Source organism: Vibrio sp. 10N.261.55.F4 (assembly GCF_041470465.1).
GTDB lineage: Bacteria > Pseudomonadota > Gammaproteobacteria > Enterobacterales > Vibrionaceae > Vibrio > Vibrio crassostreae_C.
The window spans coordinates 149,895-194,529 of record NZ_JBFRMM010000015.1; the positions used below are offsets into that span (position 1 = coordinate 149,895).

Below are 44,635 nucleotides of genomic sequence, written 5' to 3' on the forward strand. Positions count from 1 at the left end.
ATGTGTTGCTTTGGAAGATCCATGCAGAGCAGGGCTTACAACAAGCGGCTTACCAAACTTCCCCTATGTCTGCGTTAATTGACTCGTGGGTTTTCACTGCCCAAATGAATCAGTTTTATAGCCAAGGCGACGGCGCGGATCTGTTCGCGACGGATGATGCAGTAGAGACCGCTCGTTTTCTTGATCAAGAAGCCGAGAAGCTGGCAAAGGGTGTATTGAGCTCGAGTGATTTCAAAAACAGCAAAGCGTTCGTTGCTCAGTTTTCTGCTAGCCACCCATTTAAAGACCTCACATTCAGAAGCACACCTGCTTACCGTGAATGGCTAAATTACCTTGGTAAAGACGAATCGCAAATCGTCCAGAGCTTAGGCACCATGCCAGAAGCAATGAGTGACGCATCTGATCGTTTAAGCCTTATGGCTGACCAGACACCAAAACTGATGTCGTGGAAGGCGGAGTTGGTTGCATTGAATAGCTCACTAACGGGTGAAGACCTATCGATGACGCTGGAAAGCCTTCGTCAAACATCAGCAAGCATGCAAGACTTCATTGAGAACAATCCGGAGTACATGCAAACACTGGCTTCTATTATGTCGACAGAAATGCAACCATTGCTCAACGACCTCAGTGATAAAACCGACCAAAAATTAGCGATGCTGAGTGATGAACGTGTGGCATTAGAAAAAATGGTGACACGTGAGAGAGAAGCTCTAGTAGAGATGATTGCGAAAGAGCGCATCGAGATTGCCGGCATTGTGACTTCAGAAAGAGAACTGTTCACGCAAGACCTTGATCGCGTCTCTCAAGAGGTGGTGGTACTGGCGATTGATAAGCTAATGGAGTTAATCAAAGGTGTGATTATCTACTTCATCCTGTTTATCTTAGTAGTGTTCTTTGCACCGTTAGGCATCGGTTACTGGTTGGGTAAACGAACCGCCAATAAATAGATAAATAAGTAAATCAGCAGATCAAAAAAGAGCGCTCTAGGGCGCTCTTTTTGCATTTATCCATTAACGTTTTGAGTTACGTTCGAAAGCGTTAGCTCCTGAACTTAAGCTTGTTGCTTGCTTAACTCGGTCGCTTCTTCAGCTTCAAACGCTGGTGCTGTTGGTTCACACTTATCAACGAACCAACCCATGTAAGATGTCACGATAGTCACGATGATACAGATGAAGCTTAACCACATGAAGGGTGCGTAAGACAGCGTCGCAACACCAAGAATACTCGCCATGTAGATACCGTTATCACTCCAGGGAACCATACCCGACGTTAACGTGCCACCAAACTCAGCATTACGCGATAGGTTCTTACGTTTGTAGCCTAAACGGTCGTAGTTTTTCGCACAGATTTTTGGTGTAAGGATTAACGATACGTACATTGCAGAACCGAATACGTTACCCATGAAAGCCGTACCAATTGTGCTAGTCGCTAGTGAACCTGCGCTGTTTACGCGGCGCTCAAACACCTTAGCGATTGTCTCTAGTACGCCCACTTTATCCAGTAAGCCACCAAAACCTAGACCAAATACGATAACCGCAACTGAACCCAGCATTGAAGACATGCCGCCACGGTTAAGAATCGAATCAATAAACTCTACGCCAGATGAGATTGAGAACGGTGCCCAAGCAGTGTTGAATGCCGTTAGGAAGTCGATATCTTGGATCATGACTGCCCAGATAATACCCAGCAGAGAACCAAAACTGATGACCGGGAATGAAGGCATACGGAAAGCCAACAGACCAAGCACGATAAGTACCGGAACGAATGAGTAAGGCGTGATGTAGAACTGAACTTCCATCGCTTTGATGACAGAGTCTACTTGGCTCATGTCAACGTTGCCCGCGTAGTGGAAACCAAACGCAGTAAACATGATGCCTGTAATCACGTAGCTGATTAACGCAACTGGAAGCATGCCTTTGATGTGTTCAACCACTTCAACACCAGACATTGAAGAAGCCAGAATCACTGAATCAGAAAGAGGAGACATCTTGTCACCGAAGTAACAGCCTGACAGCACGGCACCTGCAGTAATCGGTGCTGGAACACCTAGGCCTTGGCCGATACCCATCATCGCGATACCTGCTGTACCCGCAGCACCCCAAGAAGTACCGGTCGCCAATGCAGTTAGAGAACAGATGATCATGGTCGCTAAAAGGAAGATAGAAGGGTGGATAGCTTTCAGACCATAGTAAATGATAGTAGGTACGATCCCGCCTGAGATCCAAGTACCAACAAGAGCGCCAACGGCTAAAAGTATTAAAACCGCGCCTAAGCCATTGGATATTCCTTTGAGTGCTGCTTTTTCTAAGTCTTTGTATTGGTGTCCAAGACGAATACCAAGAACCATGATAATGAACCAGCCAATATACAAGGCAAGTTGAATTGGAAGGTCAAGCTTTGCAGTAAAGGAAAAAGCAAGGGATAGAAATAGTCCTAACGCGATGAATACCTGCAATAGGTTCGGTAGGCGAGTTTTACTCTGCTTCATAAAAGCCTCTTGTGATTTCGAGCATTTATAGTGCTTCGTTATAGTGTGTGGTGCAAAACGGACACTACAGTAATTAGTTTATTATATCGAAAAAATACGCCCAAGTTGTGATATTTGACTGTTAACTCAATCAATTGTGGTTTCATAATCTAAATTTTTGTTATATTCATGATTGTTACATGTTGAAATTTGTCGCACGTTGTTTTCGTTTTGTAAAATAAAACTCTGATTAACCTTGGTTTAAAAGAGGGATTTACTGTTTGTGATGAGCGTCGATTGAATCGACTTTGGCGATGTAAATGTTTGAATTTGACGATAATGGACGCTTAATCAATGAGGTGGAGATGGAATGTCGATACAGAGATAACTGCACGATTCATTACGTTCACTTAAAAGAAACGAAAAAGTTACACTTTTTGACAAAAAGCACTTGAGTTCTGTTTCTGAAAAACTTATAGATGGGGGAGAGCAATTTTTAATTTATACATGGAGAGTGAGCGATGAGAGTAGGTCTAGTTGGTTGGCGCGGTATGGTTGGTTCTGTACTGATGCAACGTATGGTTGAAGAGAAAGACTTCGACTTGATTGAGCCTGTTTATTACAGCACATCTCAGATTGGTATTCCTGCCCCTGTTTTAGGTGGTAAAGATGCGGGTCTACTTCAAGACGCTTTTGATATTGATAGCCTAAAACAGCTTGATGCTGTGATTACCTGTCAAGGCGGCGATTACACATCAAAAGTATACCCAGCACTGCGTCAAGCAGGTTGGAAAGGTTACTGGATTGATGCAGCATCTACTCTGCGTATGGATGCTGATTCAATCATCACTCTTGATCCTGTTAACTTGGCTCAAATCCAGCAAGGCATTCACAGCGGCACCAACACGTTCGTTGGCGGTAACTGTACTGTGAGCTTAATGCTTATGGCTCTAGGTGGTCTGTACGAGAAAGGCATGGTTGAGTGGATGAGTGCCATGACTTACCAAGCAGCTTCTGGTGCGGGTGCTAAGAACATGCGTGAGCTGATCTCACAAATGGGTGTGATCAACGACAGCGTAAGTTCTGAGTTAGCAAACCCTTCAAGCTCAATTCTTGATATCGATAAGAAAGTGGCTGATACGATTCGTTCATCTTCATTCCCAACAGACCAATTTGGTGCTCCGCTTGCAGGCTCACTGATTCCTTGGATCGATGTGAAGCGTGAAAACGGTCAGAGTAAAGAAGAGTGGAAAGCCGGTGTTGAAGCGAACAAGATTCTTGGTCTAGATGGTCAGCCAATCCCAATTGATGGTACTTGTGTACGAATCGGTGCAATGCGTTGTCACGCTCAAGCACTAACGATCAAGCTTAAGCAAGACGTGCCAATGGACGAGATCGAAGAGATCATCGCAACGCACAATGATTGGGTTAAAGTGATTCCTAATGACCGCGACATCACGGCACAGGAGCTAACACCAGCGAAAGTAACAGGCACAATGTCTGTACCTGTCGGTCGTCTGCGTAAGATGTCGATGGGTAACGACTTCCTAAACGCCTTCACGGTTGGTGACCAACTACTTTGGGGTGCTGCAGAACCACTACGTCGTACTCTGCGCATTATCCTTGCTGAGAAAGCGTAATAGGCAAGATTGCTTAAATTCTATTAGCTGATAAACCGAAAGGGTTGACGACAAACGTCAACCCTTTTTAGTTTATTGCTACCTCGTTATTCGGCCCTCGAAACTGCCCTTAAATCTCTTCGCATCTCGCTACTCGAATCTCGTGTCTGCTTTTATTTCTCGTCGGTGACGACACGCTTGTCTGGATCCGCTAATTCGCTAGCACAGTGCTTGCAATACATGGCGTCTGAATCATGACCCGCTCGGTTACAGTTCGGGCACTTAACCAATTCTTTGTGCGAGTTCATCTCATTACTGAGTTCTGCAGTAATGATCCCGGTTGGCACTGCTAAGATAGAGTAACCCAATAGCATGGTCAGTGATGCTATGGCTTTACCAAGCGCGGTCTGCGGCACCATGTCACCATAACCTACCGTAGTGATAGTCACGATGGCCCAATAGATACTGTGAGGAATACTGGTGAAGCCATTGTCAGGACCTTCAATAACAAAGATCAAGGCGCCAAAGATAACCACCAAGATGCCGACGGTGCTAAAGAAGATCAGTATCTTTCGTCGTGCCATTAATAGTGAGCGCAACAGAATATTGGAATCTTGCAGGTAGCGAACCAGCTTTAGAATTCGGAAGATACGCATCACACGCAGCAGTCTCACCACACCCATAAATGAAGCGCCTGGGAAGATGATTGCTAGGTAGGTCGGAAGAATCGCCAATAGGTCAACGACACCATAAAAACTGGTGGCGTAAGATTTTGGCTTTGGGGAGCAATAGAGCCTTAACAAATACTCAAGAGTGAAGAGTGCAGTGAAGGTGTATTCGATATAACGCAGCTGTTGTGACCATTCGGTCATCACATTAGGGATGGATTCTAAGATCAGAACCAACAGCGAAGCCAAGATTGCAACGATCAGAGTTATATCAAATGCACGTCCGGCTGGCGTGTGAGTACCAAAGATAATGACGTACAAATGATGCTTGAGTGGCTTGCGTGACATAAGGAGAGGTTCGTCTTCTGTTAAATGCATTAAACAGTCATTATACAAGCTTCATAATAACGAGGCGAGTGAAAGCCCAATTGCTTTACTCGCCTCATCTATATTTCAATATTGTTGCCCTTTATAGAGCAACCGAAATGTTGTTAAAGGTTATGCCAAGCCTGGGAACAGATTACGTAGGCCATTGGCGATGAACTCGATGCCCAATGCGCCAAGAATCAGACCCATGATACGAGTGATCACGTTGATACCCGTTTGACCTAAAAAGCGAACGATAACCGGCGCTGAACGGAACAAAAGCCAAGAGCACGTTGCGAATGCGATGATGCTAATGCCGATGCCGACCGTATCAATCGCGGCTGGATAGCGAGAACCATAAACAATGGTCGAGCTGATTGCACCTGGGCCTGCCATTAGCGGCATAGCAAGTGGAACAACGCCGATCTGCTCTTTGCTGATGTATTCAGACTTCTCTTGTTTGTTCTGCTTATCTTCACCGAGCTTACCGCTCATCATCGAAAATGCGATGCTCAGTAATAGTAAACCACCTGCAACACGGAATGAGTCCAGCGAGATACTAAACATATCAAGCAGCATTTGCCCCGCAACAAGAGAGACAATGAGGATCACGGCAACAGCAATGTTTGCTTGTAAGGCTGTCCTGTTCCTCTCTTCTGGCGGCATATGAGCAGTAAGAGAAACAAAAACAGGCATGATGCCGATTGGGTTTACGGCAGCAACAAGCCCAAGGAAGAATTGCATAAAAATTGCGAGTTCTAAGCCTTGCATGAGAGCGATCTCCAGTTAGCGTACTTAAGGTTGAAGGGTTGATCTGTGAATAGTTTAGGCGCGTAATGTAAGGGACAAACTCGATTTACGCGAATGAAAAAAACTAACTTGAAATGGGTGATTCTTTTTAGAAAAACTAATTGAATCTCACTTTTGTTTTAAGCCTGTTGCAAGCTAGTTGGTAGTGTTTAATTTTGTAATTTATTATTGAGTAACTGTTAACCGACGCACGAAATTAATAAAAATTATGTCAGAATCTAGCCCGTACAACGGTATGGATATACTCTCAGTAGCACGAATATAGCTGTATACATGTAATTTAACGGACTAAAAATGAAACTTTTTTACAGTTTATTACGCTATGTAGAAAAAAGTTGTCTGTTTGCTTGTTTTTTTCGCGAACGAAAAGTGTGAGTTTAATCTATATAAATCATGCTCTTAAGTTCATTTTTGCGATTGCCTTACTACTTTCTGGTTAATTCTTTTTGGGTAACTGATCTGGGTCAATTTTTTTCACACAGTGAAATAATATACTCAGCCCTGAAAGCAATTTACTAAGAACGTTGGTGTTTAAGGTTAACGGCAAGCAGCGAGTTTAATAAAAAGTTTTTAATATTTATTATTTTAGGAGATCCACCATGCCTGTAACTAACTTAGCGGAACTTGATGCTCTAGTAGCTCGCGTTAAAGCAGCACAAGAAGAGTTTGCAACATTCTCTCAAGAGAAAGTAGATGCAATCTTCCGCGCAGCTTCTCTTGCTGCTAACCACGCTCGTATTCCACTTGCTCAGCAAGCAGTTGCTGAATCTGGAATGGGTATTGTTGAAGATAAGGTTATCAAAAACCACTTTGCATCTGAATTTATCTACAACAAATACAAAGACGAAAAAACATGTGGCATCTTAGAAGAAGATGACAACCTAGGCACAATGACTATCGCTGAGCCTGTAGGTATCATCTGTGGTATCGTTCCAACAACGAACCCAACTTCTACAGCAATCTTCAAATCTCTAATTTCTCTTAAGACACGTAACGGCATCATCTTCTCGCCACACCCACGTGCAAAGAACTCAACTAACGACGCAGCGAAACTAGTTCTAGACGCAGCTGTTGCAGCGGGTGCTCCACGAGACATCATCGGTTGGATCGACCAACCATCTGTAGAGCTTTCTAACGCGCTGATGAAGCACGACGGTATCGCACTTATCCTTGCTACTGGTGGTCCAGGCATGGTTAAAGCAGCATACTCTTCTGGTAAGCCTGCTATCGGTGTTGGTGCTGGTAACGTTCCTGTCGTTATCGATGAAACAGCTGACATCAAACGTGCTGTAGCATCTATCCTAATGTCTAAGACTTTCGATAACGGCGTAGTATGTGCTTCTGAGCAAGCTGCAATCGTAGTTAGCGAAGTATATGACGAAGTTAAAGAGCGTTTCGCTTCTCACAAAGCTCACGTTCTATCTAAAGCTGACGCTGATAAAGTACGTAAAGTTCTGCTTATCGACGGCAACCTAAACGCTAAAATCGTAGGTCAACCTGCTCCAGCAATCGCTGAAATGGCGGGTGTTAAAGTTCCTGCTGATACAAAAGTACTTGTAGGTGAAGGTCTTGGTAAAGTTTCTTACGATGACGAATTCGCTCACGAGAAACTATCTCCAACTCTAGGTCTATTCCGCGCAGATGACTTCGAAGACGCAGTTGCTCAAGCGGTAACTATGGTTGAAATCGGTGGTATCGGTCACACATCTGGTCTTTACACTAACCAAGATACTAACGCAGACCGCATCCGTTACTTCGGTGATAAGATGAAGACTGCTCGTATCCTAATCAACATCCCGACTACTCACGGTGGTATCGGTGACCTGTACAACTTCAACGTTGCACCTTCTCTAACTCTAGGTTGTGGTTCATGGGGTGGTAACTCTATCTCTGAGAACGTAGGTCCTAAGCACCTTATCAACAAGAAAACTGTAGCGAAGCGAGCTGAAAACATGTTGTGGCACAAACTACCTAAGTCTATCTACTTCCGTCGTGGTAGCCTTCCAATCGCAATGAGCGACCTAGAAGGTAAGAAACGCGCATTCCTAGTAACTGACCGTTTCCTATTCAACAACGGTTACGCAGATGACGTAGTTAGCTTGCTTAAAGCACAAGGCATCGAAGTTCAAACTTTCTTCGACGTAGAAGCGGATCCAACGCTATCTGTTGTTGAGAAAGGCGCTGAAGCAATGAAGAGCTTCCAACCTGACGTAATCCTTGCTCTAGGTGGCGGTTCTCCAATGGATGCTGCTAAGATCATGTGGGTTATGTACGAGCACCCAGAAACTCACTTCGAAGAACTAGCAATGCGCTTTATGGACATCCGTAAACGTATCTACAAGTTCCCTAAAATGGGTCAAAAAGCTGAGCTTGTATGTATCACTACAACTTCAGGTACAGGTTCAGAGGTTACTCCATTCGCTGTTGTTACTGACGACAAGACTGGTGCTAAATACCCACTAGCTGATTACGAAATCACGCCAAACATGGCTATCGTTGATGCGAACCTAGTAATGAACATGCCTAAGTCTCTAACAGCGTTCGGTGGTTACGATGCAGTAACTCACGCTCTTGAAGCTTACGTATCTGTTCTAGCGAACGAGTACTCAGACGGTCAAGCTCTTCAAGCTCTTAAGATGCTTAAAGAATACCTACCATCAAGCTACAAAAATGGTGCGGCTGACCCAATAGCTCGTGAGAAAGTACACAACGCAGCAACTATCGCTGGTGTAGCATTTGCGAACGCATTCCTAGGTGTGTGTCACTCAATGGCTCACAAAATTGGTGCTGAGTTCCACCTACCACACGGTCTTGCTAACGCACTACTTATCTCAAACGTTGTACGTTACAACGCGAACGATAACCCAACTAAGCAGACTGCATTCTCTCAGTACGACCGTCCACAAGCACGTCGTCGTTACGCTGAAGTTGCTGACCACCTAGGCCTAAGCCAAGCTGGTGACCGTACAGCTCAGAAGATTGAACGTCTACTGACTTGGTTAGAAGAGCTTAAAGTTGACCTAGACATCCCACTATCTATCCAAGCTGCGGGTGTTAACGAGTCTGACTTCATCGCTAAACTAGACGAGCTAGCTGTTGAAGCGTTCGATGACCAGTGTACAGGTGCTAACCCACGTTACCCTCTAATCACTGAGCTAAAAGAAGTTCTAACAACTTCTTACTTCGGCCAACCATACGTTGAAGGCGAAACTTTCGAAGGTACTACAGTTATCCTTAAGAAAGCAGACCAAAAGCCAGCTGAAGCGAAAGCGCCAAAAGCTAAAAAAGAAAAAGCTAACGCATAATAAGTAAGCATTAGTTTTGAGATAAGTTTTCGCTAGCACGATACTTATCTATCGGGAAAAGATGAAAGCCCCAGTCGAGAGACTGGGGCTTTTTTTATGTTTGGTTCGTTTGTAAAACGGATTGAGAGGCAATAGCTCTGCTACTTAATATGAGCTGAGCCAGTCATGTTCAATTGGAATAGGGAGTTAAACCTCTGCCGCGACAACTCGCCCACTGAAGTAGTCATTCGAGACAATGTATTCGGTTGTTCTGGTCAGCTCGTCTTGCAGCTGCGCCCAGTGACATCGGTTGAGCTTGCCATCGGAGTTATGAACGGCGGGAACAACGCCACCGACTCGAATGCCAAAGGGAGTCAGCTCTTTCGCCCAACTATGGGTAAAGCCAGTGATCATTGAGTTTGCGCTCTCTAAGCCAGACACATCGTGAAAGTCATCATGAGATATCACATTCACAATCACGCCTTCCTTATCTTCCTCTCGCAATCTCTCAGCACTGATTTGCCCAAATGCGAACAGGGTCGATGCCATCGATGAGAGATCATTAATAAAGCTGCTCACAGGCTGATCGCCAATTAGGCTAGGCATTGGGGAGCTTATCCAGTTATTGACCAGCACATCGGGTGTCGTGTTGAAGGTGGTTTGAATAAAATCATATACGCTGAGAATCGCTTGGCTGTCATTGCCTTTGAGCGTGTAGTGGTAAACAGAGTCAGAAAACCGGGCACACTGTAGATACGTCGCTTTAAGTGCTTCCGTGTCTTTATCACAAAGGATGACGGTGGCTCCAAGGTTAACAAAGTGGTTCGCAATCGCCCCCCCCAGTAGCGAGCCGGCAGATGTCACCAATATGATTGAGCTTTTTATTTCCATCCCAGTACCTAAACAAATCGTCCATGTCGGATAAGGATGGGTTAAAATTTATACAACGGGTGTGAATTGGTTCAAACTAAGGTGTGCCAATTAATAAGTTTTTATGAACTTAGTGGCAAGTCACATTTTGTAGTAACTTCAAGCGGTAACCGACATCAGGTGTTTTTAGGTTGCCTAAGGCTAGTGGTTCATATCATTCGTGTGAATACTTTGAAGTGTGCGAGTTAGTCGAAGAAGAGCTATGGATAGACAGCGAAAAAGGGAAAGGTAGGTGATCGCTATACTTGAGCTTGAATTTGATACCGACGTTGCGCGGTGGTTAGCTCATTGTAGAGCGTGGCATGTGGCAAATCAGGTAAATGCTTGTTTGCGAGTTTGCGTCGGTCATGACCAGAAAGGTTTTGGTAAACCTCTTCGGGTAAGTCGGCTGTATCTTCAGGCATGAAGGCAAGCGCTTCAGGTTTCAAGTAATGGCTGAGTTTGGCGCTGGCAAGGCTAGCTTGATGAAAATGATTCGATTGCTGAGCTGAAATCTCATATGAAGACTGGTTTGAACGCAGTTGTTGAGGTTCTGCTACGCCAAATTGTTTGCGCAGGCGATCTTCATTTGTCTCTGTGATTTCAATGGTGTCAATTGGCGTGCAATCACGGACATCATTAGAAAACATAGATAACAGCAACGCGAAATCTGCACGGCGACCTTGCTCAACCGCTTGGCTGATCCCGATGCCGAACTTCAGTTCGTTGATGATTCCTGCTTTGTCTAAAGTATGTATTTGCATGTCGCCTCTCATTGGATACACCTTTAACGGCATGGAGTCGGCAAACTTTAGTGTTTAATTACAGGCAAATAGAGAATTTATGTAGGGTTGGGAAGAAGGCTATCAATAGTTCGAGAAGTAAGCGCTATTGGCGGGTTTATTACGAAATGTTTAGATTTTGTGGAACACGACAGATACAAAAAAGCTCACGCCGAGGCATGAGCTTTCAATAGATAACTCGCTATAAATAGCGCAGCGTAAGCAATAATTACTTAGCTAGGTTCTCTTCTACGAAAGACCAGTTTACTAGGTTCCAGAATGCAGCCATGTAGTCAGGGCGAACATTGCGGAAATCGATGTAGTAAGCGTGTTCCCATAGGTCAACAGTTAGAAGTGGAGTAACACCTTCTTCTGTTAGAGGAGTAGCAGCGTTAGAAGTGTTAACGATGTCTAGAGAACCGTCAGCTTTCTTAACTAACCAAGTCCAAGAAGAACCGAAGTTGTTGATTGCTGAATCAGTGAATTTCGCTTTGAATTCTTCGAAAGAACCGAATGCAGCGTTGATAGCTTCTGCAACAGCGCCAGTTGGTTCGCCGCCCGCTTTAGGAGCAAGACAGTGCCAGTAGAACGTGTGGTTCCAGATTTGAGCAGCGTTATTGAAAACACCACCAGTAGAAGTCTTAACGATCTCTTCTAGTGTTTTGCCTTCAAACTCAGTACCTGGGATAAGGCCGTTTAGCTTAACAACGTAAGTGTTGTGGTGCTTACCGTGGTGGAAATCTAGCGTTTCTGCTGAGATGTGTGGTTCTAGCGCGTCTTTCGCGTAAGGAAGAGCCGGTAGTTCAAATGCCATTGCTCAATTCTCCATTGATATGAAAGAGTTAACTCTTTCGATTGCTTCCAGTGATATTATTATTCATGGCTCGCTATACTGCCAACCATGGTCAATTTGCTGACTTGCGATATAGTTTAGCAAGTTTTTACTTTATTAAAAGCTTATTTCATTACTTTTGTGTGAATTGTTAGCTTAGCTTGTTAACCGCTTTTTTTATATGGTTTTTATTCTTTTAGTTTGGGGTAGAATAAAGGCAATAAAGCCGTAATCCATTAACGAGGAAGCAATGGAAACTATCGATAAAATCAAACAGCAAATTGAAGAAAACACTATTCTACTGTACATGAAAGGTTCTCCTAAGCTACCTAGCTGTGGTTTCTCTTCTCAAGCGTCTCAAGCTCTAATGGCATGTGGCGAAAAATTTGCTTACGTAGATATCCTACAAAACCCTGATATCCGTGCAGAGCTTCCTGCTTACGCACAGTGGCCAACTTTCCCACAACTTTGGGTTGAAGGTGAGCTAATCGGTGGTTGTGACATCATTCTTGAGATGTTCCAAAAAGGCGAACTTCAGCCAATCATCAAAGAAGCAGCGGCTAAAGTTGCTGGCGATGACGCTGAATAAGTTCTAGCCTTTGCGCTGAATAGTTAAAATGAGGGGCCTTAATCAGGCTCCTTTTTTGTTTGAATTGATCGAATCATTGACTCGATAAGGAATGAACAATGAACGTAAAACTTCATTATGTGCATGATCCAATGTGCAGCTGGTGTTGGGGTTACAAGCCAACACTTGAGTTATTGAAACAACAATTGCCTGCGAGCATTGAGTTTAACTATGTAGTGGGTGGTTTGGCCCCGGATTCTGATGAGCCAATGTCAGAAGAGATGAAAGGCAAGCTGCAAGCGATTTGGAAGCAGATCGAAGCTAAGTTGGGTACTGAGTTTAACCATGATTTTTGGACAGAGTGCCAACCTGTTCGCAGTACTTACCCTGCGTGCCGTGCCGTGATTGCTGCAGGTTTTCAAGACCACTACGAAGCGATGCTTGAAGCGATTCAACATGCTTACTACCTTCGTGCGATGTTGCCACATAGCCAAGACACACATTTGCAGTTGGCTGAAGAGCTAGGTATGAATGTTCAACAGTTGGAAAATGACCTTTCTAGCAAGTTATTGGAAAGTGAGTTAGATGACCAGCTAGGCTTTAAAGAAGCGATGGGTGTATTTTCTTACCCGACCTTAATGCTTGAAGTGAACGGCATCTTTAGTGAAGTTGAATTGGATTATCATTCAACGGAAGCGACGCTTAAGTCTATTCGCGAAATTTTAGTGAGTAATGCTCCCGCTGCGTAATTCAGCGAGAGTCATCTGTATTCGCAATGATTTCTAAGGCTTACTCATCAGAGTAAGCCTTTTTTGTTTGGTGTCGCTAGTTCAATGAGAGTGAGCGGAAGGAAGAGTAGAATGAATCTCAGAGACAAAAAAGACCGCACGAGGCGGTCTTTATAAAAGTGAGCGTAGGACTGTTTAACTACAGAACCTAATTACAGAACCATGGCTGCAATCCAACCGAATACGATCAGTGGGATGTTGTAGTGCAGGAACGTCGGTACTACGGTTTCCCATACGTGCTCGTGTTGACCATCAGCATTTAGACCAGACGTTGGACCTAATGTTGAGTCAGAAGCCGGAGAGCCCGCATCACCAAGTGCAGCAGCTGTACCTACTAGAGCGATTGTTGCCATTGGCGAGAAGCCAAATGCTGCTGCTAGTGGAACGTAGATAGTTGCAAGGATTGGAATCGTAGAGAACGAAGAACCAATGCCCATAGTAACCAATAGACCAACAATTAGCATAAGTAGTGCTGCTAGAGGCTTGTTGTCGCCGATGCTTGTTGAAAGTGCTTCAACCAAAGATTCAACGCCACCTGTTTGCTTCATAACTGCCGCGAAACCTGCTGCTGCAATCATGATGAAACCGATCATTGCCATCATGTGAACGCCCTTGGTGAAGACATCTTGTGTCTCTTTCCAAGCAATAACGCCACCGAAGGTAAATACCATGAAACCCGCTAGAGCACCGATGATCATAGAGCCCGTCGATAGTTGAACTGTTAGCGCTGCTACGATACCAGCTGCTGCTACTAGGATGTGCTTCTTGTTGATCTCTTTCACTTCTGTTGAAACAACAGTGTGAGAGGTTTCTTTGTATTGGCGAGGCTTACGGTAAGTAAAGAATACTGCAGTAAGAAGACCGAAGATCATGCCCGCAGCGGGTAACAACATCGCCATTGGCACTTGGCTTGCTACTACGTTTTCAAGACCATTGTCGTGAAGGTTTTTAAGCAGAATGTTGTTTAGGAAGATGCCACCAAAACCAATCGGTAGCACCATGTAAGGTGTAATCAGACCAAAAGTAAGTACACACGCAACTAGACGGCGGTCTAGGTTCATTTTTGCGAATACGCCTAGTAGAGGCGGGATTAAGATTGGGATGAAGGCGATATGTACTGGAATCACGTTTTGCGAAGACATGGTCACTAAGATCAACGACGCAAGGATGCCGTATTTAAGACCAGTCGATGCCGCACTGTTCTCTTTGCCGTGAATGCGTTTGATAACACTTTGAGCAAGGAGATCTGTGATACCAGAACGTGAGATAGCAACAGCGAATGTACCAAGCATAGCGTAGCTAAGTGCAATCGTTGCACCGCCGCCTAATCCACTTTCGAAAGCCGCGACTGCGTCGTTCAAGCTCATACCAGAGGCTACGCCACCGATAATTGCACTGAACGTCAGAGCAACGACTACGTTTACGCGCATCAAAGCTAAAACAAGCATGATGCAAACTGAAATTACAACAGGATTCATATTATTCTCGGGATGTTGTGTTTTTTATGAAGGCAATACGAAAAAACGTTTACCGACTCTATTTTTTATTCTTCGTCAACAAGAGGCCAACCACCAAGGGCTTTCCATTTGTTTACAATGCCGCAAAATAACTCTGTGGTTTTTTGCGTATCATACAAAGCAGAGTGTGCTTCTTTGTTGTCAAATTCCATCCCTGCAGTGCGGCAAGCTTTAGCCAAAACGGTTTGACCGTAGGCAAGACCACTAAGAGCTGCAGTGTCAAAAGTAGCAAATGGATGGAAAGGGACGCGTTTAAGCTTACAGCGCTCACTTGCCGCATTAACGAAGTTCAAATCGAATGTAGCGTTGTGAGCAACCATGATTGCGCGACTGCAATCTGAAGCTTTTTGTTCTTTTCTCACTAGCTTGTAGATTTCTTTAAGGGCTTCTTGTTCCGACACAGCACCACGTAATGGGCTAAATGGGTCTTTAATTCCGTTAAAGTCTAATGCTGCCTGCTCTATATTTGCGCCTTCAAAAGGCTCAATGTGAAAATGAAGCGTTGATGCAGGGTGCAGATCTCCGTTCTCATCCATTTTTAATGTAATGGCACAGATTTCTAATAATGCATCGGTTTCAGCGTTAAACCCTGCGGTTTCCACGTCGATGACCACTGGAAAATAGCCGCGAAAGCGTTTTTTTAGGGTCAGAGCTTCGTTTTCTACAGTCATGTTAGCCCAAATAAGTGTGATTAAGGCTGCATTATTGCAGATAATAGCAGTGATAAAAACTAGGGAAGGGCAATAAATCTTAAATTACCTAACCCATTGCGGCTTGATAATTGCATATTTAAACGTGAGAGAAAAATGCGGCAATTGGCTGCATTGTTAAACGAATTGCTTAAGAGATACTCCACTTTATGAAGAAACAACTCATAACAGGTTCAATGCTATTTTCGCTACTTGTGTCGTCATCGGTCATGGCACAAGAAAAGCGTTACGGAGCATCTCCTCAACAGTCGACATGGGAGATGGTAGCCAACACGCCACTTGAATGTCGCTTGGTCCACCCAATTCCAAACTTTGGTGATGCTGAGTTCTCATCTCGCGCGAGTAAAAAAATCATTTTGGACTTTGAGCTTAAAATGCGCCGTCCAATGGGTGCGACGCGCAATGTAAGCTTGATCTCTATGCCGCCACCTTGGCGTCCGGGTGAAAGTGCTGATCGTATGACAACCATTAAGTTCTTCCAGCAATTTGACGGCTATGTCGGCGGTCAAACAGCTTGGGGCATCTTGAGTGAGTTGGAGAAAGGGCGTTATCCGACATTCAGCTACCAAGAGTGGCAGAGCCGAGATCAACGTATCGAAGTGTCGTTGTCGTCGGTGTTGTTCCAAGAAAAATACAATGTGTTCAGTGACTGTGTTGCTAACCTGCTGCCTTACAGCTTTGAAGATATCTCTTTCACTATTTTGCATTACGACCGCAACAGCGACCAGCTGAACAAGTCGTCGCGCAAAAGGCTGAGCCAGATTGCCGATTACGTTCGCTATAACCAAGACATCGACCTTGTGCTGGTGGCAACGTACACCGACTCTGTCGACAGCAAAGGGATTAGCCAAAACCTTTCAGAGCGCAGAGCAGAATCGTTAAGAGAGTACTTCAAATCTCTAGGCCTGCCAGAAGATCGTATCCAAGTGCAAGGCTATGGTAAGCGTCGTCCGATTGCGGACAATAACTCGCCAATTGGTAAAGATAAGAACCGACGTGTTGTGATCTCTTTAGGTCGCACACAGGTTTAAGCTAAACAACAGCTTGTTTTGAAATGACAAAGCCCGTCTTGATGACGGGCTTTTTTATGTTTTAAATTTGGAGTCGTTGTTTTAACGGAACTTGTTTAATTCAAGCGGAAGCGGGCGATCATTTCACAGTTGGTCGCGGTATCGATCTTTTCCACCATAGAGGCAACTTTAGGGTTTGGGTGGCGTTTCATGAAATCGATCAGCGCTTTCTTACAGCAACCAATAGAATCGATAAAGCTTGAACATTGAGTATTAGGGCACTGAGGGATCAGTGTGAGTACCTTTTCAGAAGCCAGTTGAAGATACTTGAGCTCGTATTCAGTGTCGCCAGCCCAACGCCAGAATTGAGCAAGATTGTGGCAAGAAATCACCGAAATCAGTAACCGCTCATCGGCTTGAATATCGGTGCGTTCTGTAATTTCTTCACTTAAGTTCAAAGCCTGCTGATAATGAAGAATACTTCGTACAGGATCGTCGAGCTGCAATGCAGTATCGGCAAGTAACGTGTGTTTTTCCCATTCGCTAATCATTGTATTACCTCACTAATCAATAGGTGGTTAATTTAAATGATAATCATTATCATGTAAAGTTTCATCAATGAGATTGTTAAGAATAATTGGTGAAGCATATCGATTATGGGGAGAGTGATAAAAAAGAAGCGAGCATAGTGCTCGCTTCTTTTTTATTTCATCAGGCGTTCAAACTCAACTTCTCAAAGAGGTTAAGGAATTAACCTTCTAGACCTGCGCTTGCTTGTTTGTTCTGAATCAGCTCAATCATGTAGCCATCAGGATCTTTAACGAACGCAATGTGTGTAGAGCCGCCTTTAACCGGACCCGCTTCTCGCGTTACGTTGCCGCCAGCTGCTTTAATCGCATCACACGTTGTGTAGATGTCATCAACACCGATAGCAACGTGACCAAAAGCAGAGCCAAGATCGTATTCCGTGGTGCCCCAGTTGTAAGTCAGCTCAATCACTGCGCCTTGAGATTCGTCGCCAAAGCCAACGAAAGCCAGTGTGTATTCGTACTCTTTGTTTTCGTTCTTACGTAATAGCTGCATGCCCATTACATTGGTGTAGAACTCGATAGACTTGTCTAGATCACCCACGCGTAGCATGGTGTGTAAAATACGACCGTTTGACATGATTTGCTCCTAGCTTGTTATTGGTTGTTTCTTTTATAGCACTATATATGAGCAAGCTCATAAGCAACACCAAAGAGATGATGAGTTTGGTCATATTTTCTTATTCTCATCATCTATCTTACTCTCCCCCTCTGCCTTTTTTCTTATTTGTATTACAAGAAATTAAAGAGTGACGGCCTTATTAATTTGTCAGTCACTAGCGCCTAATTCGCAGTTTTGCATAAATAGTAAGTTTGAGTGTTGGTCTTTTTTGTAATGGCCAAGAATGGCCTTGGTTGTTGAATTGTGACTTATATCTCCATCTTGTTGCTGATTTCCTTTCGTTTTTAAAATTGGTATCTAACTTTCCATTTTATCAATTTATGATTACGTCAACATCTCCCTGTTTATAGAAAGGTTATTCCGATGTTTTACTTCGTTATTAAGGAATTTTCGATAAAATACGCCGATAACCAATGGTTTTTACGAAAGTGCAAAGGGTATCTATTTTTTGTGCTTATCTTTTTTAAACAATAGTTTGGGCTTGTATTGTTTGTTTTATGTTTGATGTTTGATGTGGTTGTGTTTTCAAAGTAGTTGTCAAGTGTGTATCAAGTGTATCTTTTGCGATCTTTGCTAAATAGACAATCCTTACTATATAGTTTTTCAAGCGCACCAAATCGACTAAATATTCACTTTTGATTTGTGCGATTTTTCTATCACATAAGAATAAGTATTATTTTATTACATTAGCCTCGGCGTGAGGCATTGATGTGGAGTACTCAAATGACGAGTAAATGGTTTACACAACAAAGTTCAGATGTTTTAAACGAACTGAACGCAGATCAAACGACAGGTTTATCAACTTCTGAAGCGGATGCACGCTTAGAGAAGCACGGCACTAACGAACTGACTGCACAAGAGTCAGCTTCTGCGTGGGAACTGTATATTCATCAATATAAAAACCCACTGATTTTTATTCTAGCTGTTGGTGCAATCGTTTCTTGGTCTACTGGCCACGCGATTGATGCTATGGCTATTGCAGTGATTATCCTTATCAATACTGGTATCGCGTTCTGGCAAGAATTTAAAGCTCAGAAAGGGATGGAAGCGCTAAAAGAAATGGCAGCTCCAGAAGCCGAAGTGATGCGCGATGGTAAATGGATCAGTGTTCCAGCTAAAACCCTCGTTCCTGGTGACATCATCAAAATTAATACTGGCGATATTCTGCCTGCTGATGTTCGTATTCTTGAGTCAAACCGTCTGACGGTAGATGAGGCTGCACTGACCGGTGAATCTGAGCCAGTGAATAAGCAGTCTGAACGCCTTGAAGATGAGACCCTTGGTCTTGGCGATCAGAAGAACATGGGCTTCATGACAACAATCGTGACTACAGGTACAGGCCTTGCTGTGGTAACAAGCACAGGTATGCAAACTGAAGTTGGTCACATCGCTGATATGATGAACCAAACGGAAGAGACGAAAACACCAATGCAAGAGCGTATGGACACCATCGCACTCGCATTATTGGTTGTTGCTCTTGTGGTTGTTGCTATTGTTTGTGCTATCGGTGTTTACCACGGTATGCCATGGTTAGAAATCCTAACAACAGGTATCTCTTTATCGGTTGCCGCTATTCCTGAAGGTTTACCAACGGTGGTTACTATCGTATTAACGATGGGCTCGACTAAGATGGTTAAGAATAATGCTTTGGCTAAACAGCTAGCAGCAATCGAAACGCTTGGTTCTACAACCGTTATCTGTTCAGATAAAACCGGTACGCTAACACAAAACCAAATGCAGGTGATGAAAGCGTACGATGTGTCTGGTCGTTACTGGGATGTGTCAGGTAAAGGTTTTGATCCTAAGGGTGAATTCATTACCAAAGGTCACAATGTCGAAGCGACAAACAGCCCTGCAATGATGAAAGGTCTTGTTGTTGCAACGCTTTGTAACGATGCTGAATATGTAAATGCTGATGGTAAATGGACGGTTCGTGGCAACCCGACAGAAGGTGCACTAATTGTTGCAGCTGCAAAAGCAGGTCTTAAACAAGATGAAATGCTATCAACGGGTGGCTACTCAATCGTTAAGAAGTTCCCGTTCGATTCTGGTCGTAAGATGGCTTCTGTTATCGTTCGTGACCCACAAGGTAAGCACTTCCTAGCATTGAAAGGTGCGCCAGATGTTGTTCTTGGTAAATCAACCAGCTTCATGGTTGACGGTGGTTTCGTACCAACGGTTGGCTGTGAAGTTTCAGGCAACTTGGCTCTCGATACCGCACCGTCTCAAGAGCTTCATTTAAACTTTGAAGCGGCAATCCAAACCTTTGGTGGTGATGCTCTGCGTACACTTGCCGTTGGTTTCCGTGAATTAAAAGAAGAAGAGCTTGAGTTAGATTTCCCTGAGCTTGAAAAAGACGTCAGCATCCTGGGTATCTATGGCATCATGGATCCACCACGCCCAGAAGTACGCGATGCAGTAAATAGCTGTTATAGCGCTGGTGTTCGTACGGTAATGATTACCGGTGACCACGCAGTCACGGCAGCAGCGATTGCTCGTGAAATCGGAATCATCCGTAGCGAAGACGATCTAGTGGTAACGGGTGCTGAGCTTGACCAAATGGATGACGAGAAGCTGTTGTCTATCTGTTCTCAGGTTGCAGTATTTGCCCGTGTTACTCCAGAGCACAAGCTGCGTATCGTAAAAGCGCAGCAAGAGAACAATGAAGTTGCCTCTATGACCGGTGACGGCGTGAACGATGCGCCAGCACTGCGTCGTGCAGACATTGGTGTTGCGATGGGTATTACAGGTACGTCTGTTGCGAAAGACTCAGGTGACCTTATCCTGTTGGATGACAACTTCAGTACTATCGTGAAGGCGGTACGTCAGGGTCGTCAAATTTTCGATAACCTACGTAAGTTTATCCGCCAAGCACTTACAGCGAACGTGGGTGAGGTTTCGGTAATCCTATTTGCATTCCTACTCATGGGACCAGATGTAGTACTTCCGCTAACTCCACTAATGATTTTATGGGTTAACCTCGTTTCTGATGGTCTACCAGCACTCGCACTCGGTGTTGAGCCAGAAGAGAAAGATCTCATGGAGCGTAAGCCAGGCAAACGTGACCAAGGCTTCTTCTCTAATGGTCTAGGCGCTCGTATCCTAACTCGTGGTCTCGCATTAGGTGGTCTAAGCTTTGTGACATTCTCTTACGCACTCGACGGTGGTTACAGTGCTCAATACGCACAAACCGTTGCGTTTTTAACACTGATCTTTGCTCAACTTTGGAGCTTGTTCGATGCACGTACGTTTACAACGATTTATCGTAAGAATCCGTTCACTAACCACTACCTACTTGGTGCGGTGGCAGTATCGGCTATCTTGTCTTTAAGCGTTGTGTACACAAGCTTCGGTCAGTTGGTATTCAGCACAGAAGCGCTAGAGTTTAATCACTTAATATCGTTAATCTTCATTGCAGCAGTACCAACATTTGTTCTATCTGCTATCAAAGAAGTGACTAAAGTGGAGTTTATCTAAGACAGACTTCTTAGCTAAATAATTGAATCCCGCCATAAAAGGCGGGATTTTTTATGCCTGTTGTCTTGGGAACGCAGAATTAGAAGTGAAAACTTATGTAGAGGCGGATTCTAGAGAGTGGCAATAAAAAAGCAGCGCTTTAAGCGCTGCCGTATTGATTAATCGTTGTGAACGGAAAGACTAATCTTCGCTCTTTTCTTTGAATTCACAGAGGTCTTCAATGATACAGCTGCCACAGCGTGGTTTACGTGCGACACAGGTGTAACGTCCATGAAGAATGAGCCAATGGTGGACATCCAGTTTGAATTCTTTTGGGATAACTTTAAGTAGTTTTGCTTCGACATCGTCGACGGTTTTACCCATCGCTAGCTTAGTGCGGTTTGATACACGATAGATGTGAGTATCAACGGCAATGGTTGGCCAACCGAATGCGGTATTTAACACTACGTTTGCTGTTTTACGACCGACACCTGGAAGGGCTTCTAATGCAGCGCGATCTTCCGGTACTTCACCATTATGTAGGTCAAGCAGCATACGACACGTTTTGATGGTGTTTTCTGCTTTTGAGTTAAATAGGCCGATGGTCTTGATATACTCTTTTAAGCCATCAACACCTAGGTCGAAAATTGCTTGCGGAGTGTTGGCTAAAGGGTACAGCTTATCCGTCGCCTTGTTCACGCTGACATCGGTTGCTTGTGCAGACAATAGAACGGCAATCAGCAGCTCGAATGGGCTGTTCCAGTTAAGCTCAGTCTCTGGCTTTGGATTGTTTTCTCTTAAACGCTCAAGTATTTCTACTCGTTTTACATTGTTCATAGCGACATTACTTTCAAATAGTTAGGGCATGAAGCTTGGATTGCTTCTGCTTTATCATCGGTTACGCGCTCTTATGAGCGTCATTATTATATGTACTGTTTAGATCTGATTTCCCCCCGCTGAGTGGTTGAGCTAACTCAGCGAGGTTTAAGCTAATTTAACTTATTAGGCATTGGTAACGCGAGCGCGTTCAATGACTGGTTTTTCTTGTTTTGGTTGTCTAGATTTTGCTTGGTTATCGATGATATTTTTCAAAGCAATTAAGAAACCAACACCAATGAAGGCACCCGGTGGAAGCAGGGCTAACAAGAAGCTGTTATCAAATTGGAATATCTGGATTCGTAACACCGAAGCCCAGTCACCAAACAGCAGGTCTGCGCCATCAAATAGGGTCCCGTTACCAATAATCTCACGCATCGCACCTAACACGACCAATACTGATGTCATGCCTAGACCCATCCAGAAACCATCTTGAGCCGCTGGTAGCACTTCATTTTTTGAAGCGAAGGCTTCCGCACGACCAATGATGATGCAGTTGGTTACGATCAGCGGGATGAAGATACCCAAAGAGAGGTAAAGCCCATAGGCGTAAGCGTTCATCAGCAATTGAACACAGGTTACTAGCGAGGCAATGATCATTACGAATACTGGGATACGTACTTCTTTTGGCACATGATTACGAACCAAAGAAACAGAAACGTTTGAGCCGACCAGTACAAGCAAGGTAGCAATGCCTAGCCCAAGTGCGTTAGTGACTGTTGACGATACAGCCAGCAGCGGACATAACCCAAGAAGTTGCACTAGGGCAGGGTTATTGGCCCACATGCCATTTTTGATCAATGTTTTATGGTCACTCATTATTCACCACCACAATTTAGAGGTTGAGCAAGCAATGCTTGGTTGTTTTGGTTAACGTACTGGACCGCTTGTTTGACTGACTTCACGACTGCTCTTGGCGTGATAGTAGCGCCAGTAAACTGGTCAAAATCACCACCGTCTTTACGAACCTTCCAACGGTCTAGATTAGAATCCGTCACTTGCTTACCTGCAAACGAAAGAATCCAATCACTCACACGCAGATCAATCTTATCACCCAAGCCCGGAGTCTCTTGGTGAGAAAGCACGCGAGTACCTAAAATAGTACCGTCAGTTTTCATTCCAACAATGACTTTAATCGCGCCATTGTAGCCGTCTGGTGCAATCGCTTCGATCGCAATCGCGCTTGGCTCACCATTAAGCTTAGCAATGTAAGCCGGCATCGCTTGCTCAGTACCAAGCTCTTCTGCTTGAACCAAAGTACAAGACGAAAACAGCTCGTTGTCGTGCTGATCGTGTGGGATCACTTGGTTAAGAACAGACAGTAACTGAGCCTGTTCTTGTTGTTTGATCTGATCTTTGGTCAGGTAGTGAGTTACCGCGACCAAACCCGTCGAAGCACACGCAAAAATCGCGAGTACAAGGCCGTTTTTCTTAATTGCATTTAGCATGGTATCCGCTCCCTTAGTGACCGTATGTGCGAGGTTTGGTGTAGTAGTCAATCAGTGGAACACACATGTTGGCTAACAATACAGCAAACGCCACGCCATCAGGGAAACCACCCCAACTGCGGATGATAAAGACTAAACCGCCGATCAGAGCGCCAAACACTAAGCGACCTTTGACTGTCGTGGATGCTGAAACTGGGTCGGTTGCAATAAAGAATGCACCAAGCATAGTCGCGCCAGACAGAAGGTGAATGGTTGGAGAAGCGGTTTCACCAGGAGTGAGCACTAAGAACACTAAGCTAAACAGAGTAAGACTGCCGATGAAAGCCACAGGGATATACCATTGAATAACACGTTGCTTAATCAGCACTAAACCGCCGATTAGGTAAGCAAGGTTTACCCACTCCCAGCCTACGCCAGCTAACCAACTAAATTGAGGTTGAGATAGTGCTTCTGAGGCAGTATTGCCTGCCGTTAATGCCGTTTTGAATGCATCAAGCGGCGTCGCCATTGTGGTGCCATCAATGCCAAGGCGTGCTTGTTGCAGAGACAAACCTTCGTTATTGAAGCCAGTAAAGATCATCAAGAATGAGTCAATAAAGCTTGTTGCTTCTGCTGTCAGGCTCGCGGGAGCATTCCAACTGGTCATTTGAACTGGGAATGAAATCAGCAAAACAACGTAAGCGACCATCGCAGGGTTAAATGGGTTCTGCCCTAGGCCGCCGTATAAGTGTTTCGCGATAATAATAGCGAAGAACATACCAATGACGAGGATCCACCACGGAGAGTGTGGGGGAATCGCGACACTCAGTAGCCAAGCGGTTACAACAGCACTGTAATCACGCAGTGCCATTACTGGCGGGCGTTTTCTCAATAGCATGACGGCTGCTTCAAAGGTAACAGCAAGTGCAATAGCAAATACTAACTGGATGAGGGTACCCCATCCAAAGAAGTAGGTTTGAGCTAGTAGACCTGGCAATGCACAAATAGCCACCCATTTCATTAGATCTGGGGTGCTTCTACGGCTATGCGCGTGCGGTGAGCTGGCGATAAAGAAGGCCACTACTCTTTCTCCTCATTGTTCTTTTTATCTAGCTCTTGCTGGGCTTTTTTCGCTTTAGCACGAGCGATAGCTGCAGCAACAGCAGCTTTCTTCGGATCGACCTGTTCAGATTGAGTATCAGTTTCTACTTCAACTACTGGTTCAGATGTTTCTGCTTGCTTAGCTTGCTGTGCTTTTTTTGCTTTAGCACGGGCTATAGCGGCAGCAACTGCGTCTTTCTTAGCATCGCCAGAACTTCCAGCTTCAGTTTCAACTGCAGGTTCAGGAGCTTCGGTTGTTTCTTGTGTCGCTTGCTGTGCTTTCTTAGCCTTAGCGCGAGCGATGGCCGCAGCAACAGCAGCTTTCTTAGGGTCGACTTGCTCCGATTGAGTCTCGGTTTCAACTTCAACCACTGGTTCAGATGTTTCTGCTTGCTTCGCTTGCTGGGCTTTTTTGGCTTTAGCACGAGCGATAGCGGCAGTAACAGCATCTTTCTTGGCATCGCCGGATTTTTCAGCAGGAGCTTCAGCAGCAGATTCAGCTTGTTGAGCTTTCTTGGCTTTAGCACGAGCAATGGCCGCAGCGACAGCATCTTTCTTAGCATCGCCAGAGCTTTCAACAGGAGCATCCGAAGCAGATTCCGCTTGCTGTGCTTTCTTCGCTTTAGCGCGAGCAATCGCAGCAGCAACGGCGTCTTTCTTCGTATCGCCTGAGCTTTCTGCAGGAGTATCGGCTGCTGCTTGTTGTGCCTTGCGCTCTCTCGCTTGACGCTTGCGCTCTTCACGCAGTTTAGACATTTCAGAGTTGTCTGGTTCAGCGCCTTCCGCTTTTTGAGCTGCAGCTTGTTTCGCTTTTGCCTTCGCAATAGCGGCAGCAACCGCAGGTTTCACTGCTGGTTCTTCATTCGGAGCCTGATCCGCAGCGGCTTTTTGTGCTTTAACACGAGCAATCGCAGCAGCAATAGCATCATCACCGCCGGATGTTTTCATATCTTTACGGCGGTTATCTGCGGCTTTTTTAAAGCGGTTTTCACGTTCGGCTTTATCACGCTCCATACGAGCGTTCTTCTCTTCAAAACGAATCTTGGCGCGTTCTGCAGCAGCGGCTTCATCTTTTCGAGTTTTGATTTCAGCTTTTGCTTGGCGATAGTACTGAACAAGAGGGATTTCGCTTGGGCAGACAAATGCACATGCACCACATTCAATACAGTCTTTAATATTTAGCTCTTCACACTTATCCAACTCGTTGGCTTTGGCGTGCCATTGCAGTTGTTGAGGAAGTAGAGACGCAGGGCAAGCTTCAGCACATGCGCTGCAACGGATACATTCCATCTCGTAAGTGCTTGGTGAGATCTCACGACGCGTTGGCGCCAAAATACAGTTCGACGTTTTGGTGATTGGCACATTGGCATGCGGCAAGGTAAAGCCCATCATCGGGCCGCCCAAAATTAAACGCGGCAGTTTTTTATCTGCTTTGTAGCCAAACTCTTCAAGTAACTCATGTACTGGTGTGCCTAATAGCGCCCAAACGTTACGAGGTTGCTTAAAGGTTTTACCGGTTAATGTCACAACGCGGTTAACCACAGGTTCGCCGTCAATTACCGCTCGCTTAATCGAGTAAAGAGAGCCGACGTTCTGAACCAAAACACCAATGTCTGCAGGAATGCCGCCAGCTGGAACCTCTTTGTTGGTGAGGATCTTGATAAGTTGCTTCTCACCACCAGAAGGGTATTTGGTTGGGATAACGCGAATGACGATATCTTTGTCTTTCGCTGCAATCTCAAGCGCTTTTATCGCGTCTGGTTTGTTGTCTTCAATGCCGATAACCGTCAGCTTTGGTTGAAGAATGTGTTCAACTACTTCAATGCCTTTTAATACTTCGTCGGCATGTTCTTGAAGCAACTTGTCATCAGAGGTGATGTAAGGTTCACATTCCGCAGCATTGACGATCAAAATGTCGGTACGACCTAAGCCGGATTGAAGCTTCTTAGCCGTAGGGAAGCCTGCGCCGCCCATGCCTGAAATACCAGCTTGGCGAATCACATCAAGCAGTTCGTCAGAAGTCTTTGTCGAAAAATCTTCAACTGGATTTTTTTCAATCCAAGTGTCTAGGCCATCAGGTTTAATAACCACGCACATTTCGCTCAAGCCTGATGGGTGAGCGGTAGTTCGCGGTTCGATAGCGGTAATCACACCCGATGTTGGTGCGTGTACAGGTAACGTAAAACCTGTATCTAAGGCCGTAAGTTGCTGACCTTTTAACACAGTGTCGCCAGCAGCAACCAATAGGTTACCCGGCTTACCGATGTGCTGTTTCACCGGAAGAACGATTTCTTCTGGAAGCCTTGCATGGACGATATCAGTAGTATTCGACTGTTTCTTGTTTTCAGCAGGGTGCACGCCGCCAGGGAAGTTCCAAATCGAGCCCGTGCGAATTTGTTCAATTAAAGAGATCATACTAACCCTATGCTTTAGGCTCTGACGCAGTCGCATCAGTCGCTTGGTTAGTGATATCAGTAACAGGAATGATGTTCATCTGCCATTTCCAATTTTCAGTCGTTGTTGCCACTGGAATCATTTCAATACAGTCAGTAGGGCACGGTGCGACACATAGATCACAACCTGTACATTCATCTTTAATTACTGTGTGCAGTGCCTTGGTACCACCAACAATGGCGTCAACAGGGCAGGCTTGAATACACTTGGTACAGCCGATACACATATCTTCATGAATGAAGGCAACGGTTTTTACTTTGTTATCTAAGTCATGAGCGGAGTCTTCAACTTCTACGCCCATTAAATCTGCTAGCTTCTCTATGGTTGCTTGGCCGCCCGGAGGACATTTGTTGATCTTGTCTCCGTTAGCGATCGCCTCTGCGTATGGGCGACAACCAGGATAGCCACACTGGCCACATTGAGTTTGCGGTAAAATGGTGTCGATTTGATCGACGATAGGATCAGCTTCAACTTTAAAACGGATAGAAGCAAAGCCCAAAATAGCGCCAAAAACAGCGGCTAAAACGGCTAGCGCAATGATCGCAATTAAAATGGTACTCATGCTTATTTCACCAACCCAGTAAAGCCCATGAATGCCAGAGACATTAGGCCTGCTGTGATCATCGCAATCGATGCACCTTTGAATGGCATTGGAACATCAGCAACCGCAATACGTTCACGCATTGCAGCAAATAGGATCAATACAAGAGAGAAACCAACCGCTGCGCCGAAACCATAGATGATCGACTGAATGAAGTTGTGGTTTTCATTGATGTTCAGAAGTGCCACACCTAATACCGCACAGTTGGTGGTGATAAGAGGCAGGAAGATACCTAATAGGCGATATAGCGTTGGGCTGGTTTTGTGAACGACCATTTCCGTAAATTGAACAACCACCGCGATAACCAAGATGAAACTCATGGTACGCAGGTATTCAATACCCAGAGGGGTAAGGATGTAGGTTTCTACTAGGTATGCAGAGACCGACGCTAACGTTAGAACGAAAGTCGTCGCGAGGCCCATGCCAATCGCAGTCTCCAGTTTCTTGGAGACTCCCATAAATGGACATAGTCCTAAAAACTTCACTAGCACAAAGTTATTGACCAGCACTGTGCCAACCAACAACAAAAGGTATTCGGTCATAATGGATTAATTCTTGAGATTCCGATCCCGATATTATCCTGCTTTGCTCACCTAATAACAACCAAGGATCACTAGGGATTTAGACACTTGGTGAAAAAAACATCAGGTAATCGATTGATTATTAAAGTTACCGTAAGTATAGACGGCCAATTTTTACTTCGTGAGACAAGTTTGTAGGAGTAGTTGAATTGGATTTTTCATAAGATTATTCTTGAATTGAACTCGATTTGCTTCCTACGAATAGGGTCATATTTGTGGCTTTTTGTGCTCAGAACTATCAAAAAGAGGAGTGAAAGAGGCGAGTAAAATACGAGCCCAAAGCACTAAAACGCAAAAAGCCGCATCGAGTGATGCGGCTTCTTTAAATTTGGCCCCCTTGTCGAGACTTGAACGCGGGCGGCTAGGTTTGTGACATTAACTTGGAACAAGTTAGTCGCAGTTATATACGAAAAAAGCCCAATCTTTCGATTGAGCTTTTTTCTGAATTTGGCTCCCCTTGCAAGACTTGAACTTGCGACATACGGATTAACAGTCCGCCGTTCTACCGACTGAACTAAAGGGGAATTGCTTGTTAGCGACGCGAATTCTAATAATAGTCCGAATTTCTGTCAACAAAAAATAGCAGAAAAAAATAATATAAAAAACTTTACTTTCTTGGACGCCTTACCGGATTTAGCCTTTCTTTAGTTATCCACCAAAATTGTGGATAAGTGTGTGTGTGAAACTTTAACAACAATAATTGGGATAAATCTGAGAATATAAAAATCTAAGGTAAGGTAATGTATTTAAAAGATTTGTATCAAAATATCACTATTGTATAACTTTTGGCGATTATAAAAAATACAGTAAAACAAGTGCTATTTTTAGATTTTTTGGGGAAAAGTAGTGGATGAAAAATTGAGTGATTTAGCTGAAGAGATCTTGCAAGGGCACGGATAATACCAAGTTCTAAAAGTAAAAGCTATCACTGATATCTAATCTTAAGATGCATTTCTCTAGATAATAGTTGCAACTACACTCCTCCTAGAGTGACAATGACCTGATTATAAAAACAGTATGGAAATGGCGACCTATGAGTAAACTCTTTGACTTGGTATCGGACTACAGCCCGTCCGGTGATCAGCCGACAGCGATAACCAAATTACTAGACGGATTAGATTCTGGTTTGGCACATCAAACTCTACTAGGGGTAACGGGCTCAGGTAAAACCTTTACCCTTGCCAACGTCATTTCCCAATCTCAAAGACCTGCGATTCTGTTAGCGCCTAACAAGACATTGGCGGCTCAACTTTACGGTGAGATGAAATCTTTCTTTCCAAACAATGCCGTTGAGTATTTCGTTTCTTACTACGATTACTACCAACCTGAAGCCTACGTTCCAACCACGGACACGTTCATCGAGAAAGATGCGTCTGTGAACGCTCATATCGAACAAATGAGGCTTTCGGCAACCAAAGCCTTATTAGAACGAAAAGACGCCATCATTGTGGCTTCTGTGTCGGCTATCTACGGTCTGGGTGATCCTAAGTCTTATTTGAAGATGATGCTTCATTTGAGTCGTGGCGAGGTGATGGATCAGCGAGATATCCTGCGTCGATTGGCTGAGCTGCAATATTCAAGAAACGATGTCGCCTTTGAACGTGGTCAGTTCCGTGTTCGTGGTGAGGTGATTGATATCTTTCCGGCTGAATCTGACCAAGATGCGGTTCGAATTGAGATGTTCGATGACGAAGTGGACTGCATTAGTATTTTTGATCCTCTGACTGGTGCGGTGAAACAAAGAGACTTGCCGCGCTTTACGGTTTATCCAAAAACTCACTATGTAACGCCAAGAGAAAAAATCCTTGAGGCGATTGAGAACATCAAGGACGAACTGCGCGATCGTGCTCAATACTTAAAAGACAACAATAAGCTTTTGGAAGAGCAGCGTATCTCTCAAAGAACTCAGTTTGATATTGAGATGATGACTGAGCTTGGCTTCTGTTCCGGTATCGAAAACTATTCACGATACTTGAGCGGCCGTGCGGAAGGGGAAGCGCCGCCAACGTTATTTGACTACCTGCCTGATGATGGTTTGCTGATCATCGATGAGTCGCACGTGACTGTGCCGCAAATTGGTGCGATGTATAAAGGTGACCGTTCTCGTAAAGAAACCTTGGTCGAGTTTGGTTTTAGACTGCCTTCTGCATTGGATAACCGTCCAATGAAGTTTGAAGAATTTGAGTCTATAGCCCCACAAACGATTTTTGTGTCGGCAACACCAGGTAATTACGAGATTGAAAAATCAGATGGCGAGATTGCTGATCAAGTGGTACGTCCTACTGGTCTGTTAGACCCAATCATCGAAGTAAGACCTGTCGCGACGCAGGTGGATGACTTGCTGTCTGAAATCAGAATCCGTTCAGTGAAAGAAGAGCGTGTTTTGGTTACCACGTTGACCAAGAGAATGGCAGAAGACTTAACCGAATACCTAAGTGAGCACGGCGTTAAAGTGCGTTACTTGCACTCGGATATCGATACCGTTGAGCGTGTAGAGATCATCCGAGACCTACGTTTGGGCAAGTTCGATGTGTTAGTGGGCATTAACTTACTTCGTGAAGGTTTGGATATGCCTGAAGTGTCGCTGGTGGCGATTCTTGATGCAGATAAAGAGGGCTTCTTGCGTTCTGAGCGTTCTCTGATTCAAACCATTGGTCGTGCTGCGCGTAACTTGGAAGGTCGAGCGATCCTTTATGGTGATTCGATTACTAAGTCGATGAGAAAAGCGATTGATGAAACCGATCGTCGTCGTGAGAAGCAGCAAGCATACAATGAAGAGCAAGGCATCACGCCGCAAGCGTTGAAACGTAATATCAAAGACATTATGGAACTAGGTGATCTAACCAAGTCGAAGCAGCAGCGCCAATCGAAACAAGTTCCACTATCTAAGGTGGCAGAGCCTTCTGAAAGTTATGTAGTACTTACGCCGCAACAGCTTGATAAAGAGATCAGCAAGCTAGAATCTGCGATGTATCAGCATGCTCAGAATCTGGAATTTGAATTGGCCGCACAGAAGCGTGATGAAATTGAGCAGTTAAGAAAGCAGTTTATTACCAACAGCTAATCTCACTTTTCGCTCGAGAATTGATCCCCCTCAACACAAGAATTGAGAGTGTTTCAGACAAAAAAACAGCCAGTAGTAAATGTTCTACTGGCTTACGTTTGTGAACAATCGGTCCACTAACAACGTCAGTTGGCTAGGTGACCCGAAGGTCATTTATACCGTTGCATCGTTCGTGCCAGATAGATAAAACATTGATTGTTTGAAGCAAGTAAAAAAACACACTACAAATACTGTGGCTAATTTGCATAATGCAAAGCGGAATGCGACTATAATAAGAAATGCAAATTATAAATGGCTAGGATATGCAATCAAAAACGCTAGATAACAAATCGAAGTATTTGTTGATGGTAGAGGATACCGCTTCGGTAGCAGCTTTATATCGCTCGTATCTTACACCGCTCGAAATTGATATCAACATTGTCGGCACTGGCCGCGATGCAATCGAGAGTTTGAATCATCGAATCCCAGACCTTATTTTATTAGATCTACGTCTGCCTGATATGACGGGTATGGACGTACTATTTGCTGTAAAACAAAAATACCCTGAAGTTCCAGTTATCTTCATGACGGCTCACGGCTCTATCGATACCGCTGTAGAAGCGATGCGTCATGGCTCTCAAGATTTCCTTATCAAACCGTGTGAAGCCGACCGACTCCGTATTACGGTGAATAATGCGATCCGCAAAGCCACCAAACTTAAAAATAGCTCGGAACACCCGGGAAACCAGAACTACCAAGGTTTTATCGGCAGCAGCCAAACCATGCAGCAGGTTTACCGAACTATCGATTCTGCTGCATCGAGTAAGGCCAGTATTTTCATTACTGGTGAAAGTGGTACCGGTAAAGAGGTATGTGCAGAAGCCATTCATGCGGCGAGTAAGCGTGGCGATAAGCCGTTCATCGCGATTAACTGTGCCGCTATCCCTAAAGACCTGATTGAAAGTGAGCTGTTTGGCCACGTTAAAGGTGCCTTTACCGGTGCTGCGACCGATCGCCAAGGTGCTGCTGAGCTTGCTGATGGTGGAACACTGTTCCTTGATGAACTGTGCGAAATGGACTTAGAGCTGCAAACCAAGCTGCTGCGCTTTATCCAAACCGGTACTTTCCAAAAAGTCGGCTCTTCGAAGATGAAGAGTGTCGACGTTCGTTTTGTGTGTGCGACCAACCGTGACCCTTGGAAAGAAGTACAAGAAGGTCGCTTTAGAGAAGATTTATACTATCGTTTATACGTGATTCCATTGCACTTGCCGCCATTGCGTGAGCGTGGTGAAGATGTCATCGAGATCGCGTATTCTCTGCTAGGCTATATGTCGGTCGAGGAGGGGAAGGCGTTTGTACGTTTTGCTCAGGAAGTACTTGATCGCTTTAATCAATATGAGTGGCCGGGTAACGTTCGTCAGCTACAAAACGTGTTGCGGAACGTAGTGGTTTTGAATAACGGCAAAGAGATTACTCTCAACATGCTTCCACCACCGTTGAACCAACCGATTGAAAACAGTCTGCGATTGAAAGAGAAGCAGAATGAAGACATCACGGTAAAAGATATTTTCCCATTGTGGATCACTGAGAAAACGGCTATCGAGCAGGCCATTAAAGCGTGTGATGGCAACATCCCTCGTGCGGCAGGTTTCTTAGATGTCAGTCCATCGACGATATACCGTAAGTTGCAAACGTGGAATGCGAAGCAGTAATCAACAAACAATAAGAAAATAATAATGACGAAAGTATTAAATCAGCAAAAAGTTGATGAGCTTGCCGGCGAAATAGGCCAAGAGAATGTCCCGGTTTTACTGGAAATCTTTTTAGGTGAGTTGAAAGGCTACTACGAACACCTAGAGATAAATAAAGAGTCGGATACCTCTAAGTACTTGGCTGATATCAGTCATGCGCTTAAGAGCAGCGCAGCAAGCTTTGGTGCGGATTCTTTGTGTAGTTTTGCGATTAGCTTAGACGCAAAAGTGAAGCAAGCGTTGCCTGTAACCGAGATTGATTTTCAAGATATGCAAGACCTCCTGTTATCGACGTACACTGAATATCAGCAGTTGATGACGGACCTTTAAAACAGCGAGTTATTACTGAGATTAAAAAAGGAGCAGCATGCTCCTTTTTTGTTGTTTGTCGCTTGAACCTATGGCTACGCCAACTGGGCTTCAATGGCTTGTTGAAGCTTCACACGGTCGTGTCGCCAATCTCGGTTTGCCGATGCAAGATCTGTGGTCACACAATTCCATTGCACTTCTAGTTCCGGGTGAGGTTCATTGCCTAACACGATGTCTATTTTCCTTGCCTTACAGGTACGTTCACACCACTCCAATTGCTCTTGAAGCGTCATTTTCCCTGCGGGACCGTGCTCTGGTGAAAGGTTTTCAACGAAGATAACTTTTGCCTTGGTGTTCTCAGAGATTGCTTTGCCAATCTCTGGAAGGAGAAGAGGGGGCATCACACTGGTTAAAAAGCTTCCAGGGCCAAGGACAATGCAGTCTGCTTGCTCAACGGCAGCAACGGCTTCTTTGGTTGCTGGCACTTCTGGAGACAAGTCCATCATGCGCAGCTTTTCCGTCATGTCATCAACGTTGGTTTCGCCGGTAACCCAGCGGCCGTCCATTGATAGAGCCGTGAGGTCTGAAGGATGCTCAGTCATCGGCACGATATTGACATCGACCTTGAGCATATTTCGAATCAGGTTAATTGCTTCCAATGGGCGAACGGAAAGGTTGTCTAACGCCGTCAGCATTAGGTTACCCAAGTTATGACCGTCTAGCTCACCTTGACCACGAAAGCGGTATTCGAACATCATCGAACTGATTGAAGGCTCTGTGATTAATTGGTTGATACAGTTGCGTGTATCTCCCCATGCGATGCCACCTTGGCAATCTCTAATACGTCCGGTGGAACCGCCGTTATCTGTCGTTGCAACAATGCCAGTTGCGTTGTTACCAAAGTCTTTTAATGCAGCTAACATGCGACCTAAGCCATGGCCACCGCCGATTGCTACGACTTTCTTTGAAGAGTAAATATTCATTTATTGTTCTTGTTAGGTTATTACCAACTATAATTTAGGTTAAATGCTTCTCGCTATATACTCAACAAGAGTTATTTTGAGCGTTTGATACGTTTTTTTTGCCGATGTGACCCGTTTTTTACCATCAGAGCTAGATTCACGTACAAATATTAAGTATTTTATTACTCAGCTACTGCGCGTGTGAATATAACGCTCAGTTGCCATAACTCCGAGCTCTCGCATGCTAAGTCGCACAGTGGTATTTGCTGTACCGATACGCATCAAGAGCCAGTGACATGTTGTCACAAGGGCTTAATTGGAAATGATTATGCCTCCCGTGTTTGGAAAGGTGTTCCGTGGCGCAACAATTCGAAGATAGATTCCATCGCAAGTTTTATTACTTGCGCTTGTCGGTTACAGACGTCTGTAACTTTAAATGTACTTACTGCTTGCCAGATGGTTACAAACCGTCAGGGCAAAAAAACTCGTCTTTTTTAAGTGTTCCCGAGATCAAACGCGTTGTTAAAGCGTTTGCAGATTGTGGTACCTCAAAGATCCGCATTACAGGCGGAGAGCCGAGTCTGCGTAAAGACTTTCCTGAAATCATACATACCGTTGCTTCTACTCCAGGCATCGAAAAAGTAGCCACCACAACGAATGGCTACCGCATGGAGAAACAAGTAGGGCAATGGCGTGATGCTGGTTTAACCCATATAAACGTGAGCGTGGATAGTTTAGATTCGCGCATGTTCCATCAGATCACTGGTGAGAATAAGTTTACTGAGGTTATGCGAGGCATTGATAAAGCGTTTGAGGTTGGCTTTGAACAAGTCAAAGTCAACGTCGTATTAATGAAAGACCTCAATAGTCAGGAATTACCAGCCTTCCTTAATTGGATCAAAGACAAACCTATTCAATTACGTTTTATCGAGCTGATGAAAACCGGCGAGATGTACGAGTTGTTCGATAAACATCATGTGTCTGGCGTTGCGATTCGCAACCAGCTTATTGCTAATGGTTGGCTGTTAAAAGTCAAAGCCGTTAACGATGGCCCGGCGCAAGTGTTTGTCCACCCAGACTACAAGGGTGAAATCGGTTTGATCATGCCTTACGAGAAAGACTTTTGTGAGAGTTGTAACCGACTGCGCGTTTCTGCGACCGGTAAACTTCACTTATGTCTGTTTGGCGACCATGGTGTTGAACTGAGAGATCTGATTCAAGAAGATCAACAAGAGCAAGAACTCATTGATCGAATTCAGGCTCAGCTTCAAACCAAGTCCGTTAGCCACTTCTTACACGATGGCAACAGCGGCATGACTCCAAACTTGGCGTCAATCGGCGGTTAACCCGCTACACACTCTAAAGCATTTTATCGCTCAGCTTCTTCAGGCTGGGCGAATCAGTCTAATGAAAAATTTATATAGGTGAACAAATGGGTCACGCAGAAAGCAAATTCCAAGCAGCAAACATCGCAGTACTAACGGTTTCAGATACTCGTACAGAAGAAAACGACACTTCAGGCGGTTACCTAGCAGAGCATGCTAAAGAAGCGGGTCACAACGTGGTTGATAAGCAAATCGTTATTGATGACATGTACAAGATCCGTGCGATCGTATCTAAATGGATCGCTGATGAAAGCGTACAAGCTATCATGATCACGGGTGGTACTGGTTTCACTTCTCGTGACAGCACGCCTGAAGCGCTTAAGCCACTGTTCGACAAAGAAGTAGAAGGCTTTGGTGAGCTATTCCGTCAAGTATCTTACGAAGAGATCGGTACTTCGACAATTCAATCTCGTGCGATTGCGGGTTTTGCTAACCACACGGTTATCTTTGCGATGCCAGGTTCTACAGGCGCTTGCCGCACCGGTTGGACTAAGATCATCAAGCAACAGATGGATGCTAGCCACCGTCCTTGTAACTTCATGCCACACCTTTCTGTATAAGGCGGTTTGAGTATGAGCCAATTTACACACATTAACGCGTCTGGCGAAGCAAACATGGTCGATGTATCGGCTAAAGCGGAAACAGTACGTGAAGCGAGAGCGGAAGCCTTCGTTCAAATGTCGGCAGAAACGCTAGAGCTGATTGTCTCTGGTAGCCACCATAAAGGTGATGTTTTCGCAACGGCACGTATTGCGGGTATTCAAGCGGCGAAGAAGACGTGGGATCTGATTCCCCTGTGTCACCCTCTGCTATTAACTAAAGTAGAAGTGCAGCTTGAAGCTATTGAGTCTGAAAACAAGGTTCGCATCGAATCTGTTTGTAAGCTTGCGGGTAAGACGGGCGTAGAGATGGAAGCGCTAACGGCTGCTTCTGTGGCTGCGTTAACGATTTACGATATGTGTAAAGCTGTTCAGAAAGACATTGTTATCGAAAACGTGCGCCTGCTAGAGAAGACAGGTGGTAAATCTGGTCACTTTAAGGTGGAGTCATGATTACAGTACTTTTCTTTGCTCAAACTCGTGAACTTGTTGGTGTGGACAGCGTTGAAGTTGATGCACAATTTAAGACGATTGAAGCGATTCGTAGTCATCTTGTGACACAAGAAGGCAAATGGGATATCGCATTGGAAGAGGGGAAGCTTCTGGCTGCACTTAACCAATCAATCGTACCTCTGACAGCTGAAGTGAAAGACGGCGACGAAGTGGCTTTCTTCCCACCAGTGACTGGAGGCTAAGCATGGATCCAAGAGTATTAGTGACAGCTGAGGACTTCTCGGTAGGCGACGAATACGACTACTTGGCTCAAGGTACAGCTGCCGGAGCGATTGTGACGTTCGTTGGTAAAGTTCGCGACATGAACCTTGGCGACAATGTGATTGGTTTGTCTCTGGAGCACTATCCGGGTATGACAGAAAAATCACTGAGCGAGATCTGTGACCAAGCTGAGGCTCGCTGGCCTATTCAGAAGATGCGTGTTATCCACCGTGTAGGTGACTTAGATATCGGCGACCAGATTGTTTACGTTGGTGTATCCAGTGCACACCGTGGTGCTGCATTTGAAGCCTGTGAATTCGTTATGGACTTCCTGAAAACCAAGGCTCCCTTTTGGAAAAAGGAACGCACGACCGAAACGACGCGTTGGGTTGATTCTCGTGATTCAGACACGAAAGCAGCGGAACGCTGGGAGAAGTAATTTCTCTTAAAGTGATGTTGCTTCAGCATTTACTCATTTGTATATGAGACAGTCAAAAACCGACCACTTAGGTCGGTTTTTTTGTACCTGCTATAAATCTATTTATAGATAATCATTGATTTGACAAATGATAATTCATTGTGGTTGCATATAAATTCAGCGCGTAATTTTGTCTTAATTGGTGCATTGGATAACCCGGTTTGGTGCAGAGCATTATGCTGTCTTGTATAAAGTGATTATCCTCACAAATAGTGTAGACGGTTTAGGTGATATGTGATGTGCAATTAGATTTCATGTGGCATTAATGTTAATTTGCGCTCAGTGTTCTAGCATAAGATGCTAAAAAAAAGTATCAACACAGATACATCAACACTAAAGGCTGTTTTTTAATTAATCCCTCTACGCAAGTCACTACTGATTTGGGGTTTTTTAGATATTTACACTGATACCTTAAGTATTTCGGAGAATTATCCGATTTTTTGCGACTTGTTTGTGGCAAATTACTTCAATGGTTGATAGTGTGTGCCTCAATCTTTGTAAGGTTTTAGATTTTTATGCTTAAATTTTGAGCTAAATAAATCTAAATCACTGCCGTTCAGTGAACCAAGCAAAGAAGTCATGGATGCAATACATAAAACTTGGAGTTTATTAAATGTACAAGAATAAAATCACTCAGGCCCTTCTTCTAGGTGCTGGTTTGGCAGTGGCTGCCTCTTCTACTCTTTCTATCGCTGCTGAAGTTCCAGCAGGCACAGAACTGGCAAAAGTTCAGGAACTTGTTCGCGGTAACGGTACTGAAGTTGCAACTATCGACCCACACAAATCTCAAGGTGTACCAGAATCTCACGTAATTCGTGATCTTCTAGAAGGTCTAGTGAACCAAGACGGCGACGGCAACACTATCCCTGGTGTTGCGGAAAGCTGGGAAACGACAGACAACAAAACATTCACTTTCCACCTACGCAAAGACGCAAAATGGTCTAACGGCGATCCTGTAACAGCTCAAGATTTTGTATACAGCTGGCAACGTGCAGTTGATCCTGCAACGGCTTCTCCATACGCTTGGTACATGGAATACACCAAGATGGCGAATGCGAAAGATATCGTAGCGGGTAAGAAAGACAAGAGTGAACTAGGCGTTAAAGCAGTGGATGCAAACACTCTAGTTGTTGAATTAGAAACAGCGGTACCATACTTCGTAATGATGATGGGCCACACAACAATGAAGCCAGTACACCAGGCAACTGTTGAAAAATACGGTGACCAGTGGACTAAGCCAGAGCACTTTGTTGGCAACGGTGCATTCTCTGTTGATAAATGGGTTGTTAACGAGCGTCTAGTACTCAAGCGTAACGAACAGTACTGGGACAACGATAAAACAGTTCTTAACAAAGTAACGTTCCTACCAATCGAAAACCAAGTAGCGGAAATGAACCGTTTCCTATCTGGTGAAATCGATTTCACAAACGAACTTCCAACTGAGCACTTCAAGCGTCTTCAAAAAGAGTACGCAGAAGATGTATCTGTAGCGGGTAACCTATGTACTTACTACTACATCTTCAATACGAAGAAAGCACCATTTGATGATGTTCGTGTTCGTCAAGCAATCTCTTACGCGATCGACCGTGATATCGTAACAGGTGCTATCCTAGCGCAAGGTCAAAAACCTGCGTATTTCCTAACGCCTGAAATCACAGCTGGCTTCGATCCTGAGCTACCTGCTTACGGCAAGATGTCTCAGAAAGAGCGTAACGCAGAAGCGGAACGTCTTCTTGAAGAAGCGGGTTACGGTAAAGACAACCCACTTAAATTCAACCTGCTTTACAACACTTCAGAGAACCACAAGAAGATTGCTGTAGCGCTAGGTTCTATGTGGAAGAAAACACTGGGTCTTTCTGTAACACTTGAGAACCAAGAGTGGAAAACGTACCTATCTTCTAAAGATTCTGGTGACTTCGAAGTAGCACGTGCTGGTTGGTGTGGTGACTACAATGAAGCGTCTTCGTTCCTGACGCTAATGAAGAGTAACAACACTACCGGTGGTGTTCACTACGACAGCGCGGCTTACGATAAGATCATCGATAAAGCACTTAACTCAACTTCAGAAGAAGAGCGCAAAGCACTTTACCTAGAAGCTGAGGCGCTAATGGCAAACGACATGCCAATTGCTCCTATCTACCAATACGTGAAATCTCGTCTACTTAACCCGCATGTTGGTGGTTTCCCAATCAACAACGCGGAAGACAAGATCTTCTCGAAAGACCTATACATCAAAGCTCAATAATAAGCTTCGATTCTAAAAAGTTAATATAACTATAACGATACAGGCACTACATGCGCAGGGCGCGCATGTAGCGTCTTTCTAATTTTAATTGTCACAGACTGAAAGAGTGAGTTTATGCTTAAATTCATTATGAAAAGGATATTTGAAGCGATTCCAACCATGTTGGTGTTGATCACTATATCTTTCTTTCTCATGCGTTTCGCACCGGGTAACCCGTTTTCAAGCGAGCGTCCATTACCGCCAGAAGTTATGGCTAACATCGAAGCTAAATACGGCTTAGATAAACCAGTGTTTGAACAATACACCACGTATTTGACAAATATCTTACAAGGTGACTTCGGTCCCTCTTTTAAATACCAAGATTACACAGTAAATGAGCTGATCGCGGTTGCACTTCCAGTATCTGCGAAGGTAGGTTTCGTTGCTTTTATCTTCACATTATTGATGGGGGTAACGGTCGGAACCATTGCCGCCTTGAAGCACAACACCTGGGTCGACTACACCATAATGTCGACCGCCATGCTCGGGGTGGTAATGCCATCTTTCGTGTTGGCACCGGCGCTTATTTACCTTTTCTCCCTGCACTGGAACATATTCCCAGCAGGTGGTTGGCATGGCGGTACATTCATGTACATCGTGCTGCCTGTTATCGCGATGTCTCTTCTTTACGTAGCAACCTTTGCTCGTATTACTCGTGGTAGCATGATTGAAACGCTAAACAGTAACTTTATCCGAACTGCACGTGCAAAAGGTCTAAGCTACCGTTATATCATTCTAAAACATGCACTTAAGCCAGCAATGCTACCTGTTGTTTCTTACATGGGACCTGCGTTCGTAGGTATCATCACAGGTTCAGTTGTTGTTGAAACCATCTTCGGCCTACCAGGTATCGGTAAGCTGTTTGTTAACGCCGCGTTTAACCGTGACTACTCGCTAGTAATGGGTGTAACCATCTTGATTGGTTTCCTATTCATCTTGTTCAACGCAATCGTTGATATTTTGCTAGCGCTTATTGACCCGAAAATTCGCTACTAACAGGGACGCATGGTTATGTTGAAGAAAAAAGAAAATTTAGAAGCGATCGAAAAGTTCTCTGAGAGCTTAGAGATTGAAGGTCGTAGTTTGTGGCAGGACGCGCGCATTCGTTTCATGCGAAACAAAGCTGCGATGGTGAGTCTGTTCATTCTTACGCTTATGGTACTGGCAGTTATCTTCTTACCAATGCTGGCTCAGTACACTTATGATGATACTGACTGGTACGCAATGCACGTTGGTCCGAATGCGGATCACTGGTTTGGTACCGATAGCTTAGGTCGTGATTTGTACGTTCGTACTCTTGTCGGTGGCCGCATCTCATTGATGGTTGGTGTGATGGGTGCCTTCGTAGCGGTACTGATTGGTACGCTTTACGGTGCAGCTTCAGGCTTCATCGGCGGTCGTACTGACCGAGTGATGATGCGTATCCTAGAGATCTTGTACGCAGTGCCATTCATGTTCCTAGTAATCGTACTGGTAACGTTCTTTGGTCGTAACATCGTCCTAATCTTCGTTGCTATTGGTGCGATTGCTTGGCTAGATATGGCGCGTATTGTACGTGGTCAAACGTTGAGCCTACGTAGTAAAGAGTTCATTGAAGCTGCACACGTATGTGGTGTAAGCAAATGGAAGATCATTACACGTCACATCGTACCGAACGTACTGGGTATCGTAGCGGTTTACTCTACGTTGCTTATTCCAAGCATGATCCTTACAGAATCATTCTTATCTTTCCTTGGTCTTGGTGTTCAAGAGCCTATGACAAGCTGGGGCGCATTGCTTCAAGAAGGTTCGCAAACAATGGAAGTTGCAATCTGGCAATTGACATTCCCTGCGGCATTCATGGTAGTTACGCTGTTCTGCTTTAACTACGTAGGTGATGGTCTGCGCGACGCGCTTGATCCAAAAGACAGATAACGAAATAGCAATTAAAAGCTATAAAAGATTAAGGAAGCAATAATGAGCTTATTAGATGTCAAAGATCTGCGCGTCGAATTTACCACGCAAGATGGTATCGTAACCGCAGTAAACGACTTGAACTTCTCACTTAACCAAGGCGAAACGCTAGGTATTGTTGGTGAGTCGGGTTCAGGTAAATCACAAACGGTATTTGCACTGATGGGGCTGCTGGCTAAGAACGGCATCATCTCAGGCAGTGCAAAGTTTGAAGGCAATGAAATTCTCAACCTGCCTGAAAAAGCACTGAACAAGGTTCGTGCTGAACAAATCGCGATGATCTTCCAAGATCCAATGACCTCACTGAACCCTTACATGAAAGTAAGTGATCAGCTGATGGAAGTACTTATGCTGCATAAAGGCATGGGTAAAGCAGAAGCGTTTGAAGAATCAGTACGCATGCTTGAAGCGGTGAAAATCCCTGAAGCACGCAAGCGTATCACTATGTACCCGCACGAGTTTTCGGGCGGTATGCGTCAGCGTGTGATGATCGCAATGGCACTGCTGTGTCGTCCTAAATTGCTTATCGCTGATGAACCAACAACGGCACTGGATGTAACCATTCAAGCGCAAATCATGGAATTGCTGAACGAACTAAAAGATGAGTTCAATACAGCAATCATTATGATCACCCATGACTTGGGTGTTGTTGCTGGTTCTTGTGACAAAGTACTTGTGATGTACGCGGGTCGTACAATGGAGTACGGCACGGTTGATGAAATCTTCTACGAGCCAAGCCACCCATACGCGGAAGGCCTGCTTAAAGCGATTCCTCGTTTGGATACCGAAGGTGAAATTCTACCGACGATTCCAGGTAACCCACCTAACTTACTTCGCCTACCAACAGGTTGTCCTTACCAAGACCGTTGTCACCGTGTAATGGACCGTTGTAAGCAAGAAGCACCGATTTTGCAGCCATTTGCTAAAGACCGTCAGCGTGCTTGTTTTTCAGACTGGGAGACTTGGACAAAATGAGTAAAGAATTACTATTAGATATTAAAGACCTGAAAGTTCACTTTAGCATTGCAGCTAAGTCTGCTTGGCCTTGGGCAAAACCATCAAACCTTAAAGCGGTTGATGGGGTTGATGTTCACCTTTACGAAGGCGAAACACTAGGCGTAGTGGGTGAGTCTGGTTGTGGTAAATCAACTTTTGCCCGTGCGATTATCGGCTTGGTTGAAGCGACTGAAGGTCAAGTGATGTGGTTAGGTCAAGACCTAACTAAGATGCAGGAAGTGAAGCGTCGTGAGACTCGTAAAGAGATTCAGATGATCTTCCAAGACCCGCTAGCGTCGCTTAACCCACGTATGTCAGTAGGCGATATCATTGCTGAGCCTCTAGAGACTTTCTTCCCTGAACTTTCTAAACAAGAAGTGAAGGACAGAGTTAAAGAGATGATGGCAAAGGTTGGTCTACTACCAAACGTAATCAACCGTTACCCACATGAATTCTCTGGTGGTCAGTGTCAGCGTATTGGTATTGCACGTGCACTTATCTTGAAACCTAAGATGATCATTTGTGACGAACCTGTTTCGGCACTTGACGTATCTATCCAAGCTCAAGTTGTTAACCTTTTGAAAGAACTGCAAAAAGAGCTAGGTCTTTCGCTGGTATTTATCGCGCACGATTTGTCAGTGGTTAAGCACATCTCAGACCGTGTATTGGTAATGTACCTAGGTAATGCGGTTGAGCTGGGTGAGTCAGATGCACTATTCTCTGATCCAAAGCACCCGTACACCAAGGCGTTGATGTCTGCGGTTCCTATTCCAGATCCTCGCTTAGAGCGTAGTAAAACTATCCAGATGCTGGAAGGTGACCTACCATCGCCAATCAACCCACCATCAGGATGTGTTTTCCGTACTCGTTGTCCACAAGCGACAGAAGCGTGTGCGCAAACTAAGCCAACGATTCAAGGCGATGATGTGCACGCAGTATCTTGCTTGCACGTACAAGTCTAGGGCCAATTTAAAACGGTTCAGCCTGTGACAGGCTTAAGCGCGACTAGTTTTTAGAGTCGCGCTTTTTTTGTACTGCAGACCTAGTTCCTATATTTTGCTCAACAGCTTCATCAAATAATTCGAACAACTAAGCCAACTTCTTCTAGTTTTGAAAAAGTTGGCTTTTTTTATACTAGAGAAAAGTTAGCATCACAGAGGTTTGGATATGGGCAAATTAGTTGAAGGTGTTTGGCATGATGTGTGGTACGACACGAAAGAAAGCGGTGGTAAGTTTGTTCGTGAAGATGCGGGCTTTCGTCATTGGGTAGAGAACAAACCGGGCGCGCAGTTTGAGCCGGAAAGCGGCCGTTATCACTTATACGTATCGTTAGCTTGCCCTTGGGCGCACCGAACCCTTATCTTCCGCGAGCTGAAAGACCTAACCGATCACATTGACGTGACGGTTGTTTGCCCAGACATGATGAGTGAAGGTTGGCAAATGGGGTTACCTGAACCTCTATTTGGCCATACCCGCATGCACCAAATCTACACTCAAGCCAAGCCTGACTACTCGGGTAGAGTAACGGTACCTGTGCTGTGGGATAAGAAAACCAACACCATTGTGAGTAACGAGTCGTCTGAAATCATTCGCATGTTTAACTCAGAGTTTAACGAGCTAACGGGTAACACCGATGATTACTACCCGTGGGAGTTGTCCAAGAAGATTGATGAGTGGAATGATTATATCTACCCAAACATCAACAACGGCGTATACCGAACCGGCTTTGCGACAACACAAGAAGCCTACGAAGAGGCGTATGAAGCGTTATTTGAAGCGTTAGATAAAGTGGATGCGCATCTTAGTGAGAAACGTTATTTAGCGGGAGAGCAGATTACTGAAGCGGATTGGCGGTTGTTCACGACCTTGGTTCGATTCGATGCTGTGTATGTGGGTCACTTCAAGTGTAACAAGCAACGAATTGCGGATTACAAACATATCCAAGGTTATCTAAAAGAGCTCTATCAAATAGAGGGTATTAAAGAGACGACCGATTTCTATCATATCAAGCGTCACTACTACTACAGCCACACTGGTATCAATCCGACTCAAGTTGTACCCAAAGGACCAGAGCTAGACTTAGAATCACCACATGGTCGAGGCTAGGCTTATACCAATTAAAGTAA

The 44,635-nt window shown here is 44.7% G+C and carries 39 protein-coding genes, 1 tRNA gene and 1 riboswitch (1 of these 41 running past the window's edge); of the genes, 21 read left to right on the forward strand and 19 right to left on the reverse strand.

Going from position 1 to position 44,635, the window contains the following annotated elements; translation table 11 throughout:
• Positions 1–947, forward strand: partial view of a hypothetical protein gene (locus AB4249_RS09015; protein WP_017065980.1) — the 3' portion only. It extends 232 nt beyond the left edge of the window; the window shows 947 of its 1,179 coding nt (coding positions 233–1,179); the start codon falls outside the window, past its left edge; it ends in the stop codon at positions 945–947.
• Between the two features lie 104 nt (positions 948–1,051).
• Here the strand turns inward: AB4249_RS09015 and nhaC are convergent, their stop codons facing one another.
• A complete protein-coding gene (gene nhaC, locus AB4249_RS09020) occupies positions 1,052–2,488 on the reverse strand; it encodes a Na+/H+ antiporter NhaC (protein ID WP_017063453.1) in 1,437 nt (478 codons plus the stop codon).
• Positions 2,489–2,988: 500 nt separating this feature from the next.
• Between nhaC and asd the strand changes: the two genes are divergently transcribed.
• Positions 2,989–4,107, forward strand: coding sequence for an aspartate-semialdehyde dehydrogenase (gene asd / locus AB4249_RS09025; protein WP_017629874.1), 1,119 nt, complete (start codon positions 2,989–2,991; stop codon positions 4,105–4,107).
• Positions 4,108–4,259: 152 nt separating this feature from the next.
• On the opposite strand, the gene AB4249_RS09030 is transcribed toward asd, so the two are convergent.
• Together AB4249_RS09030 and AB4249_RS09035 are read right to left on the reverse strand one after the other, a co-directional pair.
• Positions 4,260–5,102, reverse strand: a complete 843-nt coding sequence (locus AB4249_RS09030) for an ion transporter (protein ID WP_029235134.1) — start codon at positions 5,100–5,102, stop codon at positions 4,260–4,262.
• A 150-nt stretch (positions 5,103–5,252) separates the two neighbouring features.
• A complete protein-coding gene (locus AB4249_RS09035) occupies positions 5,253–5,891 on the reverse strand; it encodes a YchE family NAAT transporter (RefSeq protein ID WP_004734056.1) in 639 nt (212 codons plus the stop codon).
• A 638-nt stretch (positions 5,892–6,529) separates the two neighbouring features.
• Here AB4249_RS09035 and adhE point away from each other — a divergent pair.
• Complete coding sequence (gene adhE / locus AB4249_RS09040) at positions 6,530–9,235, forward strand: bifunctional acetaldehyde-CoA/alcohol dehydrogenase (protein WP_017061183.1); 2,706 nt, start codon at positions 6,530–6,532, stop codon at positions 9,233–9,235.
• Positions 9,236–9,421: 186 nt separating this feature from the next.
• On the opposite strand, the gene AB4249_RS09045 is transcribed toward adhE, so the two are convergent.
• The 3 genes from AB4249_RS09045 to sodB all read right to left on the reverse strand — a co-directional run bounded on the left by AB4249_RS09045 (position 9,422) and on the right by sodB (position 11,719).
• Positions 9,422–10,105, reverse strand: a complete 684-nt coding sequence (locus AB4249_RS09045; protein WP_017063454.1) for an SDR family oxidoreductase — start codon at positions 10,103–10,105, stop codon at positions 9,422–9,424.
• Between the two features lie 278 nt (positions 10,106–10,383).
• On the reverse strand, positions 10,384–10,887 hold the full coding sequence (locus AB4249_RS09050) for a VC2046/SO_2500 family protein (protein WP_276202729.1): 504 nt from the start codon (positions 10,885–10,887) through the stop codon (positions 10,384–10,386).
• Between the two features lie 247 nt (positions 10,888–11,134).
• A complete protein-coding gene (gene sodB / locus AB4249_RS09055; RefSeq protein ID WP_004734050.1) occupies positions 11,135–11,719 on the reverse strand; it encodes a superoxide dismutase [Fe] in 585 nt (194 codons plus the stop codon).
• Between the two features lie 268 nt (positions 11,720–11,987).
• On the opposite strand from sodB, the gene AB4249_RS09060 reads away from it, so the two are divergent.
• Together AB4249_RS09060 and AB4249_RS09065 are read left to right on the forward strand one after the other, a co-directional pair.
• Positions 11,988–12,326 carry a Grx4 family monothiol glutaredoxin gene (locus tag AB4249_RS09060; protein ID WP_004741702.1) on the forward strand — a complete coding sequence of 113 codons (339 nt, stop codon included), beginning with the start codon at positions 11,988–11,990 and terminating at the stop codon, positions 12,324–12,326.
• Between the two features lie 98 nt (positions 12,327–12,424).
• Positions 12,425–13,054 (forward strand): DsbA family protein, encoded by a 630-nt coding sequence (locus tag AB4249_RS09065; protein WP_372099925.1) that lies wholly within the window; start codon positions 12,425–12,427, stop codon positions 13,052–13,054.
• Positions 13,055–13,245: 191 nt separating this feature from the next.
• Here the strand turns inward: AB4249_RS09065 and AB4249_RS09070 are convergent, their stop codons facing one another.
• Positions 13,246–14,571, reverse strand: a complete 1,326-nt coding sequence (locus AB4249_RS09070; RefSeq protein WP_048611564.1) for a Na+/H+ antiporter family protein — start codon at positions 14,569–14,571, stop codon at positions 13,246–13,248.
• 65 nt (positions 14,572–14,636) lie between these two features.
• Positions 14,637–15,281 (reverse strand): ribonuclease T, encoded by a 645-nt coding sequence (gene rnt / locus AB4249_RS09075; protein ID WP_017061178.1) that lies wholly within the window; start codon positions 15,279–15,281, stop codon positions 14,637–14,639.
• Between the two features lie 188 nt (positions 15,282–15,469).
• On the opposite strand from rnt, the gene motY reads away from it, so the two are divergent.
• Complete coding sequence (gene motY, locus AB4249_RS09080) at positions 15,470–16,351, forward strand: flagellar protein MotY (protein WP_017063457.1); 882 nt, start codon at positions 15,470–15,472, stop codon at positions 16,349–16,351.
• 95 nt (positions 16,352–16,446) lie between these two features.
• Here motY and AB4249_RS09085 read toward each other — a convergent pair whose 3' ends face one another.
• Both AB4249_RS09085 and gloA read right to left on the reverse strand, forming a co-directional pair.
• On the reverse strand, positions 16,447–16,881 hold the full coding sequence (locus AB4249_RS09085) for a DUF2753 domain-containing protein (protein WP_372102865.1): 435 nt from the start codon (positions 16,879–16,881) through the stop codon (positions 16,447–16,449).
• A gap of 199 nt (positions 16,882–17,080) precedes the next feature.
• A complete protein-coding gene (gloA, locus tag AB4249_RS09090; protein ID WP_004734046.1) occupies positions 17,081–17,497 on the reverse strand; it encodes a lactoylglutathione lyase in 417 nt (138 codons plus the stop codon).
• A 765-nt stretch (positions 17,498–18,262) separates the two neighbouring features.
• Here gloA and AB4249_RS09095 point away from each other — a divergent pair.
• Complete coding sequence (locus tag AB4249_RS09095) at positions 18,263–21,016, forward strand: cation-transporting P-type ATPase (RefSeq protein ID WP_017061173.1); 2,754 nt, start codon at positions 18,263–18,265, stop codon at positions 21,014–21,016.
• A gap of 180 nt (positions 21,017–21,196) precedes the next feature.
• On the opposite strand, the gene nth is transcribed toward AB4249_RS09095, so the two are convergent.
• The 8 genes from nth to AB4249_RS09135 form a co-directional block, all read right to left on the reverse strand.
• The gene (nth, locus tag AB4249_RS09100; protein WP_017061172.1) at positions 21,197–21,832 is read right to left on the reverse strand and encodes an endonuclease III; all 636 of its coding nucleotides are present in this window, start codon (positions 21,830–21,832) and stop codon (positions 21,197–21,199) included.
• 165 nt (positions 21,833–21,997) lie between these two features.
• Positions 21,998–22,690 carry an electron transport complex subunit E gene (locus AB4249_RS09105; protein WP_372102867.1) on the reverse strand — a complete coding sequence of 231 codons (693 nt, stop codon included), beginning with the start codon at positions 22,688–22,690 and terminating at the stop codon, positions 21,998–22,000.
• The gene (rsxG, locus tag AB4249_RS09110) at positions 22,690–23,319 is read right to left on the reverse strand and encodes an electron transport complex subunit RsxG (protein WP_017061171.1); all 630 of its coding nucleotides are present in this window, start codon (positions 23,317–23,319) and stop codon (positions 22,690–22,692) included. The genes AB4249_RS09105 and rsxG overlap by 1 nt, the downstream gene beginning before the upstream one ends.
• Before the next feature lie 13 nt (positions 23,320–23,332).
• Positions 23,333–24,379 carry an electron transport complex subunit RsxD gene (rsxD, locus tag AB4249_RS09115; RefSeq protein WP_017063459.1) on the reverse strand — a complete coding sequence of 349 codons (1,047 nt, stop codon included), beginning with the start codon at positions 24,377–24,379 and terminating at the stop codon, positions 23,333–23,335.
• Positions 24,379–26,814 (reverse strand): electron transport complex subunit RsxC, encoded by a 2,436-nt coding sequence (gene rsxC, locus AB4249_RS09120; RefSeq protein ID WP_372102869.1) that lies wholly within the window; start codon positions 26,812–26,814, stop codon positions 24,379–24,381. The genes rsxD and rsxC overlap by 1 nt, the downstream gene beginning before the upstream one ends.
• A gap of 7 nt (positions 26,815–26,821) precedes the next feature.
• Positions 26,822–27,415, reverse strand: coding sequence for an electron transport complex subunit RsxB (gene rsxB, locus AB4249_RS09125; RefSeq protein ID WP_004734040.1), 594 nt, complete (start codon positions 27,413–27,415; stop codon positions 26,822–26,824).
• 2 nt (positions 27,416–27,417) lie between these two features.
• Complete coding sequence (rsxA, locus tag AB4249_RS09130) at positions 27,418–27,996, reverse strand: electron transport complex subunit RsxA (protein WP_004734039.1); 579 nt, start codon at positions 27,994–27,996, stop codon at positions 27,418–27,420.
• Positions 27,997–28,483: 487 nt separating this feature from the next.
• Positions 28,484–28,559, reverse strand: a tRNA-Asn gene (locus tag AB4249_RS09135).
• 509 nt (positions 28,560–29,068) lie between these two features.
• Between AB4249_RS09135 and uvrB the strand changes: the two genes are divergently transcribed.
• From uvrB to luxU, 3 genes are all read left to right on the forward strand, one after another.
• Positions 29,069–31,099, forward strand: coding sequence for an excinuclease ABC subunit UvrB (uvrB, locus tag AB4249_RS09140; RefSeq protein WP_372102871.1), 2,031 nt, complete (start codon positions 29,069–29,071; stop codon positions 31,097–31,099).
• A 302-nt stretch (positions 31,100–31,401) separates the two neighbouring features.
• Entirely contained in the window at positions 31,402–32,790 is a 1,389-nt protein-coding gene (luxO, locus tag AB4249_RS09145) for a quorum-sensing sigma-54 dependent transcriptional regulator LuxO (RefSeq protein WP_004734031.1), read from the forward strand.
• Positions 32,791–32,814: 24 nt separating this feature from the next.
• Entirely contained in the window at positions 32,815–33,159 is a 345-nt protein-coding gene (gene luxU / locus AB4249_RS09150) for a quorum-sensing phosphorelay protein LuxU (RefSeq protein WP_017062179.1), read from the forward strand.
• A gap of 74 nt (positions 33,160–33,233) precedes the next feature.
• On the opposite strand, the gene AB4249_RS09155 is transcribed toward luxU, so the two are convergent.
• Complete coding sequence (locus tag AB4249_RS09155) at positions 33,234–34,121, reverse strand: YvcK family protein (protein ID WP_017062178.1); 888 nt, start codon at positions 34,119–34,121, stop codon at positions 33,234–33,236.
• A 194-nt stretch (positions 34,122–34,315) separates the two neighbouring features.
• Positions 34,316–34,468: riboswitch (molybdenum cofactor riboswitch) on the forward strand.
• On the opposite strand from AB4249_RS09155, the gene moaA reads away from it, so the two are divergent.
• The 11 genes from moaA (at position 34,457) to AB4249_RS09210 (ending at position 44,615) form a co-directional block, all read left to right on the forward strand.
• Complete coding sequence (gene moaA, locus AB4249_RS09160) at positions 34,457–35,446, forward strand: GTP 3',8-cyclase MoaA (RefSeq protein ID WP_372102873.1); 990 nt, start codon at positions 34,457–34,459, stop codon at positions 35,444–35,446. (Overlaps the previous riboswitch by 12 nt.)
• An 86-nt stretch (positions 35,447–35,532) precedes the next feature.
• Positions 35,533–36,045 carry a molybdenum cofactor biosynthesis protein B gene (gene moaB, locus AB4249_RS09165; RefSeq protein ID WP_004734027.1) on the forward strand — a complete coding sequence of 171 codons (513 nt, stop codon included), beginning with the start codon at positions 35,533–35,535 and terminating at the stop codon, positions 36,043–36,045.
• A 12-nt stretch (positions 36,046–36,057) separates the two neighbouring features.
• A complete protein-coding gene (moaC, locus tag AB4249_RS09170) occupies positions 36,058–36,537 on the forward strand; it encodes a cyclic pyranopterin monophosphate synthase MoaC (RefSeq protein WP_004734026.1) in 480 nt (159 codons plus the stop codon).
• Positions 36,534–36,779 (forward strand): molybdopterin synthase sulfur carrier subunit, encoded by a 246-nt coding sequence (gene moaD, locus AB4249_RS09175; protein ID WP_017063465.1) that lies wholly within the window; start codon positions 36,534–36,536, stop codon positions 36,777–36,779. The genes moaC and moaD overlap by 4 nt, the downstream gene beginning before the upstream one ends.
• A gap of 2 nt (positions 36,780–36,781) precedes the next feature.
• A complete protein-coding gene (gene moaE, locus AB4249_RS09180; protein ID WP_017062176.1) occupies positions 36,782–37,237 on the forward strand; it encodes a molybdopterin synthase catalytic subunit MoaE in 456 nt (151 codons plus the stop codon).
• A gap of 652 nt (positions 37,238–37,889) precedes the next feature.
• Entirely contained in the window at positions 37,890–39,521 is a 1,632-nt protein-coding gene (locus AB4249_RS09185) for an ABC transporter substrate-binding protein (protein ID WP_065583971.1), read from the forward strand.
• Positions 39,522–39,635: 114 nt separating this feature from the next.
• Positions 39,636–40,556, forward strand: coding sequence for an oligopeptide ABC transporter permease OppB (gene oppB, locus AB4249_RS09190; protein WP_017062174.1), 921 nt, complete (start codon positions 39,636–39,638; stop codon positions 40,554–40,556).
• Positions 40,557–40,571: 15 nt separating this feature from the next.
• Positions 40,572–41,474 carry an oligopeptide ABC transporter permease OppC gene (gene oppC / locus AB4249_RS09195; protein ID WP_017062173.1) on the forward strand — a complete coding sequence of 301 codons (903 nt, stop codon included), beginning with the start codon at positions 40,572–40,574 and terminating at the stop codon, positions 41,472–41,474.
• A 42-nt stretch (positions 41,475–41,516) separates the two neighbouring features.
• Entirely contained in the window at positions 41,517–42,488 is a 972-nt protein-coding gene (locus AB4249_RS09200) for an ABC transporter ATP-binding protein (protein ID WP_012603544.1), read from the forward strand.
• Complete coding sequence (gene oppF, locus AB4249_RS09205; RefSeq protein ID WP_017062172.1) at positions 42,485–43,471, forward strand: murein tripeptide/oligopeptide ABC transporter ATP binding protein OppF; 987 nt, start codon at positions 42,485–42,487, stop codon at positions 43,469–43,471. Before AB4249_RS09200 ends, oppF begins: the two co-directional genes overlap by 4 nt.
• A gap of 205 nt (positions 43,472–43,676) precedes the next feature.
• Entirely contained in the window at positions 43,677–44,615 is a 939-nt protein-coding gene (locus AB4249_RS09210) for a glutathione S-transferase family protein (protein WP_136978363.1), read from the forward strand.
• Positions 44,616–44,635 lie beyond the last annotated feature (20 nt).

Excerpts from the sequence above, each read along its gene's own strand:
- AB4249_RS09155 (WP_017062178.1), bottom strand. The coding sequence starts at position 34,121 with ATGAATATTTACTCTTCAAAGAAAGTCGTAGCAATCGGCGGTGGCCAT.
- AB4249_RS09065 (WP_372099925.1), top strand. The coding sequence starts at position 12,425 with ATGAACGTAAAACTTCATTATGTGCATGATCCAATGTGCAGCTGGTGT.
- luxO (WP_004734031.1), top strand. The coding sequence starts at position 31,402 with ATGCAATCAAAAACGCTAGATAACAAATCGAAGTATTTGTTGATGGTA.
- oppC (WP_017062173.1), top strand. The coding sequence starts at position 40,572 with ATGTTGAAGAAAAAAGAAAATTTAGAAGCGATCGAAAAGTTCTCTGAG.
- moaC (WP_004734026.1), top strand. The coding sequence starts at position 36,058 with ATGAGCCAATTTACACACATTAACGCGTCTGGCGAAGCAAACATGGTC.
- AB4249_RS09210 (WP_136978363.1), top strand. The coding sequence starts at position 43,677 with ATGGGCAAATTAGTTGAAGGTGTTTGGCATGATGTGTGGTACGACACG.
- rnt (WP_017061178.1), bottom strand. The coding sequence starts at position 15,281 with ATGACTGTAGAAAACGAAGCTCTGACCCTAAAAAAACGCTTTCGCGGC.
- AB4249_RS09035 (WP_004734056.1), bottom strand. The coding sequence starts at position 5,891 with ATGCAAGGCTTAGAACTCGCAATTTTTATGCAATTCTTCCTTGGGCTT.
- gloA (WP_004734046.1), bottom strand. The coding sequence starts at position 17,497 with ATGTCAAACGGTCGTATTTTACACACCATGCTACGCGTGGGTGATCTA.
- AB4249_RS09070 (WP_048611564.1), bottom strand. The coding sequence starts at position 14,571 with ATGAATCCTGTTGTAATTTCAGTTTGCATCATGCTTGTTTTAGCTTTG.
- rsxB (WP_004734040.1), bottom strand. The coding sequence starts at position 27,415 with ATGAGTACCATTTTAATTGCGATCATTGCGCTAGCCGTTTTAGCCGCT.
- AB4249_RS09060 (WP_004741702.1), top strand. The coding sequence starts at position 11,988 with ATGGAAACTATCGATAAAATCAAACAGCAAATTGAAGAAAACACTATT.
- nhaC (WP_017063453.1), bottom strand. The coding sequence starts at position 2,488 with ATGAAGCAGAGTAAAACTCGCCTACCGAACCTATTGCAGGTATTCATC.
- rsxA (WP_004734039.1), bottom strand. The coding sequence starts at position 27,996 with ATGACCGAATACCTTTTGTTGTTGGTTGGCACAGTGCTGGTCAATAAC.
- AB4249_RS09200 (WP_012603544.1), top strand. The coding sequence starts at position 41,517 with ATGAGCTTATTAGATGTCAAAGATCTGCGCGTCGAATTTACCACGCAA.
- AB4249_RS09105 (WP_372102867.1), bottom strand. The coding sequence starts at position 22,690 with ATGAGTGACCATAAAACATTGATCAAAAATGGCATGTGGGCCAATAAC.
- AB4249_RS09185 (WP_065583971.1), top strand. The coding sequence starts at position 37,890 with ATGTACAAGAATAAAATCACTCAGGCCCTTCTTCTAGGTGCTGGTTTG.
- sodB (WP_004734050.1), bottom strand. The coding sequence starts at position 11,719 with ATGGCATTTGAACTACCGGCTCTTCCTTACGCGAAAGACGCGCTAGAA.
- AB4249_RS09095 (WP_017061173.1), top strand. The coding sequence starts at position 18,263 with ATGACGAGTAAATGGTTTACACAACAAAGTTCAGATGTTTTAAACGAA.
- uvrB (WP_372102871.1), top strand. The coding sequence starts at position 29,069 with ATGAGTAAACTCTTTGACTTGGTATCGGACTACAGCCCGTCCGGTGAT.
- moaB (WP_004734027.1), top strand. The coding sequence starts at position 35,533 with ATGGGTCACGCAGAAAGCAAATTCCAAGCAGCAAACATCGCAGTACTA.
- rsxC (WP_372102869.1), bottom strand. The coding sequence starts at position 26,814 with ATGATCTCTTTAATTGAACAAATTCGCACGGGCTCGATTTGGAACTTC.
- asd (WP_017629874.1), top strand. The coding sequence starts at position 2,989 with ATGAGAGTAGGTCTAGTTGGTTGGCGCGGTATGGTTGGTTCTGTACTG.
- moaD (WP_017063465.1), top strand. The coding sequence starts at position 36,534 with ATGATTACAGTACTTTTCTTTGCTCAAACTCGTGAACTTGTTGGTGTG.
- adhE (WP_017061183.1), top strand. The coding sequence starts at position 6,530 with ATGCCTGTAACTAACTTAGCGGAACTTGATGCTCTAGTAGCTCGCGTT.
- motY (WP_017063457.1), top strand. The coding sequence starts at position 15,470 with ATGAAGAAACAACTCATAACAGGTTCAATGCTATTTTCGCTACTTGTG.
- moaE (WP_017062176.1), top strand. The coding sequence starts at position 36,782 with ATGGATCCAAGAGTATTAGTGACAGCTGAGGACTTCTCGGTAGGCGAC.
- nth (WP_017061172.1), bottom strand. The coding sequence starts at position 21,832 with ATGAACAATGTAAAACGAGTAGAAATACTTGAGCGTTTAAGAGAAAAC.
- AB4249_RS09050 (WP_276202729.1), bottom strand. The coding sequence starts at position 10,887 with ATGCAAATACATACTTTAGACAAAGCAGGAATCATCAACGAACTGAAG.
- AB4249_RS09085 (WP_372102865.1), bottom strand. The coding sequence starts at position 16,881 with ATGATTAGCGAATGGGAAAAACACACGTTACTTGCCGATACTGCATTG.
- rsxG (WP_017061171.1), bottom strand. The coding sequence starts at position 23,319 with ATGCTAAATGCAATTAAGAAAAACGGCCTTGTACTCGCGATTTTTGCG.
- luxU (WP_017062179.1), top strand. The coding sequence starts at position 32,815 with ATGACGAAAGTATTAAATCAGCAAAAAGTTGATGAGCTTGCCGGCGAA.
- AB4249_RS09030 (WP_029235134.1), bottom strand. The coding sequence starts at position 5,102 with ATGTCACGCAAGCCACTCAAGCATCATTTGTACGTCATTATCTTTGGT.
- AB4249_RS09045 (WP_017063454.1), bottom strand. The coding sequence starts at position 10,105 with ATGGAAATAAAAAGCTCAATCATATTGGTGACATCTGCCGGCTCGCTA.
- oppF (WP_017062172.1), top strand. The coding sequence starts at position 42,485 with ATGAGTAAAGAATTACTATTAGATATTAAAGACCTGAAAGTTCACTTT.
- oppB (WP_017062174.1), top strand. The coding sequence starts at position 39,636 with ATGCTTAAATTCATTATGAAAAGGATATTTGAAGCGATTCCAACCATG.